This is a genomic window from Ruegeria sp. CDSA021 (assembly GCF_059612325.1).
The window spans coordinates 57672-104804 of sequence record NZ_JBXWQJ010000015.1 but is presented as its reverse complement, the minus strand read 5'-3'; the positions used below and the strand labels follow the sequence as shown (position 1 = coordinate 104804).

The following is a 47133-nucleotide window of genomic DNA, read 5'->3' as shown; positions in this document are numbered from 1 at the left end:
TTCGACCAGCCCGGAATCCAAGACGCTGCCTTCGACAAAATGAAAGGCGGAATGATCCTGAACAGAAGACAGGTTTTGCAGCGATCCGGTGGACAGGTCATCCAGCACCGTCACCTCATGCCCATTGCCAATCAGACGCTCGGCCAGATGCGACCCGATAAAACCGGCCCCGCCTGTGATCAATACTTGCATGAAAAACCCTCGTACCAACAGAATCCACTCTAATGCCACAGGCTTAGCATAGGGATCTGTGGCCACCAAATGGTAGATACCACTATGGTGCACTGACAGGCCGGGCCTGCACAGTTTTGGAAAAAGGGCTGAATTGTTGCACAACGCATTAAGAATGTTGAACTTGCGAAGATGACCGAAAAACACATGGACACCCGCCCCGGCGACGGCCTTGCAGGCCAGCGCGTGATCGTGACCGGCGCAACCGGCTTTATCGGCCAGCGTCTGATCGCTGCGCTGCTGAAGTCGGGATGTGACGTGACCGCCTTGCTGCGCACGCGCCACGGGGCTGCCGCGTTGGAACAGGCCGGGGCAAAAACACTGGTTTGCCCCCTGCATCCCGGCCCGACCCTGACGCAGGCGCTGGACGGTGCGGCGGCTCTGTTTCATCTGGCTTATGATTTCCGGGCCTCCGGCGCGGACAACCTTGCAGCCTTCGACGCGCTTGCCAAAGCCGCCGAAGACAGGTCTTGCAACCGTATCGTGCATCTGAGTTCCGCCGTGGTCTATGACAGCTGGCCCAACGGGCCGATCACCGAACGCAACCCGATCACGCCGGAAGATGTGCAAAGCTATCGCGGCGCCAAAATTGCGATGGAGCAGAAACTGTTACAGTGGAAATGCGACGCCGCCATCTTGCAGCCGACCATCGTCTACGGACCTGGCAGTGCGCTTTGGACCAACGGGCCACTGGCCATGATGCGCCGGGGCGGCATCATCCTGCCCGACCCGCCCGGACAGTGCCCGGCCGTCCATGTCGATGACGTGGTACAGGCGGCCCTGCGCGCGGCCTCATCGCCCCAGACCGGGGTCGAGCGATACCTGATCAGCGGGCCGGACAAGTTGGGATGGAAGACATTTTTCGAAGGCTATGCCCGGCTTGCCGGATGCGGAGAGGTCCGATGCGATCCGGCGGCGAACCCGACCCCGCCCCCGCCGCCCGACAGCAGCACGCCCGCAGGCCCTTCTCTGGCTGGTCAGATCAGCGCGCGCCTGCGCCACCTTGTCGGGCGCCGCCGGGTCGAGGCCGCCGCAGAGCGGATACGGTCCGTTCAAGCCCGGCTGACACCACCCCGACCCGTGATGCCTGACCTGGCCGGGCGCAGGCTTTTTGCCGGTCAGCCAGAGGTTTCAATCCAACATGCACAGGATCAGATCGGGTATGTGCCTCGTGTTTTCTTCGATGAATGGATCGAGAGCATGCGAAAACAATCGGCGCGCTAATTCAGGACTGCCTTGTTTTTGGAAACACCCATTCCGGGTCTTTGCCGGGAACGACAAATTAGTTGGCTTCGTTCCCGATCTGTCCTATCCGATGAAGAGAGAAGGTTTCCAATCTGCTAAGCTAATTTTAATTCAGTGTGACTTTGTACGATCAGGATAGATTATGAACTACGAAACCTCGCACCATCAGTCCCTCAAGCAGCTTATCGCGGCGCGCGATGCGCGGGTTGCCGTGGTTGGGCTGGGCTATGTCGGGCTGCCGCTGGCGCTGACCGCCTATGATGAAGGGTTTGATACCACCGGCGTTGATCTCAACCCGGACCGGGTGGCGCGGATCAATCAGGGCGATCAGGTCATATCCTATCTGGCATCCGACCGGATCGCACAGGCGGTGGATAGTGGGCGCTTCCGCGCAACGCAGGACGCAGCAGCACTGGCCGAGGCCGATATCATCCTGATCTGTGTGCCCACCCCGCTGACCGACGCACAAGATCCGGACATGCGCTTTGTCGCTGCCGCCGCGCAGACCATCGCGCAGCATCTGCGCCCCGGTCAGATGGTGGTGCTGGAAAGCAGCGTCTGGCCCGGAGCCACGACCACGCTGGTTCAACCGACCCTCGAAGCGGGCGGTCTGCGGTCAGGTTCCGATTTCTTCCTGGCCTTCTCGCCCGAGCGCGAAGACCCCGGCAATGACAAATTCGACACGCACAGCATTCCCAAAGTGGTTGGCGCCGACGATCCGCTGTCGCGGCAACTGGTCGAGGATTTCTACCGCGCCATCGTCACCAGCGCCGTGCCGGTCAGCTCGGCCGCCACGGCCGAAGCGGTGAAACTGGTCGAAAACAGCTTTCGTACCGTCAATATTGCGCTGGTCAACGAGTTGAAGACCGCGCTTGAAGCAATGGACGTGGATGTCTGGGAAGTGATCGAGGCTGCGGCGACCAAGCCGTTTGGCTTCATGCCCTTCTATCCCGGTCCTGGAATTGGTGGGGCCTGCATCCCGGTGTCTCCGGCCTATCTGGCCTGGCGCGCCGCGGATGCAGGATCTGATACGCCGCTGATCAATCTGGCCCGCTCCAGCAATGACGCGGTCCCTTCGATGCTGGCGGCACGGATGGCGGCGGAACTGGCCACGCGCAACGGGTCTGCGCAGGCGGAAACCGGGCAACCCCTGACCGGACAGCGCATCCTGCTGATGGGTATCGCCTATAAGCGTGATGTCGAAGATACCCGCCGCAGCCCGGCGCTGGTGCTGCTGGACGAGCTGGAAAAGCTTGGGGCCGAGGTCGAGTATCACGACCCGTATTTCCCCCGCCTGCCCGAAGGTGGCGAATACCCGCAGCTTGCGGGCCGGACATCCCAGCCGCTGACGGCAGAAAATCTGAAACGCTATGCAGCGGTGGCCGTCATCACCGATCACAGCGCCCCGGATTATGGTCTGGTTGCACGCGAGGCCACGCTGGTCTTCGACACACGCAACGTCTTTGAAAAGCAGGGGATCAGGGTGACGAACAGACGACTGGTCAAGATGTGAGCAACCCACCCGATCGCCGAAAGGCGGGTCGGCAGGCAGATGGTTTTCGACGCTATTTCTTCTGAACCCCCCGTTTAGGTGTCTTAGGCCCCCACGGAACTGCGCCAATCGGCGGAGCTTTGCATGTTTTGAGGGTTTGCGGGTGCAGAGATTGCAGTCATAAAAATTTTACGAAATAGTACACTGAACATTCCAATGCCTGAAAACAGGCAGTGTCGAACGAGTAGTGGGGCAAAGCCCCGTCAGGTAAAAATAACCAAATTTTAACCCAAGGTGGTTCACAGTTTTGCCATGATTCCAGCGCGGAATCATACCGGGGCGCTCACCCCGGTGGCATAACCACAGCCACTTTGGAAACTGACGCGGCCAAGACCAATGCCGGAGGACCGGATAACATGATGGGAATTCTCGGAATAGCTGTCCTTGTTGGCTTGGGAGCCAGTGGATTTGCTTTGTACTCCGGCATGTCCATCCTGATGGTCATAGGTGTCTACATGCTGGCGGGTTGGGTATTCATCCTTGCCGCCGTCATCGTGATCTTCGCCATACGGTCGTTCAAACCACAGGCACAGAAACAGGATCACGCCTATTCGGGCTGATCCTTTACAATGTACCGGAACATCTTCCATCAAATCAGCAAATGCGCAGCAGGATGCCCTAGCCCCGTCCGGCGACCCTCTTGGCCACATAACCCAGAAACGCCCGCTGCGGATTTCTGATCTGTGGGCGGCCTGACGCGGCCCAATAAGCCAGCCAATCCGCTTCCAGCGCATAGACATCGTGGCCCGGCGCCATTGCCCTGGCCTCCTCCAGCGCTTGTGGCGGCAGGATCGGCTTGTCCGGCCCCTCGATCACCTGCTCCCGGCGCGAGAACCGGATCAGGTCGCCCGGCTCTTCGCTCATCTCATAATCGGGCAAGTGATCAGCTGCGATCATGTCACGGATCATCTTGCGGAACACCCGCCGGGGTGAGGCCGAGCCGGACTTCTTCAGCAGCACCTCGACCGAGATCCGCCACTCGGGCTGACGCCCGCAATGTTTGCGTGCCAACTCATAGATCCGCCGCTCCAGCGGTTTGCGCAGGCGGAAGTAATCGCGGCTGAGGGTCAGCACCGATTTCGCTAGCACCGCGCGAAACAGCCAGTCCGACAGTTTCACACTGACGCTGACCATCCGGCCCGCCCGGGTGTGCCGCACGATTTCCCAGCTTTCTATCAGACCGAACCCGGTGGTGGTTTCCCTTTCACCCGTAACAATGTTGGTGGTTATCCTTGTGCCGGCCAGCCGCTCGAACGCTTCGCGCAGACGTTTGTAGCCATCACCACTGGTTTCGCGATTGGTGGCCACCATCAGATCATGCGCTGTCAGATGCAGCACCCGGCTGACCGTCCGGCCCGCATTGATCGCCGCCATCAGCTGGCTGATGCAAAAGATCAGGATGTCCTTATCATGGATCGTCGCCAGCCCCCGCACCGAAGGCGTCACCGTGATCTCGACCCCGTTATGTTCGTAATTGAGGATCCGACGATCCGGCCTGGTCGAGAGCGAAAACATGGGATGCTCCATCGAGCCCATATCTGTCTTGGGCAGCGCATCGAAGATATCGCATACAAAAAAATCGCCCGTTGGGTGCCGGTCAGGCAACAACGCCCCCGACCCGCTCATACTGCCCTGCCCATATGTCCTGCCCGAATCTTTGTTCGTGGTTTTATTGACGCTCACCGTAGAGTTATCCACAGGAGGCGTAAAGCCGCCGGAACGTGGGATCAGAGTCACTACAACGTGGGATCAGAGTCACCCTATCGTGGGATCAGATTCAGTATGATCTGCAAGAAATAAAAAAACCTCTTTTTTATCTTATACTTAAAAGAGTTCGAATTCAGCCGTAACTAATAAGATAACAGGATTCTAACTGAACAATTTTTTGCCATACCCTCAAAAGCAGCGTCTCGAAAGCTTTCTACCCCTTAATTTTGCTTAGAAAATCCGGTTTTATGCCCATAATGCTTTCACATGCTTCCTTTTGTGGTATATTGGCGAAAACATAGCACATGGGCAGTATTTCAATGCGAACAGCAACGTCCGAGGGGCTTCCCCCGTATTTCAATATCGATCCGGATCTGGCTCATGCTGAACTGGGAGATCCAACCGGAACACATGAATTCTCGCAGATCGCGGATGCCTGTGCACGGGGTCGTAGCGACCTGGCGAACCGGGGGCTGGAAGAAAACGGTCAGAAAAAGCTGCGCCTGTTTTCAACCTGGGAAATCACCAAGTATCTGATCCCTATCGCGCCTGCCCATTTTCGCCGGGTCCTGAAAAGTAATCCGGATTTGCCCCAAGGGCAGTCCGAAACCGAGGGCGGCGCCAAGTGGTTCACGCTGGATGAAGTTCTGCGGCTGCGGGCGCATTTCGCCTCGGAAGGATCCAAGGCAAAAGAATACCGTCCCTACCGACCCGAGGGTCTGCCCGCCAAGATCGTGTCCGTGGCCAATTTCAAGGGCGGTGTTGGTAAAACCTCGACTTGCGCGCATCTGGCCATGTCAGCGGCTCTGGATGGTTACAAGGTGCTGGTCATCGATCTGGACAGCCAGGGCTCGATGACATCGATCTTCGGCGGCAAGGTGAGCGATGAATGGCAGACGGTGTTCCCGCTGCTTGCCCGTCATTACGCCACCCATCTGCGCCGAGACAATCAGGGGCGTATTGACCGGGGTGAGGCCCCACATCCGATCGACGACACCCTGTCCGAGGCGCTGAAGACCCGCAGCAGCGATCTGATCCAAACCACCCACTGGCCGAATATCGATCTGATTGGCGCTCAGCTGAACCTCTACTGGGCGGAATTCCAGATTCCCGTCTGGCGGATGCAGGGCCGAAGCTGGAAGCTGTGGGATGCACTGACCGATACGCTGGACGAGGACGGGGTGCTGAACGATCACGATATCATTTTCATTGATACTCCCCCTGCCCTTGGCTATCTGACGATCAATGGGCTGGCCGCCTCGGATATCCTTCTGGTGCCCATGGGTGCGTCGTTCCTGGAGTTTGATTCCACGGGGCGGTTCTTTGACATGTTGCATTCCACCTTCCAATCCATCGAGGATGGCGAGAACATGGCTGCCCGTGCCCTGGGACGGCCCGAGATGGCCTTTCAGTGGGATGCGGTGCGTACGGTCATCACGCGCTATGACAGCAGTCAGCAGGCAGAGCTGGCCGGGCTGATGCAGGCCTATCTGGGCCGGACTCTGTCGCCGCACTGGCAGGGCTACACAGCGCTGATCGGTCAGGCGGGGGAGCAGGTCAACGGTATCTACGAGGCGGATTACCGCGATTTCAACCGCGAGACCTATGTGCGCGGGCGGGAAACCTTCGATGCCACTTATGCCTCGTTCAAAAAGCTGCTGATCGGCGTCTGGCGGGGCGATGAACGGGCCCGGCAGGCCGAAGAGGCGGGAACACCGGAATTGTCGCTCTGAGCGCGATGTTTCGCGCGCGAAACACGTCTACAGTGCCCCGAAACAGAGTCTGATCCGCGCAGGAAAAGGAGAAACCAATGGCAAAACGCAAACGATTGACCCCTGCCCGGACGGATTATCTGGAAGACGGTCGACCTGCCCCTGGGCTGAACCCCATGTTTCCCGCAGATACGCCCCGCGCCGCGCCGCCGGTTGCGCAGGTGGCCGGGGCGACTGCGGCTCAGGTTGCGCTTGAAGAACTGTCCGGAGAACTGCGTGCTGCCCGGGCCGAAGGGCGTCTGGTGCAGGATCTGCCGTTGGACGTCATCGAAGAAACTTACCTGGTGCGCGACCGCATGGCGGCAGATGACGCGGACATGGAGGCGCTGAAGGAAAGCCTGAAGGCACGCGGGCAGCAAACCCCAATCGAGGTCGTGGAGCTGGACGGCGGGCGGTACGGGTTGATCTCGGGCTGGCGACGCATGACCGCGCTGCGGGCGCTGGCGCAGGAGACGGGTGAGGCCCGCTTTGAAACCGTACGCGCGTTCCTCAGGCAGCCGCAGAGCGCCTCGGACGCTTATGTGGCTATGGTCGAGGAAAATGAAATCCGCGTTGGGCTGAGCTATTACGAGCGCGCCCGGATCGTGGCACGCGCGGCAGAGCAGGGGGTTTACCCGGATGAAGCCACTGCCCTGCGCGGACTTTTCGCGTCGGCCAGCCGGGCCAAGAGATCCAAGATCGGCTCGTTCATCACGATTTATCACGCACTGGATGATCATCTGCGGTTCCCTTCGGCCATCCCCGAGCGGTTGGGGCTGTCAATTGCGAAGCTTGTGAAAGAGGAGGCAAAAGCCGCTTCTTTAATCACCAACGCTCTGCGGAAGGCCGCGCCTCAAAGCGGAGAAGCCGAGATTTCAGCTCTGACCCGTGCATTGAACGGCCTGGGGTCGAATGGGGGAAACCCACCTGCCGTTAAGACACCCCTGAAAGAGACATTCGGCGGCATTCAGTTGAAACAGAGTCGAAACGGTGCACAGATCACCCTGTCCGGCGAGGGAATGTCCGAGACATTTCTTGCGGAGCTGAAAGCCTGGCTGCACGCGCGCGACACCTGATGTTTCGCGCGCGAAACAAATTCTCCCATCACCCCAGCAGATCCGTTGCCGGGTTTTCCGCGATGTCCACGTCGTCATAGTATTTCTGCGCCTGCGCCATTGAACGGTGCAGGGACAGCCGCATGGCGGCCTGGATTGGCGCACCGTCCAGTGCGGCCTGGGTCAGAAAGCCTGACCGCAACCCGTGCGGTGAGGCAAAATCTTCGGGCAATCCGGCCAGCCTGAGGCGATGTTTCACGATCTGATAGATTGCATCGGGAGACAGGCCGCGTTTCAGCACCCGGTCGGCTTTTGAGACGGGACGGAAGAGTGGCCCGTTCTTAATCTGTCCGACCTCGATCCAATGCACCAGCGCCTGCGCGGCGCGGCCCTTTAGGATCAAGCGCGGCGTTTCGCCCTTGGCTGTGGTCTTGGTCTCCAGCAGAGAAATCCAGATAACACCGCTCTTGTCGAACTCCTTGAGACTGACATCCTCACGCATCAACCCGGTGATCTCGGACCGGCGCCGTCCGCCACTGGCCCAGCCCAGCATCAGGATGGCGCGGTCGCGGCAATCCCGCCGGGACCCCCGACAGGTGGTCAGCAACTGCTCGAGCACATCGCGGGTAATCGGGTGCTGCGATTTTGGGGCAGGCGGGCGGGCCGCCGCTCGGCGGGCTTTGGACCGCGCCTGTTTGACTTGCGGTGTGCCAAACGGGCTGGCGAGATTCTTCATCCGGTGGAAGGCCAGCCAGGAGGCGATACGGCGATCCAGCGTCGAAGGGGCTGGGCAGGCGAGGGATTTTCGCAGGCTTTGCAGGATGAGCGCTTCTGCCGTTTGACGCGCGATGTCCGCCTCTGGTGCGTCGCTGAGATCGCGGGCGTGATCGAGAATGAAGGCAAGGGCGGTGGATTCGGATTCCGGCCAGTTCAGCGCGGTCTCAAACCGTGCAGACTTCCATGCGGTGATATAAAGCAGATCCCGTTCATAGGCGCGCAGCGTGTTTTCCGGTGTGCCGCGGACATAAAGATCTGTCAGAGCGTCCTGGTCTGCTTGCGACAGGGCAGTGGAGGTGGCTGGGAGATATGCGGCTGGTGGCTTCATGCGCGCCATTATGAGTCAGTTTCTGGGTAAAATCAATCAAACCTGATAAGCGATACTTATCGCGTATGGTCGTAATTTGAAGATATGCTGAAAGTAACGAGCAAAAATATCAAGTTTTGCGCGTAAATGGATTTCTGGTCTCTTATTACTCCAGAACATGATGATGTCGGTTCTGTTGCGAAGTTTCAGTTGGAAGAAGAGAACGCGCTGTAGCAGCAGGTTTAAGAGGCAAGTTCCGCGAACTGGCGCAACGGACTGAGTCCGAGTGTGATTTGACCTTTGCGGATCATGTGCGCCACTTCAATTCCGTCGAGCGTTGCCGCCGCTGAAGCGAAGGTCTTGAACCCCAGCATTGGCCGCGTGCGTCTTTTGATAAAACGGTGATCCTGTTTCACAATGCTGTTCAAGTATTTCCGCCTGACTATTTCAATTGGGACTGGGCAACCAAAGCCTTTCGGCATCTTGTTTATGGCCTTGATGCCGGCCGTGTTCGCCCCGCTTTTGTCGATGACATTCTTTTTCAGAGGGCCGTTGACCTCCAGCATTCGGGCAAAGAATTTGGTGGCGGGTTTGTTTCAGCGCTGCGAAAGCTTGAAATCAATCGTTTTACCGTGCTTGTCCACAGCTCGATAGAGATAAACCCACGCGCCTTTCACCTTGATGTAGGTCTCGTCCATTCTCCAAGAACGGTCGCAAGATTATCTGCGGCGACGCGCGGCCTCAGCAATCGTGCTAGAGTATCTTGTCACCCAGCGGTTCAGCGTAGTGTGATCCACCGAAACACCGCGCTCACCCATGATTTCTTCCAGGTCACGATATGAAACACCATATCGAACGTGGAAGAAGACCGCGAATAGGATCACATCCTTCGGATATTGCGCACCTTTGAAAGAAATCATAGGCCAACCTTCAACTGTATAATGCCGTTCGCCACACAGGCGCTAACGCCATGAAGGTCAAGGGTCAAAAGTTTGCAACAGATCCCACAACGGAACCTGCGTTTATCGGTTTATTGCAGAAAACTGATCCCACGATAAAAGAACCACCTTGAAAAACTGCTGTTAAGTTGAGAGTAGAGAGCCTCTATTTACTGGCAAAGGTTGTTTGATCGTGTCCATCACTCCTGTTCTTCTCTGCGGCGGTTCCGGCACTCGTCTTTGGCCGCTGTCTCGGAAATCCTATCCAAAGCAGTTTGCCGCCATTGCCGGGGAAGAGACCCTGTTTCAGGCTTCGGCCAGGCGTCTGTCCGGCGAGAGTTATGCTGCGCCCGTGGTGGTGACCGGGTCTGATTTCCGGTTTATCGTGACCGAACAGCTGCAGGCAGCGGGCATTGATCCAGGTGCGATTCTGATTGAGCCCGAAGGGCGCAATACCGCGCCCGCGGTTCTGGCTGCAGCCTTGCATGTGGCTGCGTCCGATCCTGAGGCCTTGCTGCTGGTCGCACCGTCCGATCATGTTGTGCCAGATGCAGACGCGTTCCGCGCCGCTGTGGTTGCGGGCGTGTCAGCGGCACAGGCCGGGCAATTGGTGACCTTTGGAATTACACCGGACCGGCCTGAGACCGGCTATGGGTATCTCAAGCTGGCGGCGGCGCCTGAAGGCATCACACCCGTCAAGCTCGACAGCTTTGTCGAGAAACCCGATGTGGATACTGCCACGGCGATGGTGGCCGATGGCAAACATCTGTGGAATGGCGGTATCTTCCTGTTCCGGGCCAGCGATATCATCGCCGCCTTTGAAACCTACGCGCCAGCGCTGATGACCCCGGTAAAGGCAGCTTGCGACGCGGCCAAGGCCGATCTGGGTTTCCTGCGCCTGGACCCTGAGGCCTGGAGGCAGGCCGAGGATATCTCGATCGACTATGCCGTGATGGAAAAAGCTGACAACCTGAGCGTCGTGCCGTTTTCCGCCGGCTGGTCTGACTTGGGGGATTGGGACTCGGTCTGGCGTGAGGCAGGTCCGGATGAAAATGGAGTTGTGACGACAGGCACCGTTACGGCAATTGAGTGCAATGACACGCTTTTGCGTTCAGAGGCGGGTAATCTGGAAGTGGTGGGCATCGGCCTGAAGGACGTCATCACTGTGGCAATGCCTGATGCGGTTCTGGTGGCGGATAAATCCCGCGCGCAGGACGTGAAGAAGGCGGTCGAGGCGCTCAAGGCCAAGGGCGCCAGCCAGGCCACCATATTTCCCAAGGATTTCCGCCCGTGGGGCTGGTTTGAAAGCCTGGTCGTTGGCGGGCGCTTTCAGGTCAAACGCATCCATGTCCATCCCGGCGCGGCCCTGTCCCTGCAAAGCCATCACCACCGCTCCGAACATTGGATCGTGGTTGAAGGGACTGCGAGGGTCACGGTTGACGAGGACGTTAAACTGGTTACCGAAAATCAGTCTGTATACATCCCGCTTGGTGCCGTGCACCGCATGGAAAACCCCGGAAAAGTGCCCATGGTGCTGATCGAAGTGCAAACCGGAAGCTATCTGGGCGAGGATGACATCATCCGTTATGAGGATGTCTATTCCCGGACTTAGAATGATCCGGGGAGACAGCTTTAACTGACCAGATGACTGAACGGAACCGGGAATGGTGAAAGAACTCAATGCAGCTGAAAAGCGGCAGGTTGTCTATGACCTTACAGAGGTTCTTTTGGCTTCGACCGGCAAGTTGCGCTACTATGGGATTGCCAAGGTTGTTGCCGAGATCGGCGCGGAACTGAAGAAACAAGATACCTCTGTCAGGTTCGCCGTTTTCTCACAAGGTCATGACGAACTGCTGGAGATATACCCGAGTCTGCGGGCAGACGGTGGGGTGGATCTGAACGTTCCGGTCGGAATCCGGCAACTGCGTGTGCGTAGTTACCATCACACCAAATCCCTGTTGCGGGATTTGGTGCTTGCTGTCGTTCGTCCGTTCGTCCAGCGCAGGAATCGCAAAGCCTGGGACGCAATAGCGCCTGGCATGACGCCCATTAACATGGCCGGCAAAACCCTGGTGAGTTGCGGGCGGCCCAAGCTGATAGTTGAAATCCTATGCGCTCTGGATCGTAAGGGAGTGTCTTGCGATATCATACCATTGTTGCATGACATGATCCCTATGCACGATTTCGAACACCAGCTTGCAAGCTTCCCGCGCAATTTCATCGGGGACAACCAGCTGCTGGTATCTCGGGCCAAGGCGTTGTTGGCCAATTCCGAATTCACACGGCAAGAGATTTTGGATTTTTCCAAAAAAGGTATTCTACCCGAAGCGCCAGAAGTCTTTGCCGTACCTCTTGTGCATGAATGTCCAGAGGGAACCGAGCAGGCTGAGCAGGACGCGCCTGAACAGCCGTATATTCTTACCGTTGGGTCAATGCTGGGCCGTAAGAATCTGGATGTGGTCTTCGAGGCGATGCGCCTTCTGAAGCGGGATGGGAAAGACGTTCCCACGCTGGTTCTGGCGGGGGCGTTGCGCCACAAGACCACCGCCTATCTGCAGTCGGACGAATGCAGCACAATCCGCGAGCATGTGGTCTTTCGCGAAAACCCCAACCAGACGGATTTGGTAAATCTCTACAAGAATGCGCTGGCGCTTATCTTGCCCAGCCGAATGGAGGGCTGGGGGCTGCCTGCGGGCGAAGCTTTGTGGTTAGGCACACCAGCGCTCTGCTCTACTGCGGTGGCTCTGAAAGAGGTATGCGGAGACCTTGGTATCTATTTCGATCCGGATCGAGCTGATCAGCTTGCAGATCACATCACAAGGTTGCTGTCGGATCCGGATTTCACCGGGCAGCTGCGTGCACGCATTGCCGCGCGCAAGCCGCAACTTCGCACCTGGACAGATGTTGCTGCGGATTTGCGAGAGGTATTGCAAAAACTGGGATACTGAAATCGCCAATGCTGTTGCTCACCTCCATATGCGGTCGGTCAGGGCAGCCACATCGACACCATGAAATCCGGAGTTCGGGCCAGATTGCGCTTGTTCGTGAGGTGTTAGTCGCGGGCGCGCAAAGTTGTTAAACCCAATACACCTTGGAAAAGCTGCGAGGCTATCCATCAAGATGAAGCCATTTCATCTGGCTGAATGCGTGGAGAGTAACTATGAATACCCCTATGTTTAACACAGATGGCAACAGAGTTTTTTTCGATATCTCTGGGTTGATCACTTATATCAAAAAAATTGACCGCTACTCTGGCATTCAACGCGTTATAGTAGAATTGATCACTGAGTTTGCCCAACTCAGTGATCCTAAGCTAATTTACCTAAGTTGGTGTGATCCGCGGTCCGGGGTTCAACGCTGCGTGCGTCTGAGCGAGATAGGGCAGGATACACTCGCCTCACCGGTGAAACTGAGACAACTCTTCCATCCTTGGAAGGCGGCACACTCGAATCTTCCAGTGCTGGATAGATACAGAAATAGTCCTGCCAAGTATTTCTTTCACCGTACCAAGCTGGATGTGCTGAGCTTGCTTCGGAGGGAAGCTCCCTTTCGAAAAAAGGATATGTCATCAAAATCGTGGCGTACAGCCCGATGGAAGAAAACACCCAAAAGCATCTCAGGGTCCCGCCGCACAGAGCTGCCTTTATTCGAATTGGCCACAGAGGGGGACCATCTTGTTCTTCTGGACAGCAGCTGGCAGGCGCACCAGAGTCAAGGATTCCGCATGGCCAGGACGCATGGGATGGAAGTGCATACGCTTGTCTATGACCTGGTTCCAATCGTGACCCCGGAGCTTACGGCTGGGACCATGCCTTACATATTCTATGACTGGCTTTTGACCTCTCAGGAATATACGAGCCGCTACATGACGATCTCCGAAGCCACCCGATGCGATCTTTTGCATTTTTTCCAGGCACATAATATCCAGCATACAGCAACGACTGTTCCTTTGGCGCAGGCTGGGCTGTCCAAAACCGAGGCAGCAGAAGAGGAAACCCAGACGCAGGGGCCCGTGTCGTCCCGGATTTCGTTTGACGCATATCCGCACCTCAAGGACACCAGCCAACTGAGTGCCGAACTGCGGAAAGTTACCGGGGAACCCTACGCCCTATGTGTTGGCACAATCGAACCACGCAAGAATGTATGGCGCACGGCGATGGCATGGAAATATCTGGTGGATCAGGGCCATCTTGATATACCAAAGCTGGTATTCGCTGGTCGCAGGGGGTGGTTGACGGCGGAGTTTGACCTTCTGATGAAGGGGACTGGCAATGTATATGGTTATGTAAACATCGTTGAGAGCCCGACAGATGAAGAGCTTCGCGCCCTTTACAAGAATTGCCAGTTCATATTGATGCCCAGTATTTACGAGGGCTGGGGTCTGCCTGTGGGCGAGGCGTTAGCTTATAAAAAGACGGGGGTTGTCGCCCAGAACAGTTCGCTTGTCGAAGTTGGAATGGATCTGGTTGAATACTGTGATGCAATGAGTATCGAAAGCATTGCAGAAGCTGTTTTAAGGCTCAACGATCCTTCTCGCCGTGCAACCTTGGAAGACAAAATACAAACCGCGCATTTGCGCAGTTGGACCGATGTGGCTCAGGATATGGGACAGGCTATGTACGCACCCAAATAATTCAATACGTACTTGAGAATTTCAGGAGTTTCGGCACTACAACCTGTGATCAAACGCTTGTGTTCAGCATTCAATGCTCGGAACAGAACATTCAACCGCCAATCCAGGACTTTGCAGACAGCTTGTTCAGCAGCAAGAGTGAGCGAAATCATACCACAAACGCCATGTACATATGGCGCAGTTGAGAAAAAAGAGTATTGCTCGTGTCGAGGTGTCTCACCCGACGGGTAATCGACAAAACAGAAAGGGATTAGAAGTGACAAAAACTGCGATCGTCACAGGTATTACTGGGCAGGATGGTGCCTATCTCGCACAGCTGTTGCTGGACAAAGGATACAAGGTCGTTGGCACCTTCCGCCGGGTTGTTTCCACGAATTTTTGGCGCATTGAAGATTTGGGAATTCGCAATCACCCCAATTTGGTTCTGTCAGAACTCGATCTGACCGACATGGGGACGATGATCCGGCTTATTCAGCGGGTAGAGCCGGAGGAAATCTATAACCTGGCTGCTCAAAGTTTTGTGGGCGTCTCGTTCGAACAGCCGCACACGACCGCGCAGATTACCGGCATTGGTGCGTTGCATCTGCTCGAAGCCATCAGAATCGTGAACCCCAATATCCGGTTCTATCAGGCATCCACGTCCGAAATGTTCGGCAAGGTTCAGGAAGTGCCACAGCGCGAGACGACCCCGTTCTGGCCGCGCAGCCCTTATGGTGTCGCCAAGCTTTATGCTCATTGGATGACCATAAACTATCGCGAAAGCTACGATATGTTTGGCAGCTCGGGCATTCTCTTCAACCACGAGAGCCCTTTGCGGGGGCTGGAGTTTGTGACCCGGAAGATCACTGATGCAGTTGCCAAAATCAAATTGGGCCAGCTTGACTGCCTTGAGCTGGGCAACCTCGACGCGAAACGCGACTGGGGTTTTGCCCGGGATTACGTGGACGGCATGTGGCGTATGCTGCAAGCCGATGAACCTGACACGTTTGTGCTGGCAACCGGTCGCACCGAGACCGTACGGGATTTTGTCTCCATGGCATTCAAGAGTGCGGGGATCCAGTTGCGTTTCGAAGGTGAAGGAGAGAAGGAAGTGGCCGTGGACACCGAAAGTAATCGTGTTCTTGTACGGATCAGCCCCAAATTCTATCGGCCTGCCGAAGTTGATTTGCTGATTGGTGACGCAAGCAAGGCAAAGCAGGAGCTTGGTTGGGAAGCGACAACGTCTCTGGAAGATCTTTGCCAAATGATGGTCGAAGCAGATCTTGCGCGCAACGAGAAAGGCGTGTCCTTCTAATGTCCGCTCCGCGAGTTCTGATAACCGGGCGTTACGGGTTTACCGGACACTACGCCGCAAAAGAGCTTGAAAGGGCGGGATGGGATGTTTGGGGGACCGGGACACACCCGGCTCCTGAACCCGATCCCAATTACCTAGAAGCGGATTTGACCGACGCTCGCAGCCTCGAGCAGGTTATCACAAATGTCGCGCCGGACGCGGTGCTGCATTTGGCGGGGGTCGCCTTTGTGGCGCATGGGACAGCAGAGAGCTTTTATCAGGTCAATCTGATGGGAACGCGTTGCTTGCTTGAAGTACTTGCCAACACCGGGCACGGAAGCAAGGCCGTTGTTCTGGCCAGTAGCGCAAATATTTATGGCAACGCCACAGAGTCATCCATCCCGGAAACTGCCCGCCCGGCGCCGGTTAATGATTATGCGGTTTCAAAGCTTGCCATGGAGCACATGGCCCGGCTGTTTGATGACTGCCTGCCTATCGTGATCGCGCGGCCATTCAATTATACGGGCCACGGGCAGGATCCTAAATTCCTTGTGCCCAAGATCGTTTCTCATTTTAGTCAAAAGCTGCCGCAGTTGGAACTGGGTAATCTGGATGTTGCCCGGGACTTTTCGGATGTGCGCGACGTGGCGCGGATATACAGGTTATTGCTTGAAAACGCGCCTCGGGGTGAGACCGTGAATATCTGCTCGGGCAAGGCAACGGCGCTAGGAGAGATCCTGAACATGTGCCGAACCATCACCGGCCATGAGATCGAAGTGGTATCCAACCCTTCCTTTGCGCGTGCTCAGGAAATAAAAATTCTGATGGGCGATCCATCGCATCTGGAAAGTCTGATCCCGGTGGGCGTTCGTCACAGCTTGGAAGAGACGCTGAGATGGATGCTGAATGAGTAACCTGAACCAACCACCCTGGCACCATTTTCGGTTTGAGCTATGAGCGGATGCGCCTAGGTTGTAGCCTTCGCTATACTGTGGGGCTCATCGGTTCCCGGCCCGTTCCATGGCGTGTGAGTGCTCAACCTCTGTTCAGAGCTGCACCGCCTTAGTCCTGAGCGGGAAGAGCCAATATAGTGGAACGAAATCTGGATGAGAACCGGGATGAACTCCGGCTGATCATGCACTAACAATTGGATTGGGCTGTTGAAGCAGGGCCAATCATCTTCGACAAAGCTAAGTGAACGACGAAAGTATGGAAGTATGACGGACACCTTCTATCGCGATCTGGAAGCGCAGTTTCGTGGCGATCCTTCTCATATTTTGAGCCGTTTGCGGGTGTATCAACCGTTTTTGACTCCGCTTGCCTGTCAGGAGGGGGGCGCACAGGCGCTTGACCTGGGGTGTGGTCGAGGTGAATGGCTTGAAATCCTGGAGGAAGCCGGCCTTAGTGCGCGTGGCGTTGATATCGACAAGGCCATGCTGGATGTTGCCCGCGACAAGGGGTTGGCCGTTGAAAGCATGGAGGCGTTGACAGCAATACGGGCGCTTCCAGATAACACGCTTGCGCTCGTTTCAGCTTTTCATCTGATTGAACATTTGCCGTTTGATGAAGTGCGCGAGCTGGTAGAAGAAGCACGCCGTGTCTTACGTCCGGGGGGGCTTTTAATTCTGGAAACGCCCAATCCGGAAAACCCGCTTGTTGGCCTGGTAAACTTCCATCTCGATCCCACTCATGTACGGCCGCTGCCCCCAATCTTGACCAGTTTTCTCACTGAGCACGCCGGATTCTCTCGTAATGTGGTTCTTCGGCTTCAGGGCAGTGAGCCAAAAGACGAAACGGCTGCCCATCTGATCAGTCTTTTGACAGATGTTTCGCTGGACTATGCAGTGGTGGCACAGGTCGATGGTCCAAAGATCGGCGATTTGGATAAGGCTTTTGCACTCCAGCTTGGGATGGACCTTCACCATGGCTTACACCGGTTTGATGCGGCCCTTTCAGCGCGCATGTCTGATATTCATCAGGTGCTGGCCAACCAGGATAAGGCCATCACTGCACTGAGAAAAGAGTTGAAGCAGGTCGCACCTTTGGCCGCGGAATTGCCGGCCCTGCGCCGCAAAGCCCAGGAACAGCAAAAGGTACTGAAGGAACTCCTAAATCAATCCAAGCGTAGTATTCTGGAACGTCTGCTGTTCCGGCCCGTGAGTGGCCGTCCAAAGCGTGCTTTGCGGAGGTTACTGTTCCACACAAATGGTAAACCGCGTGGAATGTTCCGAAAATGGATCGTTGATGGTGATGGAACCCCTCGGCGTCTGTTCCGACAGTGGATGAGCAGCCCGGATTATCTGATGTTGCCTTGGCCTGCGAACCAGCATCTGGGCACAGTGCCTGAACCTGAGGAAAATATTCTTGTTTTTGATCCTCACAGACCGCGCTCGACTGATTTACCTGCGCATGTCATGACAATCGAAGAACTTGTCGCCAAAGCTGACGATTCGACCAAGAGAGGCACCTGAACTTGCTGCCAAACACTCCTGAAGGACAATCCGCTACGGTATTTCTGAGCTCTTTGTTGGACGAAGAGCGTCTGCCTTTTCAGGCTCATGTACTGACCCTGGGGCAGGCGCACTATTCATGGAAACTCATTGCTGGTCTCTATGAAGAAGGGCTGGTACAGGCTGGGTATTCTTCGAAGAATATTGCGCGCCCAGAGATTTATCAGGCCCCGATTGCGCGAGAAATCATGAACATCACACCGCAAGACCTGCATATTGCCGTCAAACCAGTTGAGCATTTACGGCCCTTTTACAATCTTCCAAATCTGTTTGTTTGCGGCTGGGAATTCCCCGAGTTCTTTCGTGGAACACCGGATATTTCACCTTTTTATGATCAACTTGCAGTTCTGAAGCGGGCGGACCGCATTCTGTGCTGGACTGATTTCACGCGCGATAACCTTCATGCCGCGGGTCTGTCTCAGGCGATAACCTTACCACCTCCGATAAAACCGACGGAACCTGGAGATGATGCGGAAGTTATGGCTATGCCCGCCGTGTTCCTTGCCGGCAAAGATACAAGCGACCCATCGAAGGTCACCACCTTTGGGGATGCGATACAGGGGCGTTCCGAACCTGTACTGCTTGCAGTGCTCAACCCCTTCGACAAGCGTAAGCGCATCGACAAACTGCTGGAAGGTGTATTGCAGGCGCGTGCTGCAGGGCATGACTTTTTGCTGGTGGTCAAACTCGTAATTGATGGCAAGGCGACGACAATTTGTAACATCAACGAGATCCTGAATAAGGTATATTCTTTCCGCGAAACAAGCGATGCCGTGCTATTTTGTGCCGGACATCTGGACGACCAATCCATGGCTGCCCTTCGCGCGCATTCTGATTTCCACGTGGGAGCGCCATCTGCAGAAGGGCTTAACCTGCCATTGGTTGAAACAGCGTTGCAGGACATCCCCGTTATAACCACCAGGAATACCGCCATGGCCAGTTATCTTGGCCCAGACGATGCGATCTGGATCGAATGCGCGCCTGAAACGGCAGATAGTTCAATCAATGCGTTCTCTGAACATGCGCGTTTCACTCATTTTCCCGCGACACCGGAAGCCATTTCTTCAGCTATCGGTGAGGCTTTATCCTTGGATGGCAATGCACGCCAGGAACTTGCGCGGAAAGGTCGACATGCGATCGATTCTAGGTTCGGGCAGGCCCGTTTCGAAGCGGACTTCCATAGGCTAGCAAAGGAGGTTCTGGCATGACCGGCCACCGCGTTCCCTGGGTGATCGACGCCAGCCCACTCTGGGAAGTTCAATATACGGGTATTTCAAACGTTACCTATGAAATTGTTCGCCGCGCTGTCGCCGACCCTGATGCAGAGGTACATATCCTCGCTGTGGATCACGTGATCCCGCGGGCGCTTGTGGATCAATGCATAGCGGAACGCAGCGGCAAGTCGCTTCAGGCGGCCGTTCCCAGATTGCCCAAAGCAAAAAAAATCAAGGATATCCTGCGCGGTCAGGGACGTTTTGATGGCACCGTCGGGCTTTTTCTGAATGCGCGACCACTTGAGAAGCTATTCGATTGGGAGGCGATGATGTTTTACGATTTCTCGCCTCTTCTGACGCCGGAATGTCATACTTCGCATACGGTGGAATACCATTCGAAGGGGATTTCCCAGCAGGTAAGCATCTGTGATCACATGTTCTGCATTTCCGAGGCAACTGCTCGTGACTTGAATTGGGTTTTCGATGTACCGCGTGACGATATTACGGTTTGTCTGTTGGGGCACAGTACAGACGAAATAGCATACAGGGCTGCCCGTAGTCTGCTGGGTGAAGCCGAGGTGGAACCGTTTTTATTGATGCTTGGGACGATCGAACCGCGCAAGAATATTGGACTGGTACTGGAATGGCTCTCTACGCATTCCGATGTGTTGGATACGTACCGTGTCGTATTCGCCGGTCGACAGGGATGGGGGCCAGATCTTCAATCCCAGATCAAGCACTGGGGTCTTGAGGATGCTGTTCAATCCGGGCGGATTGTTTATATGGACTACGTCAGCGAGGCACAGAAGAACGCGCTTCTGGTCGGGGCTTCTGCGTTACTTTACCCTTCTCTTTTTGAAGGGTTCGGCCTGCCTGCCCTTGAAGCCATGGGCTTTGATCTTCCGGTCCTGTCTACCGTGTCGACATCCTTGCCCGAGGTGCTGGGTGATACCGGTTATTACTTCGACCCTTATAGCAGCACATCACTAGATGTCGCCTTCCGCCGTTTCGTGGCCGATGCTAAAAGCGGTGCGTTAGAAGAAGTCGTAGAGGCCGCTAGAGCGCGCGCGCAAACCTTCGACTATGATAAAACCTACAAACTGGTGCGAGGCCGCCTGGCTCAAGCTGCCCGTGGAATTGCCTAGAATTGAAAGCTTCTGAAAATATGTTTCGACGCAATGCAAATAAGTCTCTCAGCTACAGCCCGCCTGCTTTCGTAACCAGTCTCTATGAACAGCTGCTTGGGCGAACGCCGACATCCGAAGAAATCGACAGCCATGTAAGATCTCTCCTTTCGGGAGAAGCAGACGCCTCTGCGATGATCGAGCGTTTTGTTGCCTCGGACGAATATGCGCAACGTGCTCTTTCAACGTCGGCCCCATTCATCAACGCGCATGACCAGTTCGGTGAAATAGCTCTGCTTCTGAAAGAGTGGGCGTGTCATAGTGTTGCCGATCCGGTGGTGGTGGATGTTGGAGCCCGTGGTCGAGACCGCTCCAACTCATATGACCTGATGGCACATTTTGGCTGGCGCGGACTGTTGGTTGAAGCCAACCCGGTGCTGTTATCCAATATTCAGGCCGAATTTAATGGCCTGAACTGTATAATCGTGGGCACGGCTGTGTCCGATTATAATGGCAGCGCGGAGTTTACCATTGGCGTAAACGATGATGTGTCCTCACTTGATCCCGCCGCCGCAGCCTCTTGGGGCGAAACAAGGGGTGCGGTTCAGGTCAATGTGCGCTGTCTTCCTGAACTGTTGAAAGAGCATGGCATCGGTCAGGAATTTGGCCTCCTGTCGCTCGATATCGAAGGTGAGGACGTCAAAGTTCTGACCGATCTCGTGGCAAATTCAAACTATCGGCCGGATTACATCATCATCGAGGCGTCGCAAGACTTTCAGGTCAAATCTCTGGATGCGCTTGATGTGCCTGACATTGTGCGTGACACTTATGAGATCTTTGCCCAGACTCGCGCTAATCTTCTGCTGCGCCATGTGGGGAAACGGCAGGTTACGGCAACACCAAGTGCATATTCAGAGCCTTTGGTGCAGAACTCGGATCTTGTCATGTCACGCGGCGTGGAGGGAGGATACTGGGTAACCCATCGCAATGATGCCGTGATTGGTGCCGCTATTCGTCAGACTGCCCATTTTCAGGAACAAGCCATTGACGATGTGATGCAAATCCTCGGGCGAAACGGACATGATGTTGCGACGTCCTGTTTCGTGGATATCGGCGCAAATATCGGATCCCACTCGATCCACGCAGCGCGACGCGGCTTTGACCGAATTATTGCCTTCGAACCAGATCCGCAGAACTTTCGTATTTTGCGCGCGAACACAGTCCTGAATGACGTAGAGCACAAAATAACCTGCCACCAGATGGCTGTGTCGAACCAGAACGGTACGATGCAGATGGAACTTTCCCCGTCAAATTTCGGGGATCACCGTTTGCGCGTCTCTGACGATATAGCCGCAAACCTGCATGACGAAGAAAACTGGGCTCTTCAGGAGGTGCCGGTGCGCACCTTTGATAGCTTGGTACAGGACGGCCTGTTGCCTGAAGGCGGACCAGATTTGATTTGGGTCGATACGCAGGGGCATGAAGGTCATGTGCTGAGCTACGCAGAGAGTCTGACCAAAATGCGCTGCCCGGTTGTACTGGAGTTTTGGCCCTACGGCCTTGAGCGTTCAGGAGGCTATAAGATGCTGCGGGAAGCTCTCGCGTCACGCGACGACGTGCAGATCATCGATCTTGGAACCTCCAGTCCAGAGAGTTTGAGCTATCGGTCTCTTGATGAGCTTGATCAGATGTATGACGCTTTGAGGCAGGGTGAATCCAAAGCCGGATCTCCGCATACTGACCTTTTGCTTATACCAATCCGCACAGCGTCTTAATGCTGCTGCTCTTCTGCAATTACGGATGCCGTTTGTGAAACTACGTCAAGCCCTGTCTCGTCTCATATGCCCTTCCGAGATCCCACCTGCGCCTGTCCCGACGTCGACGCTAATGACTGCCGCACAGCACGCCGACCTTGCCGGGCGCCAGGATCGTTTGCTTCTGGCCACTGGGCAGGTTGCTGCGCGTCAGGTCCAGGCGATGGATCGGCTTGGTTGTCTCGCGAACGCGGAATTCCGCATCTATTCTCAGTTTGGTGAAGATGGAATTATTGAGTGGCTTATTTCGCACCTCCCAAACATTCCACGTGTCTTTGTAGAGTTTGGTGTTGAAGACTATGCTGAAGCAAACACACGTTTCCTGGTGCGTCACCGGGGATGGCGTGGCCTTGTGATGGACGGGTCAGCTGCGAATATTGCGCATGTTCGTGCCGATCCAATCCACGTTCTGAACGACATAACGCCGGTTGAAGCCTTTGTTACAGCCGAGAACATTGACGCTCTTCTGGTTGACCATGGTCTGACAGGCGAAATCGGCATTCTCAGTGTAGATATAGACGGCAACGACTACTGGGTTCTGGATGCAATAAAATCCGTATCTCCGGCGATACTCATTGTCGAATACAATGCGATCTTTGGTGATCTGCATGATCTGACAATCCCTTACGATCCAAGTTTTGAACGTTTCTCAGGGCATTTTTCAGGCCAGTATTATGGTGCATCTTTAGGTGCATTCAAAAAGCTGGCAGCTGCCAAAGGATATCAATTTGTCGGAACCAATTCGGCGGGCGTGAATGCATTTTTTATCCGTGATAACCTCGCCCTACATATCAAAACTGCGCTTGATACATGTCGCGCATGGCCATCCCGGCACCGAGACTCCCGTGATGAAACTTCAGGTATGTCATTTGTCCGCGGAACCAAGCGTGCCGACCTTATTCTGGATACCCCCGTGATTGATCTACTCTCAGGGCAGACACGGTTGCTGAGCGACTTAGGCCCGCTTTACAGTGACCAATGGCTGCGTGAAATGTAGAAAAAGTAGGTGACTCCGGCTGAGTGCGGAATAGGTGTTGAGCGCGGACCGGGGGTCTGGAGTTGCACTCAGGCTTCGTTTGCGAACTCTGAGATTGTTCAAAGGTATCGCAACGAATTCGACCTGCGGTGATCGCATTTGGCTTGCTCCTTTGAAGGGGTGAGCAAACCCTACTTTAAACCGAGGGGCGCTTTTGGGAGCAAGTCAAACCGCTTCATCTTCAAATGCGGGATGTGGCGTCTTTAAATGGCCTGTCACCCGGGCTGCTGATCTTTTGTTGCGGCCCAGCTTTCCTGCGCCGCCGGGTCGATCCGGTTGGTGATGAAGAGAAAGACCGCGCCGATCCCGCCGACCGTAAACATGACGGCCTGCCAGACCAGACCGGCAGCGACGATCGCCGCCGCGTCAGCCCCGAACGGGAAAAGCATTGATGCCAGTACCCCCTCGCGCATACCCAGCCCGTTCAGTGTGACTGGCAGAACGGCGATGATCTTGGCCAGCGGCCGTGCGAACAGCCAGGGCCCGACATCGGTACCAATGCCTGCCGCCTTGCCCAGCCACCAGGACATGAGCACCAGCGCGGTTTGAATGGTGACAGATGACAGGAAGACCACCAAAAGCCGTTTGGGCTGCCGCGAAATGGATGAGAAATGCCCAGCGAGTTTTTCTGCGACAGATCGCCCGAGAAGGCTAGGGAAGATCCGCCAGACCAGATCCACCAGCTTTGACAACATGACGAGGCAGATGAAAACCAGCGCCAGCGATAAGCCTGTCAGCAAAAGCAATTGCCGCTCCCCCGACCGGCCCGACGCATATACGATGCCAATGGCGGAAATGGTCAACAGCGGCCACACTTACGATTCTGGGGGCGTCTCCGATCGAGCGGTATGCCACAGCGGCCCGGACCGCGTCGCCTCCAATTGCACCGGGCAGGCACAGGTTGGCGGCCAGCCCGGCAAAATGCGCCCGAATGGCTGTCGATACAGGCAACCCGCCATCCAGCAGATACCGCCATTTCAGCGCCGCACCGACATAGTGCCATGATGAACAGGCCAACCACAATGAAGAAAGTTGACAGATAGACAGATCGGAAGGCGGTCAGGACCTGTTCATCGGAAAGCAGCCAGAAAAGCAAGAACAGGGCAACTAAGGATCCGCCGACCCGTAAAAGCCAGTTGCGATACTTCGGTGACAGAGGCTGCAAACTTACACCCCACCACCCCAATCGAGCGTGCCTTCTGCTGTCAGTTGGGTATTGCCAAGTTGTTGACTGGGTTTGATAAAGGTATGTCAGCCCTATGAACATTCCGATTGATATGCCGCGCCTGAAGGGCTTCCGTTATCCTCGCGAGATAATTGCGTACGCTGCCTGGGCGTACCACCGGTTAGCGCTGAGCACGGCTGATGTTGAAGACCTGTTGGCCGCGCGGGGCGTGATTGTTAGCCGAGAAGCGATCCGGTTGTGGGTCAATCGCTTTGGTCAACACTTTGCAAATTGCATCCGCCGGGATCGACCTCGGCCGAACGATAAGTGGCACATGGATGAAGTCGTGATCACGATCCGTGGCAAGAAGCATTGGCTGTGGCGCGCGATCGACGCGGATGGAGACGTCCTCGATATTCTCGTGCAAACACGCCGCAATGCCAAAGCAGCAAAGCGCTTTTTCCAAAGATTGATTTCACAGTTTGGCGAGCCGAGGGTGGTCATAACTGACAAATTGCGCAGCTATTTCAAGCCGGTCAAAACACTGTCTCCGGACGCTGACCATCGCGCCCACAAGGGCTTGAACAACGCGATCGAAGTGTCGCACCGGCCGACGCGTAAACGAGAGAAGATCTTCGGCAAATTCAAATCCCACCGGCAGGCTCAGAGGTTTTTGGCCGCACATGACCAGATCAACTTGCTCTTCCGTCCTCGCCGCTATCAACTGAACGCAACTTCATACCGCCACGCCCGCTCTGATGCGTTCAGCCTCTGGACTGAATACACCGCCGAAATGGCGGCATGATCTAACACTCACCAATCCTTAACAAGCTGACGCCAACAACTTGGCAATACCCAAGCGGGGTATCCAAAACCATCTTCATGAAGATGGCTTGGCGAAAGCCCATCGACGGGATGTCAGATACGTGATTGCCGGAACCGTTAAGATAATCACGCAAAGAGCCAGAAAATAGTTCACCCCCCCCAAGTTGACCATGAGGTAGACGATCACCTGGTTGAGAAACAGACCAAAGCCGGCAATCGCCAGAAACCGTGGCATGGCCTGCCTGTGGCCGGCCTCGGATTGAAAGCTGAAGCGGTGATGGCCGAAATAAGACACCATAAACCCTGTTACAAAGCCAAATGCATTGGCTGAGAACGGATGCAGGCTCCAGGCGTCAATCAATGCAATGGCAACAAGAGCGTGGGTTATCGTGGCGAGGATACCGACAATCCCGAAGGACATAACACTTCTCAGATCAACGGGCTTCACGAGCGTTCGTCCGAACCGGAAATGACGCGCTTTACCACAAAGCGGGGGCGCCGTTTGCTTTGCAGGTAGAGCCTGCCAATATATTCGCCAAGAATACCAATTGTCAGAAGTTGAACTGAGCTTACCATCAGCACCACGACCATCACCGAGGACCAGCCCGAGACGACATCCCCGGTAAACCATTTAAATAGGACCCAGACGATTAATACCAATCCCAGTATGGTGGTCAGAAGGGCCAACCATGTTGCTAGCCGTAGCGGAACAATGGAAAATCCGGTGATAGCATCGACGGCCAGGCGCAGCATTTTTTTGAATGGGTACTTGGTTTCCCCGGCAAAGCGTTCAGCCCGGTCATACAGCAATGGTACTTGCCGAAACCCTAACCAACTGACCATTCCGCGAATAAAGCGGTCTTCTTCCGGCATAGCGTTCAGGTAGTCGACCACTGTTCGGGACATTAGGCGGAAATCTCCGGTATCGACGGGAATATCAACATCGGTCAGTCGATCCAGCAGGCGATAAAACGCAGCTGCGGTTGTTCGTTTGGCCACCGTTTCTCCCGCTCGTTGTCGACGTTGCCCGTAAACGACATCAGCCCCGTTCTGTATCAGCTCCAACATCTCAGGCAAAAGTTCGGGGGGATCTTGTAGGTCCGCGTCCAACACCAAAATATTTGTACCGCGTACATACGTCAGTCCGGCTGAAAGCGCTTTCTGATGCCCGTGGTTTCGAGACAAGATAATTGCACGGATATTGAGCTTGGTTTCCGCAAGTTCTGTAATCATGTTCTGTGTGCGATCGGTGGACCCGTCATCGACCAGGATGAGTTCCCAAGATGATCCCACACATGTTTCGGCTACGGCGCTGATCCGGTGAATGAGCTCCGGTAGGACCGCTTCTTCATTGAAGCAGGGCACCACGATTGACAAGCTGACGATGGCCTGTTCCATCCGTATTTCCGCATCCGAATTTTGCACTTTGATCATTGTTACAATAACTCTTTCAAATTCGCGCGCCGATTAATGTTATTGACTTCAAATACCAGGTAAAATGAAAATGTCAGAGCAATCGTGTGCATTTTAGAAACGATGATTTCCTTTAATGCTCGTCTCCAGAGCCTCGGATGACAAAAGACAGGAAGTTTATTAATAGCAAAGATGGACGTCGAAGAAAGGTGTTGTCGGGTGACATTGGTTTGTGTGCTGCCTAATTGGATTTCCTCATGACCGATGTCAGGATACCGGCACGGCTTCTGTTTGCATCAGCGATCATTGCTGCCCTTTTTTTTCTGCCTACTGCCGGGTCCGGCATCGCTCGATCTGGTTTCAATCCGGATGAATGGCGGTTCGCAGCGGGTCTTGAGCGTGTATTCGCGGAAGTTCATGGCCGCTGGGCGACGCATTGGGCGCACGAGGTTTTTTTTGAACAGGGCGCGCCGATTGCCATCCTTATCTTCATCGTTTTTGCGGCTTTGTTCGGGGTTTCCGTTCTGATTGCCCGTGGGGCTATTGCGCTGACAGGGCCAGTCATCGTCGTCGCTGCCATCCTGGCGGTTTTTCTGGCCGGGTCTTCGCATGTCTATCTGACGGAGCTTTTGCACTATCAGACGCTGGCACCGTGGTTTTGTCTTGGTCTTCTTGCATCAGTCGGGGCCATGGTACTGATTGAGCCCACGGGCATGCGGTCGCGTTCTGGGCTGATCCTGCGAATGGCCGTCGCCGCAGAATTGATGGCCATATCCATTGGCTTTTATCAAAGTTATGTTTTGCTGGGGTTTCTTATTCCGGCTCTGGTTCTGATCCGGGTTGATCGGTTCAACCACAGGCAATGCCTGTTCTGTCTGTTGAGCGTCCTGATCGTCTCAGGTGCAGCTCTGGTCCTGTATCAGCTGCAGCGTGACATTACGATTTACGCTCTGAATCTCGATGCAAATTTTCGTTTCTCGGGTGGCATAGATGCTGCGGTATTTGCCGATAAGCTGTCGGCTTTCTACCGGATTGAGAAGCTCATACATAGCGGTGGGCTTCTGGGGGTGCCGTCCTTTTATCGCCGCCTGTTCTTGTTGATTTCAGCCACAGCCTGCATCTTGGTTTTTGTCGCGGCGGCGGTAGCTGTCTTTGCTGCGCGCAGGCTTGCCGGAGGAGGGTGGATGGGCGGATTACGCGTGCTCGTCGGGGGATTGGGCGCGCTTTTCATCTTGCCGGTTCTGATCTGGTTTCTTTATCCGGAACCCTATCTGATCGGGCGCAGCATCGGGTTTGTTGGGTTTATCCTTGCCGGGGTTGTGTTGGCTTCGGCCACGGTTATCGTGCAGGGGATGGAAGTGACGCCTGTGTCCCGCCCGGCGCTGGTTGGGGCGATGATGTTGATCCTTGTGTTTGGCGTAAGTCAGGCGGTTGCCTCGTCACATATCTGGTCCTTGTTTAACCAAACGGCGGAACGGGACATTGAATTGGCGGAAGCGATTGTCGAGCGAGCCCGGTTGCTGGATGGGTTCGATGTTATGACCACGCCGATCCGTTCAGCCGGTGAGCCTTTATCTCCGCCTCTAAAGTTTGGCAGTTTTCAAACACCAAGTGTGTTTCACCGCGGGGTGGATATGAACTCTATTTTTCAGGTTCGTTATGGTGCGACCGACTATGCCGGGTCGGTTCTGACACCGCCGCAGGCGTGTATGGGGTTCCCCGCAGAAGAGGCTGTTTTTATGGCTGAGGGTACACTCTTTGTCTGTTTTGAAGATTTGACGCCCTTGCCGGCGCAATCTACCTGTTTCCCATTAGGCGGTGATGTGACTGGCGCACTTTGTTATTCCGACAGGACGGCCGTTCTGATCGGCCGGACTTGCGCTGATATCGATCTTGGTACTGGTCAGATTGTTGCAACTCAACTGGATGAAGCAGGGCGCTGGGTCAGATCCAATCAGTTTCACTGGCAAGCCAAAGCTACCGAGATGAACGGCCTTTGCCATCGATTTGTCGAGACGGCTGACCTGCCGTTCTCGGCCTTGCGGATCGAGCACAAGTTATCAGCGTTCGAAACTGCGTGGATGATCGCATATGATGTGAAGGATGCACGCCCTTTGAAGGAAATATTCTATAAAGTTAATTAGCGGGAGTATCTTGTGGTGAAGAGTAGGAATGTATTGGGGCTTGTCATTTTTCTGGCAAGTGGTGCGATACTCGTTTTTCTTGCGGGCGTTTCGGCCGCGGTTCTGAACCTGCCACCGACGGCCTTGATCCGCGAGGCCAAGGATACGGCAGAGGAGTTGATCCGCGGCCCGTGGTATCGCGACCCCCGGTGGATGCCGCGCCGGTATGAAGGCGTTGGTTTGGTAAAGTATGACCCTGAACGCAGTTGGGCTGGGCTTACGGTTATTCAGGGCATGTTCGACGAAGGCATGCAGGCACGGGTCTACGATGCAGATGGTACGCTTCTGCGTGAGTGGCCGCTGGATTTTCACGCTATCTGGCCTGATCCGACCCATATCGTGCCTGCCAGCGCAATCCCCCAAGGGTCAGGGGGATATCACACGCAAGGAATTGCTCTACAGGAAGACGGGTCTGTCCTCATCAATTTCGCAGAACGTGGCACCGTACGTCTTGGCCCTTGTGGTGATGTTGTCTGGACCGTTGATCAGATGACCCACCACTCGATCACGGAAAACCCGGATGGGAGCTACTGGATTCCAAATAAGCGCGATCCTTCAACGGTGGCTCCAGAATACATGCTTCCGGGCGCCTCAGTCGAGGCGATCCTGAATTCCGACAATTATTATGCCGATTCAGCCCTGCGGATTGATCCGGAGGGGCGCGTTGTCGAAGATATCCCGATCCTTGAGCCGACAATCGACTGGCTGGCTGGGAAACAGGAGTTTGACATCATCTACGGGCTCAATCCGGAAGGTCTAGATCCCGTACATCTCAATGATATCGAAGTTGTCACTCCTGCATTGAGTACGCGCATTCCTGGTTCGGAAGCCGGCGACTTACTGCTGTCCATGCGCAATCTCAACGCGCTGGCTGTGCTTAACAAAGCCAGTGGCAAGATCGTCTGGATGCAGCACGGACCATGGGTACAGCAGCATGATCCGGACATCGCGCCGGACGGGACTATCACGGTTTTTGATAATGGCGGTGGCGCCATGGTGCCTGGGCGCGATTTCGCCGGGGCACGTATTCTTCGCTTTGATCCTGCCACCGGTCTGACCGAGACGATTTATCCGAAAACAGAGGATCAGCTGTTTTTCAGCTTCATAATGGGCACACACCAGATTTTGCCCAACGGGAATATCCTTGTGGCCGAAAGCATGTCTGGCCGTGTTTTCGAGATCACTCCGGACGGAGAGCTTGTCTGGTCCATGGTGTTTGTGGCCGGAACCCGCTCGGCTGCGGTTGTAGAAGAGGCCCGGCGCTATCCTTTGGATTATGTCGACCGGTCCGTCTGGGTCTGTTCCTGATTGCCAGACGCCTGCGGGTAGCCGGAGCGCGTGGCAAGCGCGGCATAGATCGCCTCGGCCTCCGCGACCAGTCCCGGTGAAAACTGTCCGGGGTCGGTTTTACGTGTCAGTGGGTGGATCAGATCGGTCGCTCCGGATAATCCATCAGGATCCAGATCCAGCGCTAGGCACAGTTGTTGCAGGACCGGCCCGGGATCGGAACAAAGCGCCTCATAGGGTAATATCTGAACATGTTCGTACCGTTCTTCGACATGTTGGAATGCGGCGATCCAATAGGCCAGCCAATAATCATGCGCGTCTGGTGTTGCGCGTTCTGACAGCCCGGGAAATCCGAATGGGCGGTGCAGTTCCCCAAACTCGAAATGGCCGATATCTGCCATATACCGTGTGACAAACGGATCTGCGGCCTGTTGCATGGCAAAATTTCTATGTTGACGCAAAAGCGAAGCCGCGTGGTCCAGTGGGTGACGCAGAATAACCAGAATATGAGCGTCGGGCAGCATCTCTATCAAAAGATCGATACGTGCGATGTTGGCGTTGTTCTTCGAGACATAGCGCGCCACAGTACTGTTTTCGGGGTGCCGGAGGGACACGATCTTTTGCATGTGCTTGCGAAAAAATTCGGTCGCCTCTGTATCGTGATGATGTGGTTGCCACAATGGAATCCGCTTTGTGTGTCGATAGTGATCGGGCCAATGCGCTTTCCAGAACACCTCTTCAAAGCTTTCGGGACTGTCGAACCCAATTTGCACCCCATCGCCATGAGCTCGTTCGCGGGTTTCACCCTCTTGACGGAAGCGCCCAAAGAATCGGTCCCAGAAAATCGGTGCCAGAACGAACGGCATGTCACGATAGGTATGAGAGGCCAGATCCGGATGTTGGGACAGAATCTCTAGTGCCAGTGTTGTTCCGGCACGGGCCAGCGATGTAATAAGCACGGGGTTGCGATCATTGGCGCTTGCGAATTTTCGAGCCAGCGTGCTGTCTTCTATATCGGCTGCGACCATTTGGACCGATGGGCCCGCAAAGGCTAACCGGTGAAATATCCGTTCAGACCGGCTGTATCTTACTTCAAAGTCCACACCCGTCCCTTCAAATACCAAAGTGCTATCAAAGAGACAGACAGGATGATGATCACATCCCACCGCAGAAGCCAGGTGGTGACGGCTTCAGTATCGGCAAGCCCTAGGGCATTCGCTGTCAGGATTGGGGCTGTGCTGATGGCGAGGATAGTCAGAAACCGCCAGAGTATCTGTCCGAAACAACCGAATAGGCGCAGCGATGCACGTTGTACGGCAGTTTCACGTGCTTCTTCGTCCAGACTGGGGTCGCGCATGGCTGCAACAGCACCAGATGCAATATTGATTGCTGATATTGCTGTCGGTATGAGGCGTAACGCGACCAGAGCCAGCACAAAGGCAGCTACGGCGGTCAATCCGACAGCTATGATCACGTGTTCGACTTCGGGTCGTTGTCGGATGTCCCGCTGACAGGTTTCCGCCTTCGTATCATGCGTTTGACCGGGTACCACACGAACCCGATAATCGCGAGCAGCACGGCTCCGACCAGTGCGATCAGCGTGCCGATTGCGCCCAACCCAGCCCCTGGTCCGATATATGCCAGTGCGGTCGTCGGGATGATAAGGAACGCGGATAAAAGAACTAAAATACGCATTGTGATTATCACCTCAATCTTCAACTCACATAAGTACTGTACAGCGGGGCAACAGTCCCGCAATCATCAAGAAGGTTAGCACTTTAGCTCTCAGGTACAAAGGCTCCAAACTGCCTGCGTGCCCTGGGTGCTTGCATCCCCGTGACGATGTGGCGCGGAATATCCGGTTTGCAAACAGGACGATACAGGTCGGGGTCGGATTGTCGCCTCAGTCTGTAGTATAAGAAGCGTGTATGGTTGTCTGGCCGACCTGGAACGCTTTCAAAGCATGGGTCGCTTGGGTTTATGACACATACCGGCTCTGAAGGGATGAGTGTTTCGTTTGCAAGCACAAAGGCCCCGCCCAGGCCCTGTTTAAAGCCAGATAGTGAGTTAAGATTTTATTTTGTAACACAACCACCTTATCCTGTCATACGTCCTAAGAGCTAAACGAGGGAGATTTGAGCAATACATCGTTCTCAGATTTCCATCGGATTAACTTTGTTCTTGATAGTTATTTAAACGGAAACCATTTTGCCCCGTTATCTCCAGCCAATGACCATTTTGAAGCTTTAAAGCCATGATTTCAGAGCTCAAAGATAAGCGCCTGCTCCTCAGGTTTCTCAGTATCAGCGTTCTGGGTACGATTGCGGATTACCTGTTGGCGCTTTTGCTCGTTCTGACTTTTGCGGCCCCTTATGTTTTTGCCTCGATATGCGGCTTTGTGCTGGGCTCATTTGTCAATTACTGCGGGCATAATATCTTCAGCTATGAGCACACCGACAAAGGCACAATCTCGCTCCAGGGATATGGCAAATACCTGATGGCGGTTCTGTCATCTTTGCTGGCCCGCCTCGCTGTGGTGGCGGCTCTGGGATATGTGACAACCTTGCCGTTCTGGGTCATCCTTCTGATTGCGATCGGGGCATCTTTTGTTACCAGCTATGTGATTTCGACACTCTGGGTGTTTCGCAAACCGGATTAGGCATCGATGTAAAGCTCGTACCACATCATGTAGTTCAAAAGACCCCAGAGCGGGCGGCCATTGTCCCGTTTCCCGCTCAGATGGTCGTTGATCAGTGTCTGCACCGCCTGAACCCGAAACAGGCCTGTACGCTGAATATTCTCGGGCCCGAGATAGCGCATCATCAGATCCTTCAGCTCGGTCTTGAGCCAGCGGGAATAGGGCATTTCAAGCCCGACCTTCTTTTTGTTGAGAATGCTGTCGGGCAGATCGTTTTCCATTGCCCGCCGCATGAGATGTTTCTTGCGCCGGTTCTTCATTTTCAGATGTGAGGGGACTGTGGCCATGAACCCGGTCAGCTCCGGGTCGGTAAAGGGCACCCGGGCCTCAAGAGAATGCGCCATGGTCATCCGGTCATTCTTGATCATCAGATCGTCGGGCAGGAAGATGGTTGAATCGATATACATCAGACGTGACAGGGTCTCTTCCGCGCCGCAATGTTCGTAGGCCGCCTGAAAATGTCGCACTGAAGGCTGCAAGGTCTCGGTTTCGGCCACACCATCTGCGTAAAGGTCCAGTTTTTCAGCTTCGCCCAGGACAATCCGCCACCAAAGATGGGCTTCTTCAGGGGGCAGGTCCAGCCCGCCCAGAAACCGCTTGGCCTTGAATTCGAAGCTGAGTTTCTTGTCTGACACGGGCAAACAGTTCACCAGCGGTTTCATCACGCCATTCCGAATGAACCCGGGTATCTTTCGGGCCTGTTTATACATGTTGTAAGCCGCATGGGTGTCATAGCCGGCGAAGACCTCGTCACCGCCTTCGCCCGATAGAACGACAACCACCTCATCCTTGGCCAGTTCGCTGATGAAATACGTCGGTATTGCAGACCCGTCGCCATATGGCTCATCGGTGAAGCTCAGATATTTTGGTAGCATGTCCCGCACCATATCGGCGGTGACGGTTACTTCACGATGCTTGGTGTTGAACTTTTCGGCCACAATTCGGGCATAGGGCAGCTCATTGAAGCTTTGATCTTCGAAGCCGACGGAATAGGTGTGGATCGGCTCATCCACATGTTTGTGCATGAGTGCGACCAGGGTACTGGAATCCAGCCCTCCCGACAGGAACACGCCAATCGGCACATCCGCGACCAGACGGCGCTGCAAAGCCTTGTCCATGAGTTCATAAGACTTTTGAATCGCCTGTGCTTCGGTCATACCGGGATCGACATGGAAGCTCAGATCCCAGTACCGCCGTATCGAGATTGTGCCGTCACGGGTGACAGTCATGTGATGCCCCGGCGGTATTTCGGAAATACCGTCAAAGGCTGTCTGGGTTCCAGGGATGTAGTTGAAGGTCAGAAAATCATGCAGGGCCTGCATCGATGGTTTCCGCACAACCCGGCTATCGGCAATGATCGCCTTGATCTCGGAGCCAAACCGAAAATAGTCATTATCTTTCTGGTAGAAGAATGGTTTGATCCCATAGCGGTCGCGTGCCAGATGCAATGACCTGCTGCGGGTATCCCAGATCGCAATTGCAAACATCCCGTTGAGTTCCGGGATCATGTCGAGGCCAATCTCCTCGTAAAGGTGAATCAGGACCTCGGTATCCGTGCGCGATTTGAAGACATGACCGCGCTCTTCAAGGCAGTGTTTCTCTTTCAACTCCTGAAAATTGTAGATTTCGCCATTGAAGACGATCACCACAGTGCCGTCTTCGTTGGTCATTGGCTGGTGGCCGGCATAAGACAGGTCGATCACCGAGAGGCGCCGGAAACCCAGCGCAACATCTTCATCCAGCCAGGTGCCATCATCATTGGGCCCGCGATGGGCCAATGTTGTCGCCATTTCTGTGATCAGCCCTTCTTCGGGTTGATAGGCCGTCGGGTCGACCCGCAGGATTCCGCATATTCCGCACATGTCAATCGTTATCCTTCACAGTATTTGTGCCATTCTCTGTGCCAGGTGCTTTGGAGGGCTCTTCAACGTGGACCACAATGTCCCCACCTCCCAGCGAGCCCCGGAACCGTGCAGCCGTAGAATATTCTTTTTTGATCCTTTCCAGTATCCCCGGATATGTGGTTCGGGCGTGTACAGGCATCGTATAGACAAGCCAGGTTCTGCCGAAACGCGAGGCGAGACGGTTCAGGTCATCGGTTGTTTCGATGACATTCCATCCCTTGCCATAGTACTCATTGAACGGAAATCCTGCGATCCCGACGGCAAGCACCGTGTCTTCGGGCTGACGGCTGCGTTCAATCAGATTGATGGCGCCATCGAAATCCTGCTTTGGCAGGTACACGTGCCGGAGGGACAGGAGAGATACGGCCAAGATACCCGAGCACAACAGCGTCGGCAGCCATTTCGTGGCCGGTGCGGGCAATCGCGCTACGTGCGCCGCCAGCTGGCCAGTCACAAAGGCCCCGCGGATCACAATGAGGATTGCAAATCCAAAGTTGAAAAAGAAAAACCGTGGAAACAGAGTATACCCGATGCTGGTCATCACCATGAACCCGACCCCAACCGGGATCAGAAACAACGCCACAACGGCTGGTCGCGTTCGGACAAAGCTGATAACGCCGATCGCAAAGACAAGACCTGCAGCCATAACGACGCCGGCACTGGCCAGCCCGATCTGCAGGCTGCTGAACAATTCCGCCAGCGCCCACAAGGGGTTGGTCCACTCATTCTCCTTTCCCTTCAGTCCGGAATTCAGCAGCGCGCCGCCAACCATACTGGGCAGGACCAGCGCATAGACCTGAAACGTGAACAGACCTACCGGGATGAAACCACAAAACAATCCGTTCCAGCGGTAGCGCTTGTCGTCTTCATTTTGCCGGAACCAGGCTGCGCCCCAGATGGCAAAATGCGCAAGCACCATCAGCCCCATGGTAGGGTGCGCATACGCCCCCAGGACGACGGCAAGGCAATACAATCCCCATTTGCGGGGGCTCCCCTGGCGCATGGCGTCCAGAAACCAGGTGCTGGAGAGCAGGGCAAAGAACAGCAATGCGGTGTAACCACGTGCATTTTGGCTGAACCAGATGTGGTGATAGGAAAACGCCAGTAGTGCCGCCGCAAACAGAGCCTCACGAGTCGGGCCGACGCGGCGGGCAAAAAAGTAAATAGCGGCAATGCCAGCAATGCCAAAACCGACTGCGGGCAATCTCAAGGCCCAGACACTGTCACCGAAGACCGACAAAGACAGGCGCGCCAGCACCGAAAACAGGACATGGTTGTTGGCATCGTGATAGGTGCTGACGATCTGCCCGATTGTGAGGGGCATGTAATTTACAGATGTCAGAATTTCATCATACCAGATGCCGGTATCAAGTCGGTAAAACCGTAAAGCCGCGGCGCAAATCAGCAGAAGGCCAAAGATCAATGTCTGGGCCGTACTGGCGGGGGAAACCTCGGGGCGCTGTGGAGATAGCGGACGGCCAATCGGCAGAAGCCGCAGTAAAAGAAGATATGCCCCTATGATGATGAGACCGGCCTTGAACAGCCAAACCCCCTGGGTAAAGGCCGGATCGGCCGCCGCATCGGCACCGCGCAACACCCAGGTCAACAGACCGACTGGCAAAAGCAGCCCTAAAATAACACCTGTCACTCCCGCCAAAGTGTCAAAAGAAAGCCTACCCATCCAACTATGTACTCAATACCATTAACGTTTATGTCCTAAGCGCCCTGCGGAATTTTGCAAAACCGGCTCTACCTGTGCCGAGAATACGACAGAGATTTCATTTCTTATCACTCATATCAATTTTTGGATCATCAGGAACTTATTCTGCTGATGATCGCAGTTTAACGAAACAATTTCCAGCTATGTGCAATTATGTTTCAATCCGGTGCAAATACATCTCGGTCGAGAGAGCTGTGAAACAGACTTAGCCCGAATTGACTGTTTTGGTCGCATCGTGGTGAACTAAAAGCTGATTTATCTCGTGACGAGACCTCGACATTTCTACCGGGACGATTGTGTTCCTCCGGCGGTTATAACGCGCAGTAAGAGACAAGAATCTCATGACGACATCCGAAAAAGGTTCTGTTTTTCCCAACAGACGCGAGTATCGCACAGGTGCCGTCCTGCTTGCCTTGACGGTTGCGGTTTTGCTGACGCTGATATTGCGGCTCTGGGGAATTGATCTGCGCAGTATGTCCCATCCGGAAATCTATGTCCCTGGCATCGATCTGGTTTCCGGGATATCCGAACCGCCGCCGCGCCATAACCTGGCTGAAACCATCTGGTGGCATTTCCACGATGAACCGCATCCCATGGGCTGGTATGTGTCCATGCTGGGCTGGACCAAAGCGTTCGGCACGTCCCATTTTGCCGTGCGATCCCCAGGAGTTTTGTTCGCTTTAGGCTCGATTCCACTGATTTTCCTGATCGCCCGCAATATCTTTGGATCGACTGTGGGATGCCTGGCCGCGCTGCTGTTGTCGCTTCATGGGTTTCATGTGTTCTGGAGCCAGATGGCCCGCATGTATGTCGCTGGGGCCTTCCTGTCATTGCTGGCGACCTGGTTTTTACTGTGTCTTGTCAGAACGCGCGAACCGCGCCCGGGCCTTGAGATCGCTTATGTCCTTTCGGTTATGGCGGGGGTTCTGACGGTTGAGCTGTTCTGGCCCCTTATCATGATCCATGTGTTCTGGGCGGCTCTGGTCTTGCCCCGGACAAACGTGGATGGCCTGCGGTTTTGGCGCCGGATCGGTTTGCGGCAGGCCCCTCGGCTATTTCAAGTGCAGGCGCTTGCCTTTATCCTGTCTGCCCCGGCACTGACCCATGCGGTTTATCGTGCGCGTAAAGGAGCGGCTCCTGATCCTTCTCCTGACTTTCTGATCGAGTATTTCTCTTTTGGATTTCTGTTTGCAAAAGATGATTTTGCAGTCCCGCCGCTGCACATCGGGCCGGTTTGGACCTGGTTTGTTCTGGGTTTTGCCCTGCTGCTTTTGGCGACCAGCCTGAAAGCCCCCAAACGCGAAGCGCCGGTGGTGGTTCCAGAGCGTAAGATCCCGATATGGGTTTTGGGGCTGGCTGCGGGTTGTTCGGCCTGCTTCATGTTCTGGCTCGGCTCAATCGCCCATCGCAGGAGCGAAGCGCTGATGGCGATGTCTGTTTTACCCTTTCTGGCGCTGCTCATTCCTGTTCTGGGCGCCATATGGGGTGCGGTTGTGCCCAGGCTGCCCTCAAACACACTGCACTATCCTCAGGAACGGACATTGCTTTTGTGGCTTGTTGCGGTTGTCTCTCCGCTGATCCTGTTTGCAGCGTCCTACAAAGTTTCCATCCTGGCCCCCAGGGCCTTTCTGCTTTTCGTGCCTTATCTGCTGATCCTTTGCGCGGCCGGCGCAGTTCGGGTATTTCAGGACCACCGTTTCAGGCTGGCTTCGATTGGCCTGTGTGTCTTGGTGTTTGCGGCCAGCATACCTTACGCCGCTGGTAAGCCGGGCTCTCCCAATGACTATCAGGGAATTGTGAAGTCCATGCTACCTGAAATGCTGCCCGATGATCTGGTTTTTCTGAGGGATCGGGATTGGACCGATACGCCGCTATTCTACTACATCAATGATGCGAAATTCATCGTTGCGGATCATGGAGCGGCCTTGCGGCGTAATCCTGACGCTCGGGTCTGGCTGGTCACATGGCCCGATGTGGGGCAATCCGTTATCACCGATGTACGGCGTGAGGTCCTGAAGGATTATGAACAAACTTTGAAAATTGAAAGATTGCGGGCCAGCGCAGAGCTTTTCGAACCTGATATCAGGCCTTAATCATCCATGCGCGCCTTCTGGTGCCTGTTTTAGGGCGGTGGCTGTATCGGGTTGCCCATCCCTGCCTGCCGAAACAATAGCCGAGGGGGTGCCGGTTTGCCTACCGGCGAATCAATGGGGCTGATCATCCAGACCGAGGCTGCTTTCGACAATATAAAGTGGGCGTTTCTGGGCTTCTGTATAAAGCCGCCCCAGATACTCCCCGATCACGCCCAGCACGACAAGCTGCAGGCCGCCAATCAGCAGCAATGCAACCATCAATGATGCATAGCCGGGCACATCCACCCCGTAAATAAGGGTGCGCGAGGCCAGGAAAACGCCGTAGATAATCGCGGCCAATGCCGTCAGCATGCCGATATAGCCTGCAATCCTCAGCGGTACGGTGCTGAAACCGGTAATGCCGTCCAGTGCAAAGTTCCAAAGGCGCCAATAGTTGAACTTGGTTTGCCCCGCGGTGCGTTCAGGACGGTCATATGTTACCTCGGTGTGCCGAAACCCGACCCAGGCAAAAAGCCCTTTCATAAAGCGGTTGTGCTCGCGGAGTTGAACAACAGCCCGAACCACACGCCGGTCCATAAGGCGAAAATCACCGGTATTGGAAGGGATAGGCACGCCCGAAAGCCGATTGATGACCTGATAGAATTTCAGGGCCGACCAGCGTTTCATCGCGGTATCGCTGTCGCGGTGACGCCGGACGGCGTAGACGACATCGAACCCTTCACGCCACTTTTCAAGGAATGCTTTGATCAGTTCAGGCGGATCCTGCAGATCCGCGTCTATGGGAACAACGGCTTTGCCCGCAGCAACATCCAGCCCGGCCGTCAATGCGATTTCCTTGCCGAAATTGCGCGAAAAATTCAACACCTTGATACGATCGTCGCGTTCATGCGCGGCGGCCAGAAGCCTGGCGGTTGCATCCGTGCTGCCATCATTGACGCAGATGATCTCATAGCTTTCCCCAAGCTGACCCAGGCACTGCTCCAAACGCTCGAACAAAAACGGCAGAACATCTTCCTCATTGAACATGGGCACAATGACACTCAACGTCGGAGCGCTTTGGTCCTGGGCGGCCCCCCGAGACAGAAATGTGGGGGTGCTCATGTTTAACGGCGTCATAACGCGTACCTTTTCCCCTGCGTTTGGGTACAGGTGATCATGATTTTAACCTGGGCTCAAAAAGTTTCGCGTGGGTGTGCAAAATTCCGACTTTCAGTGTCTTTTCACCGTTACTAAGTACCTCAGGGTGCGCATCGGGAATAGCGGCATTTTTGAAGTGGGCCATATGACCAGCCAGATGCGCGCGCCGCGGTTGGTCTGAAAAGATGGTCGGATGCTCATCAAGTTGAGGATACAGAGCACTATACATCCCGCACCAATTGAGGAAGGTTCATACAAGAATGAAAGGGCGAGGCGAGGCGTTCAAAATGCGAGATAGGGTGGAAACACTTTGTGTGCGGGCAAAGCGCAGATGTTTTGGTGGTTCCATGCAGGATTCAGAAATCGATCCGAAAACGTCTGACTTCAAAAGAGCCGTCTCTCTTGGGGCGTCTGTGCATTTGGTCGTCAAAGCGCTGGAAAATGGATTTTTATCAACCTGTTCACTGTTGGTGGGGCGTATTTTCTCAGGCGCTGGTTTTTCCGGGAGATCGCAGGGAATGCAGCCTGTGCTTCTTGAAGTCGAAAGAAAATCCGGTTCTGTTGCCGTCCGGATGACGAAATCAGGCAGGCGCGTTTGATGGCATCCTTCCACCGACTCAACCTTGTCTTGCGGTCCTTTCGTCGGGGGGAGATTGTTGGCGGATTAAAGACAATGTGGATGCTTTTCAGGGATCGTGTCGTCGGACAGCATAGGTTGCTCTTCGCCATGAGTGGCGGCAAGGCCCGGCAGATCGACAGCATGTCAAACACGTTGACCGTGCAGTGCTTTCGCAGTTGGTCCGGTCTTGATGATCAAAGCAAAGACTTTCTGAAGCGCAATCAGGACAAGATCCACTGGGATGTTCAAGGCGACCTGAACGCGGGTATGTCCGTCTGGATCGGGTTTTCCGACGGGGTTCCGGCAACCATTGCGCAAACCCGCTTCGGGCAAAACGTGAACGTATATTTTTTCCCGATGACCGAGCACTGCGCTCTGATCTCTCATTGCTTTACCGTTCCTGATATGCGGGGCCAGGGGTATTATGTGGAAATTCTGAAGCATGTGTGCCGCACGCTGGCAGAAGAGGGGACCACGCGTATTTATATTGATTGCAGTGACAGTAATCTGTCGTCGGAACGCGGCATTCTTTCAGCGGGGTTCTTGCCCATCGGACAGGGGGTCCACCGCCGAAATGGGACCGTTCATTGGCGACAGGATTCGCCGCCATCGATTTGTCGCTTGGAGGAAAGATAACTCTTGAATCAGTGAATGCTGAGGGGCGAGGCAGTCACAGCATTTCAATCCGTGACGTTCCAGTTCGATCAGAATTTTATCCGGGAAATATACTCGAAACAGATGATCAATAATATTCAAGCCTTACGAGCCTTCGCTGCCATAAATGTGGTTTTCCTCCATGTCATCAAGACGGCATCAACATATGGGCAAAGCACCGATTATTTATCCTTCCTGGCCGGGTGGGGTGCAAATGGGGTCGATATTTTTTTCGTGATATCCGGCTTTGTCATGCTGCACACTCAAATGCAGAAAAAGCGGCACACAGGCGCTTTCTTGAAATCGAGAATTCTAAGGATCGTGCCAATTTACTGGCTGATCACACTTTTTGTTGTGGCGGTTTATTACGCAGTTCCCGGGATCTTCAGGTCCATGGAACTTTCAGGAACCATCATATTGTCATCGCTTCTGTTTTCTTCGCTTCTGGTGCTCGGTGAGCCGCCGATTGTGTATGTTGGGTGGACCCTGGAATGGGAAATGCTCTTTTATTTTGTTTTTGGGCTGTCTCTCTTCTTGAGGTCGTGGGTCCATGTTTTCCTAGTTGTCAGCCTGGTTCTGGCCGGGGTGTCTCTGGCGTCCGGTGATTTTATATCGCTTGAGTTCCTGTTTGGGATGGCTGTCGCGTATTTTTACAACAAAGGGTTTGAAATCAGGGAAAAGACAGGGGTCTTGATATTTGTTTTCGGGATGCTTCTTTTATGTGCCTCCCTGTCGAGTGAACTTGAGGTTGACCCAACAAACCGTGTCATTATCTGGGGTGTACCGTCGTTCTTTATCGTTTTTGGGCTGCTGTTTGCGACGCAGATTTCAAATCGGTTTTTGGTTTATCTCGGGGATGCATCCTACAGCATCTACCTTGTCCAGATACTCACCATTCCCGCTTTTTATAAAGTGTCCTCGATTGTCCTCAGACCTGTGAATGGTGACGTTCTGTCCATCTTGTGCCTAGCAAGCAGTGTGGCTGCAGGGTGTCTGGTTTTTTCATTGATCGAAAAACCCATGACCAAAGGGATGAAGCGGGCGTTCTCCTGACCATTGCAGCGGGTTATTTTGCCGGTGGCAAAACGCTTGGGACATTGAAGCAGCATCTTCGGCGCCCCGGCTTGACGGCTCTGGAGCGCTGCTGATCCCAAATCAGCGACGCGCTCAGCCGGAAAGGCGGTTGAAATTCAGAAGAACTCTTTCAGTTTCCGCGCATGCTTCAGGTTCGATGGCAGCGATATCACATGTCGCGCCAGCTTGGCCAAGGATCGTGTGCCGGGGATGACCTTGAGGGCCGACAGGCTTTTGGACGCTTTCAGGAAGTTTTCATAGGTCTGGTTGTCCGCGTGGCGGAAGTCTTTTGCGTTCAGGTCTTCCCCGCCGTTGTCGGTTGGTACGGACACGACAGAGGTCGCCTTGCGGTTCACATCGAATACAACAAAGGATTCATAGAAACGGATGCCCCAAACCCGCTTTTCCGTAGCATCTGTGAGGAGTTTGGAAAAGCGCCGGTTTACGCGATCTACCATGCTCATGGCGTATTTTACGAAGGAACGGTGCTTGGGACCGAAGCCTTCCATATAGGATGTATGAGTGTCTTCCACGACCAGCATGCCGCCATCGCGGATATGCGGCAGCAGGCACTCGGTTGTTATGATCTGTTGTTCATAGGTATGACCACCATCGTCCAGGACGATGTCGATTTCACCGATCTCTTTTGCGAGCTTTTCCAGAAAGGCCGGATCGCTCTGGCTGCCGATGAAAATTTCAAACCCATCCTGTTCCCAACGTTTTGCGCCGGGGTTCAGTTCAACACCGATGATGCGGGCTTGCGGTCCGAAGAACTCGCGCCACATGAACAAAGAGCCGCCACTCAGAACCCCGATTTCGACGAAGGTAATTTGCTTGCCGATGTAAGGTGAGAAAAGCTTGTCATACACATCGAAATAGGTCGAATGCTTGCTGCTTTTGTACGGGCTGTTCAGGTAAGCTTGATAGCTTGCTGCGGTCTCCGGCATTTTCTCAGGTTTCATTTCGTGGTCCTGTAATTGAATAAAGTTCACTCGTAAGCAAGGTCATGGCCCGTCTGTCTGTCATATATGATGCCGATGCAGGATCATGTGTCGAGACAAATACTTTCTCACTTTGAAATGCCAAACTGCCGCAAATTCATCGTGGAGCAGACCCGTTCGGACAGCCCTGTCTTGAAGGCGTGTTGCAATATGGGGGCGTAAAACTCCTAGGTGCGGTCAAAACCCTTTTCGCATGTGTCGCAATGAATTGGGGCTGCTGGTAATCAGCTTTAAGTCAACAGAGGTGCTTCATAAAGGGCGTATGAGCACAGTTTTGCATGTTCCGAAGTGCGCCGGCCCGGAAAAGGCAGGGGCGGGCCCCAAATCTGAGGCCCGCCCGCGTTTTGATTGACAGTTTCTCTAGCCGGAGGCGGTTGTCGCCATTAAGCAAACAAATCCGCGTATAGATTCGTCGCCCAAGAGTCGAAGAATTCCGCATCACCTCCGATTGTCAGAGAGTCAGTGTCGTCGGCAAAAAAACCGCGGCCTACAGAATCGAAAAACGTTCCGGTCTCATTTGAGGTATCTGCACGGTTCAGAAAGACCTGAACGAAACTGCTGTCGAACCCGCCGTCATCGTTGTCGATTTTTGCAGCCGGATTTCCTTTTTTGAATATATTCAGGCCGGAATCCGGTCTGTTCCATACAAACCGATCAGTGCCTGCGTCCTCGACCTCTGAAACAGGCGACTGTGTGATGCCACTCTGGCTGCCCTGATTGGTTATGTCGATCATCAACACGCCCTGAGGTTCGGGAATGTGGATGGGGTTTTCGACTTCGGCCTCTGTTGCGGGTTGGTCACCCCCGGTTGCGGGTTGATCGCCCCCGGTTGTGGGCTGGTCGCCTCCGGTATCAGGTGGTGGGTTCGATCCGATATTGGGTGGGTTCGTTGGGGTATTGGGCTGAGACGGCGTACCGGCCCCGGAATGCCCGTTGCTATTCAGCCAATCAAAGTACGTGCCCGAAATGCTGTTTGCGAGGTCAGAGCCTGCACTGAGCAAAGCGGCCGGGCTTCCTGGTTTGACGACGTACTGATTATAGCCGTCCGTCTGCGCCGTAGCCTGGTAGGTAAAGTGCTGGTCGTATTCGGTGGGCTTGATCAGGACGTTGTCGGCAACAGTCCAGCCCGCCTGACCATTATGCCCCAGAATCTGCGATGTGATGTTTTGGGTGATCGTGACATTGCTGGAGCCGTTCGATACGAAGATGAGCGGGATTTCAATGCCGCCCGTCTGTGTTTTCTCATCTACGTGCAGAACAGAGTTCTTGGTGACGGTGATTCCGTCAGCGCCATAAACCGAAATGCCATGCAGATGGCCGTTGTAGATCACGTTTCCTTCGATCAGGACATTGTGGTGAATGACATTGGGATCGCTGAGATCCTTGCCGTCGCCACCAAACCAGATGGTCTGGGTGTAATCTCCGTTCCCCATGTCAAAGACGTTATCGCGGATGGTGATGTTGTCACTGCCGCTGCCGTTTGCGCGCTGGATCTGGATCATGTCACGATGATCGCCCGCGCCCGCAGCGCCGCCGAAATCGTGAATATAGTTGTTCTCTACCAAGATATTGTCGACATTGTCGAACACCAGACCATCCGAGCGGATCGAATGAACGTCGTTCCCGGTGAAGCTCACCCCATCGGAGTTAAGAGCGATGGCGCCCTTCCACCATTTCGAGAATTCGGTATTGATGACGTCGATATTGTTGGAGCCTGAGATCATCAGTCCGGTGCCATATCCGGTGCCATCCGCAGATGTTCCGGTGCCGCTGGCAAAATCACCGTCGAAGTTCGAGTTTTGGAATGTGATGTTCGAACTGTTGGTGACGCTGAATTTGTTCTGGAAGTGATAATCCCCAGAGCTGTACGTGTAATCGAACTTGATCGTGTCGAACGTTACATTCGACGCTCCATTGAGATGCGTTTCAGAGAAGCTTGCGATTGCGTTCGGATCAGCGGATTTAATCGTTACGTTGGATGAAAACTGTGTACCGTTCAGGCTGAGCTTGCCGTAGTCGCCGGCTGCAAGCAGTATCGTTTCCCCACCTGTCGCCTGTGACAAGGCCTGGTTCAGCTCTGCCGCAGAGGTTACCGTGATTGTCGTCGACATATTTCACCTTCTGTTTCATAGGCGCTGTGAGTGGCAGCGCACGAGTTCCCGCACACCCAGGACGAATGGAACAGCCGCCCGGGGGCAGCAGAGTGGCCTAAATATGGCTATGTTTGGAAATTGTTGCCTGCATTGGGACAATGATGTCCCTTTGCCTTCATTTCCGAGTGAACTCGATACTCGATACTGGGAATTGTTCCACTTCCCTTGGCGGTTAATGCGTATTTGGCTAACTGATTCCTTTTAAGCAACAATGAACACATAATCGCCATTATTCCGGCGCGTCCTTGCGTATCTCTGATAGCTGTCGGCAATGAATTGCCCGGTGCCCCTACGGAAACTTGCAGATTTAATGAAAACCAGCCCGGAAAAGCACCGCTTTGATCCCGGGCGGTGTCCCGGAAATGTCATGAGATCCGAGGCGCGCCACAATAGACAGCATGCGGCGGTTCGCTTAAGCTTTCGAACGGTCGCAGATCAGAAAGGTGCGTCATGCCCAGATCACGTATTCTTGCGCTGGCAGGTACGATCCTGCTTCTGTTAAGCCCTGCCCTGCATGCAAAGACGCCCTGCGACAGGCAACACTTCAAACCCAGGTTTACGGCCCAGACCGAAGGTCAGGCCATTTTCGACGCAGCTGCACTGGCCGGTGCTTTACAGAATGCCCGCGGCGGTGAGACCTATCTGCTTGCACCCGGAAACTATGGCACTCTGAAGCTGGGCAAGGCCTTCTCGTCGCCCGTGGTGATCAGATCGGCTGATCCTGCCAACCCCGCGTGCTTCAGTGTTGTCATTCTGGATGGGGCTGGGAATGTTCATCTGGATGGCATCAGATTCGATTATACCTTCAAGAACGCGGACCCGTATCACCTGGCGAACTTTGTTGTTCGCAACAGCCGGGACATCACCATCTCCAACTCTGTGTTCAGCGGAGATGTCGCACGCGGTACCGGAACGCCAGAAGACGGGGCCGGGTTTGGTACAGGTCTGCTGGTGTTCCACGCAGCCAATGTCGATATTTCAAACTCTGAATTTCTGACCTGGTGGAAGGCCATCATCGCCATTAACACGGACGGTATAAAGATCACCGGCAGCGACGTGCATTCGATCCGCTCGGATGGTCTGGTGTTCGACAATGTCGACGACATCCTGGTTCAGAACAATTACATCCATAATTTTGGCGGGGCCGATGGCGTTGGCGATCACCGCGATATGATCCAGATTCAGCGGGCCAATAACAGCGGAAGCGCCAATATCACGATCCGGGACAATATCTTCGATGTCGGGGCCGGCGATTTTGCCCAGACGATCTGGGCTGGCGGAGATGGAAAGAACATCGGAGACCCCGAGGTGCGGCATCGGAACGTGCTGATCGAAAACAACATGATTTATAACGGCCATGTCCACGGCATTTCCATCTACGGTTCCGACAATATTTCGGTCAGAAAAAACTCTTTGATCAATGTGCCCGGAGGCCATTCTGTACCGGTGATCAATATCTCATCGGACTCCACGTCCGTTGTCATCGAGCAGAACGCCGCGGCAAATATCATGGGGTATGAAAACCAGCGCGATTGGGTGCTTCTTAACAATGCCATGATTCAGGATCAAAATCCGTCTCAGGAAGGGTACTATGATCAGCAGTTCATCTACCATGCGTTGGGGCGGGAAAAGGGGTACAATGAGTTTGGCGTGCGTCCCGGCAGTCTCATGGATCGCCTGAATGCCGGATCAACGCTGGCAAAGAACTATCCCACTCAATGAAGACTGACATGGATGATTTCCGCTGGCGTGTTTAATGGCAAGGGCGTGGCTATGAAAGCCACCAGTTTTTTTTGGTTTTGAAGAGTTACTTGAGTTAAGGGCAGGAAATTCGAATGATCGCTGTTTCGTCAGCCAAAACGAGAGAACAGGTGACAAAACCGCTTGTCCTGATGCTGCTCGTCATATCTTTTGCGATGCCATTCTATTTCTTTCTTGGCGGACTGAAACTCAACGGCTATCGCGTGATCCTGCTTCTTTATATGTTCCCTGCTGTTTTTGGATGGCTGAGCGGTAAGGCAGGTAAAATTAGGGCGGTCG

General features: G+C 54.5%; 38 protein-coding genes and 2 pseudogenes (1 of these 40 cut by a window edge). 25 read left to right on the top strand and 15 right to left on the bottom strand.

What is annotated here, in order from left to right; genetic code table 11:
• The coding region (locus AC2FLD_RS18240) for an NAD-dependent epimerase/dehydratase family protein (protein WP_496803727.1) at nucleotides 1-192 on the bottom strand (192 nt) is incomplete at its 3' end.
• A gap of 171 nt (nucleotides 193-363) precedes the next feature.
• Here AC2FLD_RS18240 and AC2FLD_RS18235 point away from each other — a divergent pair.
• The 3 genes from AC2FLD_RS18235 to AC2FLD_RS18225 all read left to right on the top strand — a co-directional run bounded on the left by AC2FLD_RS18235 (nucleotide 364) and on the right by AC2FLD_RS18225 (nucleotide 3588).
• The gene (locus AC2FLD_RS18235) at nucleotides 364-1455 is read left to right on the top strand and encodes an NAD-dependent epimerase/dehydratase family protein (RefSeq protein WP_496672044.1); all 1092 of its coding nucleotides are present in this window, start codon (nucleotides 364-366) and stop codon (nucleotides 1453-1455) included.
• A gap of 163 nt (nucleotides 1456-1618) precedes the next feature.
• Nucleotides 1619-2989 carry a nucleotide sugar dehydrogenase gene (locus tag AC2FLD_RS18230; RefSeq protein ID WP_496672041.1) on the top strand — a complete coding sequence of 457 codons (1371 nt, stop codon included), beginning with the start codon at nucleotides 1619-1621 and terminating at the stop codon, nucleotides 2987-2989.
• Between the two features lie 395 nt (nucleotides 2990-3384).
• A complete protein-coding gene (locus tag AC2FLD_RS18225; protein WP_299901142.1) occupies nucleotides 3385-3588 on the top strand; it encodes a hypothetical protein in 204 nt (67 codons plus the stop codon).
• A gap of 58 nt (nucleotides 3589-3646) precedes the next feature.
• Here AC2FLD_RS18225 and AC2FLD_RS18220 read toward each other — a convergent pair whose 3' ends face one another.
• A complete protein-coding gene (locus tag AC2FLD_RS18220) occupies nucleotides 3647-4654 on the bottom strand; it encodes a replication initiator protein A (RefSeq protein ID WP_496672038.1) in 1008 nt (335 codons plus the stop codon).
• A 401-nt stretch (nucleotides 4655-5055) separates the two neighbouring features.
• On the opposite strand from AC2FLD_RS18220, the gene AC2FLD_RS18215 reads away from it, so the two are divergent.
• Both AC2FLD_RS18215 and AC2FLD_RS18210 read left to right on the top strand, forming a co-directional pair.
• Nucleotides 5056-6468, top strand: coding sequence for an AAA family ATPase (locus AC2FLD_RS18215; protein WP_496672036.1), 1413 nt, complete (start codon nucleotides 5056-5058; stop codon nucleotides 6466-6468).
• A 77-nt stretch (nucleotides 6469-6545) separates the two neighbouring features.
• A complete protein-coding gene (locus AC2FLD_RS18210) occupies nucleotides 6546-7562 on the top strand; it encodes a ParB/RepB/Spo0J family partition protein (protein ID WP_496672033.1) in 1017 nt (338 codons plus the stop codon).
• A gap of 28 nt (nucleotides 7563-7590) precedes the next feature.
• Here the strand turns inward: AC2FLD_RS18210 and AC2FLD_RS18205 are convergent, their stop codons facing one another.
• Nucleotides 7591-8646 (bottom strand): tyrosine-type recombinase/integrase, encoded by a 1056-nt coding sequence (locus tag AC2FLD_RS18205; protein ID WP_496672030.1) that lies wholly within the window; start codon nucleotides 8644-8646, stop codon nucleotides 7591-7593.
• Nucleotides 8647-8867: 221 nt separating this feature from the next.
• Nucleotides 8868-9545: pseudogene (locus AC2FLD_RS18200) on the bottom strand (IS6 family transposase).
• Between the two features lie 211 nt (nucleotides 9546-9756).
• Between AC2FLD_RS18200 and AC2FLD_RS18195 the strand changes: the two are divergent.
• The 10 genes from AC2FLD_RS18195 (at nucleotide 9757) to AC2FLD_RS18150 (ending at nucleotide 23128) form a co-directional block, all read left to right on the top strand.
• Entirely contained in the window at nucleotides 9757-11175 is a 1419-nt protein-coding gene (locus AC2FLD_RS18195; protein WP_496672028.1) for a mannose-1-phosphate guanylyltransferase/mannose-6-phosphate isomerase, read from the top strand.
• A gap of 52 nt (nucleotides 11176-11227) precedes the next feature.
• Nucleotides 11228-12511 (top strand): glycosyltransferase family 4 protein, encoded by a 1284-nt coding sequence (locus AC2FLD_RS18190; protein ID WP_050605811.1) that lies wholly within the window; start codon nucleotides 11228-11230, stop codon nucleotides 12509-12511.
• Nucleotides 12512-12723: 212 nt separating this feature from the next.
• Nucleotides 12724-14196, top strand: coding sequence for a glycosyltransferase family 4 protein (locus AC2FLD_RS18185; RefSeq protein ID WP_083445388.1), 1473 nt, complete (start codon nucleotides 12724-12726; stop codon nucleotides 14194-14196).
• 256 nt (nucleotides 14197-14452) lie between these two features.
• Entirely contained in the window at nucleotides 14453-15490 is a 1038-nt protein-coding gene (gmd, locus tag AC2FLD_RS18180) for a GDP-mannose 4,6-dehydratase (protein WP_496672025.1), read from the top strand.
• The gene (locus AC2FLD_RS18175; RefSeq protein ID WP_050605814.1) at nucleotides 15490-16383 is read left to right on the top strand and encodes an NAD-dependent epimerase/dehydratase family protein; all 894 of its coding nucleotides are present in this window, start codon (nucleotides 15490-15492) and stop codon (nucleotides 16381-16383) included. Before gmd ends, AC2FLD_RS18175 begins: the two co-directional genes overlap by 1 nt.
• A 303-nt stretch (nucleotides 16384-16686) precedes the next feature.
• Nucleotides 16687-17940: a class I SAM-dependent methyltransferase gene (locus AC2FLD_RS18170; RefSeq protein WP_050605815.1), complete on the top strand. Its 1254-nt coding sequence runs from the start codon at nucleotides 16687-16689 to the stop codon at nucleotides 17938-17940.
• Nucleotides 17941-17996: 56 nt separating this feature from the next.
• The gene (locus AC2FLD_RS18165; protein ID WP_157054282.1) at nucleotides 17997-19187 is read left to right on the top strand and encodes a glycosyltransferase family protein; all 1191 of its coding nucleotides are present in this window, start codon (nucleotides 17997-17999) and stop codon (nucleotides 19185-19187) included.
• A complete protein-coding gene (locus AC2FLD_RS18160) occupies nucleotides 19184-20338 on the top strand; it encodes a glycosyltransferase family 4 protein (RefSeq protein ID WP_050605817.1) in 1155 nt (384 codons plus the stop codon). Before AC2FLD_RS18165 ends, AC2FLD_RS18160 begins: the two co-directional genes overlap by 4 nt.
• A gap of 20 nt (nucleotides 20339-20358) precedes the next feature.
• Entirely contained in the window at nucleotides 20359-22092 is a 1734-nt protein-coding gene (locus AC2FLD_RS18155) for an FkbM family methyltransferase (RefSeq protein ID WP_496672022.1), read from the top strand.
• Nucleotides 22028-23128, top strand: a complete 1101-nt coding sequence (locus AC2FLD_RS18150; RefSeq protein WP_496672109.1) for a hypothetical protein — start codon at nucleotides 22028-22030, stop codon at nucleotides 23126-23128. The genes AC2FLD_RS18155 and AC2FLD_RS18150 overlap by 65 nt, the downstream gene beginning before the upstream one ends.
• A gap of 254 nt (nucleotides 23129-23382) precedes the next feature.
• Here AC2FLD_RS18150 and AC2FLD_RS18145 read toward each other — a convergent pair.
• Nucleotides 23383-24184: pseudogene (locus tag AC2FLD_RS18145) on the bottom strand (lysylphosphatidylglycerol synthase transmembrane domain-containing protein).
• Between the two features lie 242 nt (nucleotides 24185-24426).
• Here AC2FLD_RS18145 and AC2FLD_RS18140 point away from each other — a divergent pair.
• Nucleotides 24427-25137 carry an IS6 family transposase gene (locus AC2FLD_RS18140; protein WP_496672019.1) on the top strand — a complete coding sequence of 237 codons (711 nt, stop codon included), beginning with the start codon at nucleotides 24427-24429 and terminating at the stop codon, nucleotides 25135-25137.
• A gap of 75 nt (nucleotides 25138-25212) precedes the next feature.
• Here AC2FLD_RS18140 and AC2FLD_RS18135 read toward each other — a convergent pair whose 3' ends face one another.
• Nucleotides 25213-25605: a GtrA family protein gene (locus AC2FLD_RS18135; protein WP_496672016.1), complete on the bottom strand. Its 393-nt coding sequence runs from the start codon at nucleotides 25603-25605 to the stop codon at nucleotides 25213-25215.
• Nucleotides 25602-26591, bottom strand: a complete 990-nt coding sequence (locus tag AC2FLD_RS18130) for a glycosyltransferase family 2 protein (RefSeq protein ID WP_496672013.1) — start codon at nucleotides 26589-26591, stop codon at nucleotides 25602-25604. The genes AC2FLD_RS18135 and AC2FLD_RS18130 overlap by 4 nt, the downstream gene beginning before the upstream one ends.
• A gap of 236 nt (nucleotides 26592-26827) precedes the next feature.
• Between AC2FLD_RS18130 and AC2FLD_RS18125 the strand changes: the two genes are divergently transcribed.
• Together AC2FLD_RS18125 and AC2FLD_RS18120 are read left to right on the top strand one after the other, a co-directional pair.
• Nucleotides 26828-28714, top strand: a complete 1887-nt coding sequence (locus AC2FLD_RS18125) for a hypothetical protein (protein WP_496672010.1) — start codon at nucleotides 26828-26830, stop codon at nucleotides 28712-28714.
• A gap of 15 nt (nucleotides 28715-28729) precedes the next feature.
• Entirely contained in the window at nucleotides 28730-30061 is a 1332-nt protein-coding gene (locus tag AC2FLD_RS18120; RefSeq protein WP_496672007.1) for an arylsulfotransferase family protein, read from the top strand.
• Here the strand turns inward: AC2FLD_RS18120 and AC2FLD_RS18115 are convergent.
• Genes AC2FLD_RS18115 through AC2FLD_RS18105 form a run of 3 tightly spaced genes read right to left on the bottom strand, consistent with a single transcriptional unit; the run spans nucleotide 30028 to nucleotide 31735 of the window.
• On the bottom strand, nucleotides 30028-31143 hold the full coding sequence (locus AC2FLD_RS18115; RefSeq protein WP_496672004.1) for a sulfotransferase family protein: 1116 nt from the start codon (nucleotides 31141-31143) through the stop codon (nucleotides 30028-30030). The genes AC2FLD_RS18120 and AC2FLD_RS18115 overlap by 34 nt on opposite strands.
• Nucleotides 31128-31514 carry a hypothetical protein gene (locus tag AC2FLD_RS18110; protein ID WP_496672001.1) on the bottom strand — a complete coding sequence of 129 codons (387 nt, stop codon included), beginning with the start codon at nucleotides 31512-31514 and terminating at the stop codon, nucleotides 31128-31130. Before AC2FLD_RS18110 ends, AC2FLD_RS18115 begins: the two co-directional genes overlap by 16 nt.
• A complete protein-coding gene (locus tag AC2FLD_RS18105; RefSeq protein WP_496671998.1) occupies nucleotides 31511-31735 on the bottom strand; it encodes a hypothetical protein in 225 nt (74 codons plus the stop codon). Before AC2FLD_RS18105 ends, AC2FLD_RS18110 begins: the two co-directional genes overlap by 4 nt.
• A 559-nt stretch (nucleotides 31736-32294) precedes the next feature.
• Between AC2FLD_RS18105 and AC2FLD_RS18100 the strand changes: the two genes are divergently transcribed.
• The gene (locus AC2FLD_RS18100) at nucleotides 32295-32699 is read left to right on the top strand and encodes a GtrA family protein (protein ID WP_496671995.1); all 405 of its coding nucleotides are present in this window, start codon (nucleotides 32295-32297) and stop codon (nucleotides 32697-32699) included.
• Here AC2FLD_RS18100 and asnB read toward each other — a convergent pair.
• Nucleotides 32696-34600, bottom strand: a complete 1905-nt coding sequence (gene asnB, locus AC2FLD_RS18095) for an asparagine synthase (glutamine-hydrolyzing) (protein ID WP_496671992.1) — start codon at nucleotides 34598-34600, stop codon at nucleotides 32696-32698. The genes AC2FLD_RS18100 and asnB overlap by 4 nt on opposite strands.
• Nucleotide 34601: 1 nt before the next feature.
• Nucleotides 34602-36323, bottom strand: a complete 1722-nt coding sequence (locus tag AC2FLD_RS18090; RefSeq protein ID WP_496671989.1) for a glycosyltransferase family 39 protein — start codon at nucleotides 36321-36323, stop codon at nucleotides 34602-34604.
• Between the two features lie 380 nt (nucleotides 36324-36703).
• Between AC2FLD_RS18090 and AC2FLD_RS18085 the strand changes: the two genes are divergently transcribed.
• On the top strand, nucleotides 36704-38455 hold the full coding sequence (locus AC2FLD_RS18085) for a glycosyltransferase family 39 protein (protein WP_496671986.1): 1752 nt from the start codon (nucleotides 36704-36706) through the stop codon (nucleotides 38453-38455).
• A gap of 111 nt (nucleotides 38456-38566) precedes the next feature.
• Here AC2FLD_RS18085 and AC2FLD_RS18080 read toward each other — a convergent pair whose 3' ends face one another.
• Entirely contained in the window at nucleotides 38567-39556 is a 990-nt protein-coding gene (locus AC2FLD_RS18080) for a glycosyltransferase family 2 protein (RefSeq protein WP_496671984.1), read from the bottom strand.
• 383 nt (nucleotides 39557-39939) lie between these two features.
• Between AC2FLD_RS18080 and AC2FLD_RS18075 the strand changes: the two genes are divergently transcribed.
• The 3 genes from AC2FLD_RS18075 to AC2FLD_RS18065 all read left to right on the top strand — a co-directional run bounded on the left by AC2FLD_RS18075 (nucleotide 39940) and on the right by AC2FLD_RS18065 (nucleotide 41918).
• Nucleotides 39940-40191, top strand: a complete 252-nt coding sequence (locus AC2FLD_RS18075) for a hypothetical protein (protein ID WP_496671981.1) — start codon at nucleotides 39940-39942, stop codon at nucleotides 40189-40191.
• 80 nt (nucleotides 40192-40271) lie between these two features.
• Entirely contained in the window at nucleotides 40272-40847 is a 576-nt protein-coding gene (locus AC2FLD_RS18070; protein WP_496671978.1) for a GNAT family N-acetyltransferase, read from the top strand.
• Nucleotides 40848-40949: 102 nt separating this feature from the next.
• On the top strand, nucleotides 40950-41918 hold the full coding sequence (locus AC2FLD_RS18065; protein ID WP_299901095.1) for an acyltransferase family protein: 969 nt from the start codon (nucleotides 40950-40952) through the stop codon (nucleotides 41916-41918).
• Nucleotides 41919-42055: 137 nt separating this feature from the next.
• Here the strand turns inward: AC2FLD_RS18065 and AC2FLD_RS18060 are convergent, their stop codons facing one another.
• Nucleotides 42056-42901, bottom strand: coding sequence for a class I SAM-dependent methyltransferase (locus AC2FLD_RS18060; protein ID WP_496671975.1), 846 nt, complete (start codon nucleotides 42899-42901; stop codon nucleotides 42056-42058).
• Between the two features lie 422 nt (nucleotides 42902-43323).
• Nucleotides 43324-45051, bottom strand: coding sequence for a right-handed parallel beta-helix repeat-containing protein (locus tag AC2FLD_RS18055; protein WP_496671972.1), 1728 nt, complete (start codon nucleotides 45049-45051; stop codon nucleotides 43324-43326).
• A 492-nt stretch (nucleotides 45052-45543) separates the two neighbouring features.
• Here AC2FLD_RS18055 and AC2FLD_RS18050 point away from each other — a divergent pair, with 492 nt between their 5' ends.
• Together AC2FLD_RS18050 and AC2FLD_RS18045 are read left to right on the top strand one after the other, a co-directional pair.
• Nucleotides 45544-46815 carry a right-handed parallel beta-helix repeat-containing protein gene (locus tag AC2FLD_RS18050; protein ID WP_496671970.1) on the top strand — a complete coding sequence of 424 codons (1272 nt, stop codon included), beginning with the start codon at nucleotides 45544-45546 and terminating at the stop codon, nucleotides 46813-46815.
• 113 nt (nucleotides 46816-46928) lie between these two features.
• On the top strand, nucleotides 46929-47133 hold the beginning of the coding sequence (locus AC2FLD_RS18045; RefSeq protein ID WP_496671967.1) for an O-antigen ligase family protein. The gene runs 1232 nt beyond the window's last position; the window shows 205 of its 1437 coding nt (coding positions 1-205); its start codon is at nucleotides 46929-46931; its stop codon lies off the right edge, out of view.

What these genes read in the sequence shown, in the direction of transcription:
- AC2FLD_RS18235 (WP_496672044.1), top strand. Translation starts at nt 364, where the DNA reads ATGACCGAAAAACACATGGACACCCGCCCCGGCGACGGCCTTGCAGGC.
- AC2FLD_RS18230 (WP_496672041.1), top strand. Translation starts at nt 1,619, where the DNA reads ATGAACTACGAAACCTCGCACCATCAGTCCCTCAAGCAGCTTATCGCG.
- AC2FLD_RS18225 (WP_299901142.1), top strand. Translation starts at nt 3,385, where the DNA reads ATGATGGGAATTCTCGGAATAGCTGTCCTTGTTGGCTTGGGAGCCAGT.
- AC2FLD_RS18220 (WP_496672038.1), bottom strand. Translation starts at nt 4,654, where the DNA reads ATGAGCGGGTCGGGGGCGTTGTTGCCTGACCGGCACCCAACGGGCGAT.
- AC2FLD_RS18215 (WP_496672036.1), top strand. Translation starts at nt 5,056, where the DNA reads ATGCGAACAGCAACGTCCGAGGGGCTTCCCCCGTATTTCAATATCGAT.
- AC2FLD_RS18210 (WP_496672033.1), top strand. Translation starts at nt 6,546, where the DNA reads ATGGCAAAACGCAAACGATTGACCCCTGCCCGGACGGATTATCTGGAA.
- AC2FLD_RS18205 (WP_496672030.1), bottom strand. Translation starts at nt 8,646, where the DNA reads ATGAAGCCACCAGCCGCATATCTCCCAGCCACCTCCACTGCCCTGTCG.
- AC2FLD_RS18190 (WP_050605811.1), top strand. Translation starts at nt 11,228, where the DNA reads ATGGTGAAAGAACTCAATGCAGCTGAAAAGCGGCAGGTTGTCTATGAC.
- AC2FLD_RS18185 (WP_083445388.1), top strand. Translation starts at nt 12,724, where the DNA reads ATGAATACCCCTATGTTTAACACAGATGGCAACAGAGTTTTTTTCGAT.
- AC2FLD_RS18175 (WP_050605814.1), top strand. Translation starts at nt 15,490, where the DNA reads ATGTCCGCTCCGCGAGTTCTGATAACCGGGCGTTACGGGTTTACCGGA.
- AC2FLD_RS18170 (WP_050605815.1), top strand. Translation starts at nt 16,687, where the DNA reads ATGACGGACACCTTCTATCGCGATCTGGAAGCGCAGTTTCGTGGCGAT.
- AC2FLD_RS18160 (WP_050605817.1), top strand. Translation starts at nt 19,184, where the DNA reads ATGACCGGCCACCGCGTTCCCTGGGTGATCGACGCCAGCCCACTCTGG.
- AC2FLD_RS18155 (WP_496672022.1), top strand. Translation starts at nt 20,359, where the DNA reads ATGTTTCGACGCAATGCAAATAAGTCTCTCAGCTACAGCCCGCCTGCT.
- AC2FLD_RS18140 (WP_496672019.1), top strand. Translation starts at nt 24,427, where the DNA reads ATGAACATTCCGATTGATATGCCGCGCCTGAAGGGCTTCCGTTATCCT.
- AC2FLD_RS18130 (WP_496672013.1), bottom strand. Translation starts at nt 26,591, where the DNA reads ATGATCAAAGTGCAAAATTCGGATGCGGAAATACGGATGGAACAGGCC.
- AC2FLD_RS18125 (WP_496672010.1), top strand. Translation starts at nt 26,828, where the DNA reads ATGACCGATGTCAGGATACCGGCACGGCTTCTGTTTGCATCAGCGATC.
- AC2FLD_RS18105 (WP_496671998.1), bottom strand. Translation starts at nt 31,735, where the DNA reads ATGCGTATTTTAGTTCTTTTATCCGCGTTCCTTATCATCCCGACGACC.
- AC2FLD_RS18100 (WP_496671995.1), top strand. Translation starts at nt 32,295, where the DNA reads ATGATTTCAGAGCTCAAAGATAAGCGCCTGCTCCTCAGGTTTCTCAGT.
- asnB (WP_496671992.1), bottom strand. Translation starts at nt 34,600, where the DNA reads ATGTGCGGAATATGCGGAATCCTGCGGGTCGACCCGACGGCCTATCAA.
- AC2FLD_RS18090 (WP_496671989.1), bottom strand. Translation starts at nt 36,323, where the DNA reads ATGGGTAGGCTTTCTTTTGACACTTTGGCGGGAGTGACAGGTGTTATT.
- AC2FLD_RS18085 (WP_496671986.1), top strand. Translation starts at nt 36,704, where the DNA reads ATGACGACATCCGAAAAAGGTTCTGTTTTTCCCAACAGACGCGAGTAT.
- AC2FLD_RS18080 (WP_496671984.1), bottom strand. Translation starts at nt 39,556, where the DNA reads ATGAGCACCCCCACATTTCTGTCTCGGGGGGCCGCCCAGGACCAAAGC.
- AC2FLD_RS18075 (WP_496671981.1), top strand. Translation starts at nt 39,940, where the DNA reads ATGCAGGATTCAGAAATCGATCCGAAAACGTCTGACTTCAAAAGAGCC.
- AC2FLD_RS18070 (WP_496671978.1), top strand. Translation starts at nt 40,272, where the DNA reads ATGCTTTTCAGGGATCGTGTCGTCGGACAGCATAGGTTGCTCTTCGCC.
- AC2FLD_RS18065 (WP_299901095.1), top strand. Translation starts at nt 40,950, where the DNA reads ATGATCAATAATATTCAAGCCTTACGAGCCTTCGCTGCCATAAATGTG.
- AC2FLD_RS18060 (WP_496671975.1), bottom strand. Translation starts at nt 42,901, where the DNA reads ATGAAACCTGAGAAAATGCCGGAGACCGCAGCAAGCTATCAAGCTTAC.
- AC2FLD_RS18055 (WP_496671972.1), bottom strand. Translation starts at nt 45,051, where the DNA reads ATGTCGACGACAATCACGGTAACCTCTGCGGCAGAGCTGAACCAGGCC.
- AC2FLD_RS18050 (WP_496671970.1), top strand. Translation starts at nt 45,544, where the DNA reads ATGCCCAGATCACGTATTCTTGCGCTGGCAGGTACGATCCTGCTTCTG.